This is a genomic window from Mariniflexile sp. AS56, from assembly GCF_030552475.1.
Classification (GTDB): domain Bacteria; phylum Bacteroidota; class Bacteroidia; order Flavobacteriales; family Flavobacteriaceae; genus Mariniflexile.
In genome coordinates this window covers 115,343-173,013 of record NZ_JAUPED010000001.1, presented here as the reverse complement: position 1 = coordinate 173,013, position 57,671 = coordinate 115,343, and the positions used below count along the sequence as shown (strand labels likewise).

Sequence of the window (57,671 nt, the reverse complement as noted above, 5' to 3'; positions counted from 1 at the left end):
CATTTAATAAAAAATTTTTTTTCAACAATGTGAAGTTTGTGGCTAAAAATGATATTTTTACCAAAGTGTAATAATTTACGTAAAGCATGTACAAAGTTTTTGTTGGTGATAAGCCTATCATTTTAACCACAGTTGTTGAGCAGGAAACTAATTTTAAAAATTATTTACTGGACACGGTAAATATTGGAAAAGTTATAAAGGAACTTAATACAACCAAGTTGGAGGAAGTGCGACTTATTCATAAAAATGGTGAAAAACTTCTTAAAAAGTTTTTGAAGAAACTTCCTAATGTGGTAGCTGGCGGTGGAAAAGTATATAATAATAACGATGAGATATTGTTTATATACCGAAATGATAAATGGGATTTACCTAAAGGTAAAATAGAAGGAAACGAATCTATCGAGAATACCGCGATTCGCGAAGTAACAGAAGAAACTGGGGTTGCTGGGTTGCATATTACAAAATCATTAGAGACTACTTACCACATTTTTAAGCGTAATGGAAACCATAAAATTAAGGTGACTTATTGGTTTGAAATGAAAACTAACTTTGAAGGCAACTTGTACGCTCAAGAAGAAGAAGGCATCACAAAAGTGGAATGGTTAAACCAAAAGCAGGTGGTCGACGCTCTTGAAAATTCATATGCTAACATCAAAGGTTTGATATAAAAGTACTTGATTATTCCTTATGTTATTGGCTGAATAATTTTTATATAAATATCTTCTCAAACGTTTTAGTAGGTTTAAGGTTTAAAAATGAGTTTCTATAGGTGATACTTATTTATTTACCCGTAAATTTGCACCCTCAAAAAAGAACCCATGACAGAATTTGTAAGGAAGATAACACCGAATGTTAAAGATGATGTGTTATCAGGTATTACCGTATCACTAGCTATGATTCCAGAAGTGGTTGCGTTTGCTTTTGTGGCTCAAATAGACCCTCTAGTTGCGCTTTCTGGTGCTTTCATTATAGGTTTAATTACAGCCGTTTTTGGTGGTAGACCGGGTTTAATTTCTGGTGCAGCAGGTGCTGTTGCCGTTATTTTTGTGCATTTAATTTCAGAAGGACATGCTAAAGGGATGTTGTTCGATACGCCTGTTGAAAACATGGGGTACTTCTATTTACTGGCTGCTGTTATATTAATGGGGCTATTTCAAATAGGAGCGGGTGTGTTTAAACTGGGTAGGTTTGTTCGCTTAATTCCGCACTCTGTTATGTTAGGGTTTGTAAATGGTTTGGCCATTGTTATCTTTTTAGCCCAAGTACGCATGTTTTCTCATAAAGAACTTCAAGTTTCTGTTGAAGGTATTAATAAATATATAGACATACCAATGCAAGGTAGCGAACTTTATGTGATGCTTGGTTTGGTGTTACTTACTATGGGTATTATTTGGTTGTTGCCTAAATTAACAACCAAAATTCCAGCAGCTTTAACGGCTATTCTTGTAACAACAGGTATTGTGGTGTTTGGCGGATTGGATGTGAGTACTGTGGGCTCTTATATTATTGAAGGTGGTGGTAATGGTCTTAAAGGCGAATTTCCAACGCCGAATTTAGAATTATGGGAGAATTTACCTTTTAACATCGATACACTTAAATTTATATTGCCGTATGCCTTTTTAGCGGCTTCGGTTGGTTTGATAGAGTCGTTAATGACAATGAATTTAGTTGATGAATTAACAGAAACCAGAGGAAACGGAAATCGTGAATGTGTTGCCCAAGGTGCCGGAAATATGATTAGTGGCTTATTTGGTGGTACTGGTGGTTGTGGTATGATTGGCCAAACGGTTATTAACATCAACGCAGGTGGTCGTGGAAGATTATCTGGAATTATGATGGCTTTAACCTTGTTAACTTTTATTTTATTTACTGATAGATATATTGAACAAGTGCCTATCGCTGCTTTAGTAGGGGTAATGTTTATGATGGTAATTGAAACATTCGCATGGTCTAGTTTTAGAATTCTTAGAAAAATACCAAAATCGGATGCTTTTGTATTAATTGTTGTTTCTGCTGTTACTGTAATTTACGATTTAGCTATTGCTGTATTTGTGGGTGTTATTATTTCAGCATTAGTTTTTGCTTGGGAAAATGCTAAGAAAATTAGAGCAAGAAAACGTCTTTCTGAAGACGGACAAACAAAAATTTACGAAATTTGGGGCCCTTTATTCTTTGGTTCCATTCAAGCTTTTAATGATAAGTTTGACGTAAAAAATGATCCAGATCATGTTGAAATAGACTTTGTAGAATCGCGTGTGAGTGATCATTCAGCCTTAGAAGCTATATTTAATTTAGTGAGTAAATACGAAGCTGAAGGTAAAACAATAAGACTGAAACATTTAAGTGCAGACTGTAAGGAGTTGCTGTATAAGGCAAGCCCGAAATTTAGAGAAGTGATTGTTGAAGCCATTGACGACCCACGTTATCATTTAGCTGAAAACCCTGAGAAATTCTCAAAAGCATTATCAGAGTATAAGTTTTAGATGTGTTAAAGGCAAGGAGGTAACTTCTGTTTTTGTCTGCAGGCTGAAATTATTTAACTCGAACACTGTCAGGAACAAACTTCGTGTAGTCTCCGTTGTTCTTAATAACATCTCGTACAATGGAAGATGATATAAAGGATGTTTTCGCAGAGGTTAGTAAGAATACAGTTTCAATAGTTGCTAAGGTTCTGTTGGCATGGGCAATGGCTTTCTCAAACTCAAAATCAGCTGGATTACGGAGTCCTCGCAAAATAAATTCAACATCAATTTTATTGCAAAAATCCACAGTTAAACCTTCATAGGTAACTACTTTTACCTTAGGTTCATCTGCAAAAGATTTTTCTATAAAGGCTTTGCGTTCTTCCAAAGTGAACATGTATTTTTTATCGGAATTCACTCCAATAGCCACGATTACTTCATCAAAAAGTGTTACACCACGTTTTATAATATCATAGTGTCCTAGAGTTATGGGGTCAAAAGATCCCGGAAAGATGGCTTTTTTCATTTTGATGGTTTGTTATTCCCGCTCAAGTTGAACTTAAACGGGAATCTCATTGTTTTGAATGGTTATTACCAAATATAGGTAATAATATGATTAATTTTTTAAAGCTTCTACAATGGCATTGTCAAATAAGTCGACTAACGTAATTCCTGCTGCTGCTGCTTGCTGAGGCAAAATACTCGCTAAGGTTAGCCCTGGCACGGTGTTTACTTCCAATAAATGAGGTACCCCATTTTTGAAGATATATTCACTTCGGCTAAAGCCTTTCATTTTTAAAACTTCGTAGACCTTTTTAGCAATGGCTGTTACCTGGTCTTCTTCATCTTTGGTTAATCTAGCAGGGGTGATTTCTTGTGATTTTCCTAAATATTTTGCTTCATAATCAAAAAAATCATTTTCACTAATAATCTCGGTTATGGGTAATACTTTTGTTTCACCTTTAAAGTTTATAACACCTACAGAGACTTCAGTACCATCTAAAAACGATTCAACTATAATTTCATCATCTTCCTTAAAAGCAACTTCAATAGCGTTTTTTATGTCTTCTTTTTTGTGCACTTTGGTAACTCCAAAACTACTGCCGGCTTTGTTGGCTTTAACAAAACAGGGCAAGCCTACTTTGGCAATAATGCTGTCTTCATTAATAGTGTCTCCTAAGTTTATGAAAAACGATTCGGCAGTTTTAATGCCATATGGTTTTAAAGTACTCAAGCAATCACGCTTATTAAAGGTTAATGCGGCTTGGTACATATCGCAACTTGTTTGTGGTATGTTTAGCAATTTAAAATACGCTTGCATAAAACCATCTTCTCCAGGCGACCCGTGAATGGCATTGAATACGCAATCAAAAGTGGTTTTTGTTTTATTAATAGTCACCGAAAAATCATTTTTGTCTATCGTGAATTCGGTATTATCACCATCAACATATACCCATTTTTCTTTGAAAATATGTATTCTGTAAGCGTTGTATTTTGAAGCGTCTAGTGTTTCATAAACCACTTGTCCGCTTTTTAATGAGATTTGGTATTCACTTGAATAACCTCCCATAATGATCGCAATATTCTTTTTCATATATTATATTTTGTCATTCGTCTTTAGTATTTCAATAAAACAACCTTGTAAATCAGGTTGTTTCACTATTATTAGTCTAAAAACTACAATAAAACGTATCTATTATTAGTTAAGCTAAAATATCACTTAAATTGCAAAAGAAAAAACAGTTCTGTTTTTATATATTTGCCTAATCGAAAATTTTATACATGAGCGTTATTAAATTTCTAACTAGTAAAGTCTTTTTCAAACAATTACTATTGGCAATAGGTGCCGTAGTAGTACTAAGTTTTATCATTTTAAGGTGGTTAAGCTACACAACCAATCATGGTGAATTTGAAACAGTACCCGATTTAAAAGGGAAATCTTTAAGTGTTGCGACCATAGAGGTGGAGGAGAATAGGTTGGAAATGCAAGTTCAAGACTCTGCTAATTACAATCCGGACTATCCTAAGTTTTCAGTGATCGACCAATCGCCAGCAGCAGGTTCTAAAGTAAAAGAAGAACGTAAAATATATATTACTGTAAATCCTTCTGGATTCAGAAAAATTACAGTTCCAAATTTAAAAGAACGTACATTTAGGCAAGCTAAACCAACCTTAGAAGCGGTAGGTTTTAAAGTAGGAAAGCTTACTTATGTGAATAATATTGCCAAAGATTTAGTTTTAGAAATGACTTATAAAGGCCAAAGTATAAAACCAGGCGATAAATTGCCAAAAACAACTGCCATAGATTTGGTGCTTGGAAATGGAAACAGACCGTCTTCAGGACTGGATGATGAAGATGGAACAGCTTCAAACGAATCGGACGATAGTAACCCTTCGGAAGATTTAAACTAACTATTTAAAGAAAAAAATAACTGTGCTTTAGCGCAGTTTACATATTACATGGAAGATTATACCCCAGAGTTTTTAGATGATGAAAGTGACCTGTATGAGCATCATTCGTTTGATGTAGAAAAAGGACAAAATCCATTACGTATTGATAAATATTTGATGAATTTTGTGGAAAATGCGACTCGTAGTAAAATTCAAGCTGCCGCCAAAAATGGAAGTATTTTTGTTAACGGAATAGCAGTAAAATCAAATTACAAAGTAAAACCTTTTGATAAAATCAGGGTTTTGTTTACGCACCCACCTCATGAAAATTTATTGGTTGGTGAAGATATTCCGCTAGATATTGTTTATGAAGATGATGACTTATTGGTTGTTAACAAACCAGCAGGTATGGTTGTGCACCCCGGTCACGGTAATTATTCGGGAACACTAATAAATGCGTTGATTTATAGGTTTGAAAACCTACCGAATAACTCTAGTGAGCGTCCAGGTTTAGTACATAGAATTGATAAAGATACGAGTGGTCTATTGGTTGTAGCTAAAACGGAAGAAGCCATGACGCATTTGTCGCTTCAATTTGCTGAAAAAACGAGTGAACGTGAATATGTCGCTATTGTTTGGGGGAATTTAGATGAAGAAGAAGGGACGGTTGAAGGCAGTATTGGGCGTCACCCAAAAAACAGATTACAGAACACCGTGTTTCTAGGTGATGAAGCCGATAAGGGAAAGCCGGCTGTGACACATTATAAAGTGTTAGAGCGTTTGGGCTATGTTACCTTGTTGTCTTGTAAGTTAGAAACAGGACGTACACACCAAATACGTGTACATATGAAGCATATAGGGCATACCTTGTTTAATGATGAGCGCTATGGTGGTGAAAAGGTACTTAAGGGAACTACGTTTACTAAGTATAAACAATTTGTAGATAATTGTTTTAAAGTGTTGCCAAGACAAGCACTTCACGCAAAAACATTAGGGTTTGTGCATCCAAGAACAGAAAAATTCATGAGTTTTAATACGCCAATTCCGAGTGATATGGAACAATGTATTGAAAAATGGCGTGCCTATTCAAAACATCAAGGTGCTGAATAGTAGGCGTTCATTCTAAATAAAATAATCCGTCCCAAAAAAGACAGATTATTTTATTTAGAATGAATCACTAAACTACACCAAGTGTATATAATTCTTCCATTGTTGGGGTTTTGCTACCGCCAGCTGGTTCTAAAGTAATACCAAAGGCTTCACTTTCGTTTGCATTTTTAATTTCAAAAATCTTGTTACTATCGCTAGTGAAGTTATCAATAGTGCCTAAACTTGTAGGTGTTAACGGGCTTAGTTTTAAAGACCATACTTGGTATACCTTACCTTCTGGAGGTGCTGGTAAACCTTGTGCATCTAAGAAAATACGTTCTGTATTTTTATCCCAATATACTTTAGCATACGTACTCGCGAAATTACCTTGACCTGCTAGAGGTACTTTGGTAATAGAATCGTCACGTAAAACACTTATTAAGGTGTTTGCTTGTTCTAAGTTGTTTTTAGAATTGTCTATTTGGGTTTCTAATAATGATTGTTGTGTTTCAGATATTTGTATATCCGATTTTAATTGATCGTTTTGCCCTACAGTCCATAATAAACCAGCGGCTAGAACAACAGATGCTGCCCACCCCGAATAGGTTAACCAATTATATTTAGGTTTTGCAATAGAAATCACTTTAGTGTCATTCGTATTGAAACCTAATTGATCTTTAATAATTTGTAACGAGTTTTCGTTTTTATTACGTGATGTCGCAGCAGTTAATTTAATAATAGCAGCTTCAATTTCTAAAACTTCTTGAAGAATTTCAGGATGTTGTTGCATCATGTCGTAGACTTCCCTGCTTTCTTGTTCAGAAAGGGCACCTGCAACGTATAGTTCTAAAATTCCAGTTTCTATGTATGCTTTAATTTCCATATTATTCTAATACCATGTTTCTTAATTCTTGAATGCAGTTCCTGTTTCTTGTTTTAATAGTGCCTATTGGCATGTCAAGAGCTTCAGATGCTTCAAGCTGTGTGTAACCTTTAAAATATAGAAGTTCTATAACTTCTATACATTTTTTAGCAAGCTTGTCTACAAACTTTGCGATGCCAATGGCATCAGTTTTAGTGTCTAAGCTTTCACTGGTTTCAAGTATATCTACGAAAAAATCGGAATTAAGGTTTTGTTTTGAGTTCTTAAAGTTTTTAGAACGTGTTTTATCAATGGCTGAATTTCTTGCGATATTCAATATCCAAGTGAAGAAACGGCCTTTCTTTGCAGAGTAAGTACTGGCATTATGCCATGCCTTTATAAAAACGTCTTGCATTACTTCTTCAGCGATATCTGTATCACGAACAATATTATAAATAACACCCTGCATACTACTGCTATACATGTTATATAACGTTTCAAAAGCCTTTTCGTCCTTTTGTTGGAATTTTTCTATAAGAATCTCTAGTTGCATAAATAGGTTTAAAGTATCGAATGTAATGAATAATAAACACAAAAGCTACTTTTTTAGAGTAGCTTTTGTATAATTATTTGATTATGTATGTTTTACTCGATAATACCACCGCAACTTACGCGTCCACCAGCATCACCTGTTGGTTGTGTTGTGAAGTCGTCTACGCCTGCATGTACAATAATACCTTTACCAAGAATGTCTTTAGTATCATCTCCACAGCCAATACACCATTCATCCGTTTCTACAGAAATACTGGCATTTCCATTTTCATCCGCAGTAAAGTTTCCAATATCACCTTTGTGGTAGCCAGTTTCAATGCCCCATTTGCCATGTGGTTGGTTTGTAGGGTTCCAGTGCCCGCCTGTAGATTTTCCGTCAGGAGAAGAGCAATCAGACGATTGGTGAATGTGAATGGCATGTTCGCCAGCTTCTAATCCGCTAACAGTGGCTACCATGTTTACAGTTCCATTGGTTTCCGTAAAAACTACGGTTCCGCTAACATTACTGTCACTTTTTGCAGATAGGTTTACTGTAATGCTTTTTGGAGCAAGAACTTCTTCAATAGTTTCTTTTACTACAGTCTCAGTACTTTTTTTCTCGTTTTTACAAGCTATAGTGCTTAAGGATAGGGAGATTAATAGGATGCTTAATTTTTTCATTTTGAATGATTTTTATTTTAAGGAAAGTTAAAGTACTAATATACAAATTGCAACTGTTATACCTTGTAATTATCCTGTTTTTAACAAAGGTGTTATGTGACTTGAAAAGGGAAGTATTGAAATCAAGTGTGTTAGAGGTATGGGAACTCTTATGAAGCTGAAATAATTATTTATTTATAAGGGTATAGAGAAATTTAATAATTCCTTGGCTTTTTTTGATTCAAAATAAAGTATTTTTATACAGCTATGACAAAACAGACTACTTCAAGAAAAGGTTTCGTTTTTAAAAAATACGAAGCTCCAGAACAAGCACCTTTTGATAAACTTTTTGATATTTTTAAAGAACTAATAACACATACATCTGGCGATTTTGACGAGGCCATCGATTGGCTGCGTGAGTTGGATAAAGAATATAAATTAACAACACCAGAATATACTGTTGATGATTTTATTGAAGATCTTAAAAAGAAAGGGTATATACGAGAGGAAATTGATGCTGATGGTAACGGAGGTATCAGTATAACAGCCAAAACAGAGCGTGCCATTAGGCAACAGGCCTTAGATCAAATTTTTGGAAATATAAAACGCAGTGGCCAAGGGAGTCATAAAAGTAAAAGCCCCGGAATTGGCGACGAGCATACAGGCGATTTCAGAGCCTACCAATTTGGTGATGCCTTAGATAAGGTTTCTATGACGGAGAGTTTGAAGAACGCTCAAATTAACCATGGTATTGGCGATTTTAATATTTCAGAGGATGATTTGGTTGTAGAAGAAGCGCTCCACAAATCACAAATGAGTACTGTATTAATGATTGATATTAGTCACAGTATGATACTTTATGGTGAAGATCGAATAACACCCGCTAAAAAAGTAGCCATGGCATTGGCCGAGTTAATTACCACACGCTACCCGAAAGATACTTTAGATATTTTGGTATTTGGTAACGATGCGTGGCAAATTGAAATTAAAGATTTGCCATATTTAAAAGTAGGTCCTTATCACACCAATACTGTTGCAGGTCTTCAATTAGCGATGGATTTATTACGACGAAAACGGAACACGAACAAGCAAATTTTTATGATTACCGATGGGAAACCTAGTTGTTTGCGACTACCCGATGGTGAATATTACAAAAACAGTAATGGCTTAGATAGGCATATTGTAAATAAATGCTACGCTATGGCGCAACAAGCCCGTCGTTTGCATATTCCAATTACTACATTTATGATTGCGAAAGATTCGTATTTAATGCAGTTTGTACGCGAGTTTACTTATGCTAATCAAGGGAAAGCGTTTTACACAGGAATAAAAGGTTTGGGAGAAATGATTTTTGAAGATTATGAAACCAATAGAAAAAAGAGAATTAGAGGATAAAATAAGTTAAGAATGAAAAATTAAAAGTTGAAAGGCTTATAGTTTTTCAAACTAAAAATAAAATATGGAAATAAAGAATATAAAAACATTAGGAGACTTAAAAAAATCAGGGTATCAATCAAAATCTATTAAAGATGAATTGCGTGATAATTTAATTCAGAAAATAAAAAATAAAGAAACCACTTTTGAAGGGGTTCATGGGTATGAAAACACCGTGATTCCAGAGTTGGAGCGCGCCATTTTATCGCGCCATAATATTAACTTATTAGGTTTACGTGGGCAGGCAAAAACCCGTTTAGCACGTTTAATGTTGAATTTGTTAGATGAATACATTCCATGCGTGGAAGGTTCTGAAATTAACGACGATCCTTTTCATCCCATTTCAAGATACGCCAAGGAATTGATTATAGAGCAAGCTGATAAAACACCCATTTCATGGTTACATAGAAGTGAACGTTTTGCTGAAAAACTAGCAACTCCAGATGTTACCGTAGCAGATATTATTGGCGATGTAGACCCTATAAAAGCAGCAAATTTAAAGTTGAGTTATGCTGATGATCGGGTAATTCACTACGGAATGATTCCTCGAGCCAATCGTTGTATTTTCGTAATTAATGAGTTACCAGATTTACAAGCAAGAATACAAGTAGCTTTGTTTAATATTTTACAAGAAGGCGATGTGCAAATTAGAGGGTTTAAGCTAAGGTTGCCTTTAGATATTCAGTTTTTATTCACGGCAAACCCAGAAGATTATACAAATAGGGGGAGTATTGTAACGCCTCTAAAGGATAGAATTGGTTCACAAATTCTAACACATTATCCGGTTGATATTGAAACAGCACGATTAATTACAGAGCAAGAAGCTAAATTAGTGGAAGCGCAAAAGGAAACGGTCGTGGTGCCCGATTTAGCCAGAGATTTGTTAGAGCAGATTGTTTTTGAAGCACGAGATAGTGAATATGTAGATGCGAAAAGTGGCGTGAGTGCCCGTTTAAGTATCACAGCATTGGAAAATTTATTAAGTACAGCAGAACGTCGTGCTTTAAAATCGGGCGATGCTAAAACCATGGTTCGTTTAAGTGATTTTGTGGGTATCATCCCATCGATTACAGGTAAGGTGGAGTTGGTTTATGAAGGCGAGCAAGAGGGAGCCGCTGTTGTTGCCTACAATTTAATAGGTGAAGCCGTAAAAAGTTTGTTTGAAGAGTTTTTTCCAAAAATTGAAAAACTTAAGAAACAAGACGAGGAAGGTGCTTATGATGCTATTGTTTCATGGTTTTTTAATCAGAAAGAGGGCTTTGAATTATTAGATGATCTAAAAGACAAAGAGTACCAAATGATATTGGACGCTATTTCTCCATTAAATGATTTACTAGGAGAATACCAGCCAAACCTATCAAAAGAAGATAGTTATTTCCTGAAGGAATTTGTGCTTTGGGCTTTAGTAGAGTTTAAGTTGCTTAGTAAATTAAGGTTTACGGAGGGGACTCAGTTTAAAGATCCATATGGCAGTTTTATAAGTGGTATCTAAATAAATATCGTTAAAAATAGAGGCGAATTTTTAAATAATTAATATTTAAGGCGTCTTTAAAAATTGATATGATATTATAGAGGCTCAATAATAATGAAATCAATGATTTAAGCAGGAATCGCCAAAAAGGTGGTTCCTGTTTTTTTTTATCTTTAAGTAATTGTTCTATGTGTTTAGCAGTCCTGCAAGCACTCAAATTGTTTAATTAATTGATTTCTAATAACTATATATGGATGAAAAAAACAGTAACGAAAAACAAGATATTAAACTTCTCTCCTTTGATATTGATAATACGCTCTTAGACTTTCATACACTAAAGGGCGATTTCACTAAAGTATGGAATACATACAAGGCGAATTCTAAGGTTTTACTTACATATAATACAGGGCGTTTAATTGATGATGCCTTAAACTTAGTAGAAAACGGAATCTTACCAGAACCCGATTATATTATTTCGGGAGTTGGGACACTTATTTATGACTTTAAAAAGAAATGCATCGTTAAAGAGTTTAATGAGGTGTTGGATGATGGTTGGAATTTAAAGGCTGTTGAAGAGGTTATTCAAAATATACAACACCCTATAAGCGAACAGCATACTAAGTTTCAGCACGATTATAAGCGAAGTTATTATTTTTATGATGCAACACCAGAGCTTATTACAAGTATCGAGCAAGACTTTATCAAAGCAAATATGTACATCAATGTGGTTTATTCTGGTGAAAAGTTCTTGGATATTCTTCCTAAATGGGCCAATAAAGGCAATGCTTTACAATGGCTACTTAATAAACTTAAATTAAATACTAACCAAGTTTTGGTTGCAGGAGATAGTGGTAACGACTCAGCTATGTTTGAAATGAATGACATACGGGGTATTGTTGTAGGTAATGCACATGAAGAATTATACAAATTCACTAAGTATAGACAAGTATATCATTCAGAAGGAATGAATGGAGCTGGTGTTATTGAAGGTTTAATTTACTATGGGATATTGCCCAATGATGCCGTTATTAATAGTGAAAACAACCATAAAGAAGATTTTTTTATTCAGCAAGAACTAAGCAGTATTGCAGCGGAAGATGAAGGAGAAAAGGTCGACTTAATACGAGAGGGCTATAAAAAAGCAATTGAAGCATTAAGGAGAAATATAACACCACTTGGTTTTTCGGCTTGTTCTATTAAAGATAATATCCCAAATGGGACAGATGAAAATTACCATAGTGTTTGGGCGAGAGATGGGGCCATAACAGTAATAGGGTCCTTATCGCTTGTCCACGATGAAGAAATTCATCAATGCCAGCGTCAAACACTTTCAACATTATTCGAACATATTTCAAGGAATGGCCAAATTCCATCCAACGTACGCTTAAAAGATAATGTGCCAGATTATTCTGGAGTGGGAGGGATTTGTTCCATTGATAGTGGTATTTGGGTGGTTATAGCGTTTTATGAATACGTGAATGTTACTAAAGATATCGAGTTTCTTAGGAAACACATATCAGATATTAAGGAAACCATGCGGTGGCTAGGTGCGCATGATAGTAATAACGATGCCTTATTAGAAATACCGGAAGCGGGTGATTGGACAGACTTATTTGGAAGAAGTTATAACATTCTTTATGATGAAATTCTTTGGTATCGTGCCAATGTGTGTTTTGGGCGTATGCTCGAAATGTTGGGCGATTATGATCAAGCGGGGGAGCATATTAGGTGGTCTCAAGTTATTAAAAAAGAAATTATTCAAAATTTTTGGCCTTCAACACAGCAGAAATTATTTCAATCGGTCTCCTTTGCAGAACGGCAATTTACATTAGGTGATACTTCATATTTAATAGCGCAAACAACACCGTTCGATTTTAGTTGGCGTTGTGATGTCTTCGGAAATATATTAGCCTTCTTACACGGTACCATAGATGCCGAAAAGGCGCATCAAACCTTTCGTTTTATGTTGGGGGTTGGTGTGAATGATCCATTTCCTGTAACCAATGTCTACCCTGTAGTAACTCCTGGCGATCCAGATTGGAGACCTTATTATACAGTAAACCTTTTAAATCTGCCTAACCATTATCATAATGGTGGTATTTGGCCTTTTGTAGGAGGTTTCTGGGTGAAGTTTATAAATAAATTAGGGTTAAAAGAAATGGCTATTTCAGAACTTCATAAGCTTGCCTTAATCAATAAAGAAGGTATTAACGAAGCATGGGAGTTTACAGAGTGGGCACACGGTACAACAGGGAGAGCTATGGGGAAAGCGTATCAGGCGTGGTCTGCAGCCCAATATATTTCTGCTTGTCATGATTTGAAAATTATTAAAAAATAACTAAAATAGAAACTTATGAAATCGATATTAATGATCTCTTTACATGGATATGTTGGTGCTAATGCCGAATTAGGAAAACCAGATACAGGAGGGCAAGTTGTTTATGTTTTAGAGCTCGCAGAGCGTTTTAGCAGATTGGGAAAGAATGTAGATTTAGTGACGCGTCAATTTGAAGATCAACCAGAGTATGATCATGTTGATGAAAATTATAGTGTGTGGCGTATTCCTTTTGGTGGAAAAAAGTTCATTAGAAAAGAGGATATGCACGACCATTTAAAAAAGTTTGTAACCAATTGTTTGGCGGCCATCAAAAAAGAACGAAAGAAATATGACACCGTTTATACTCACTATTGGGATGCGGGTTGGGCAGGTCAAAAGATAGCCGAAGAGTTGGGGATTTCTCATGTACATACTCCACATTCACTTGGGTGGTGGAAACGCCATAGTATGGGGAGCGATATGGATGAAGTGGAAATGGAAAAAACGTATCGATTTAAAGAACGAATTCGAAAAGAATACTTTGTTTACCAAATGTGTAATTTTGTTATTGCTACCACATTACCACAAATAGATTTACTTACCAAACAATATGATGTTTTACCTAGGAATTGTGGTATGATCCCTCCTGGAATTGATGAAAATCGATTTTTCCCGGTACCTTCAAAAGAAAATGATAGAGTTCGGTCTAAATATGATATCCATCCAAATGATATTCTGGCACTGGGGCGTATGGCACATAATAAAGGCTATGATTTACTTTTACAAGCATTACCTACCGTTTTGGAACTTTGCCCCGAAGCCCGTTTAGTAGCTGCTATTGGTGGCGATCAATCCAATCAAGATAATGAAGGTGTAGAAAAACTAAAAACCTTGGCTGGAGAATTAGGTGTTTTAGATAAAATAAAATGGAAAAACTACGTGGCAGATGAAGATTTAGCCAATGTGTATAGATCGGCTAATATTTTTGCAATGCCATCACGGTATGAGCCTTTCGGAATGGTTGCTATTGAGGCTATGGCTTGTGGTACGCCTAGTGTTGTAACAGTTCACGGCGGTTTGTGCGATTTAATTGATTTTGGCAACCAAGCATTATTTGCAGATCCTCACCGCCCTGTAGAATTTGGTACGATGATGTCCATGCCACTTCTATACCCTAGATTAAGAAATGAACTATCTGTGGAAGGAGCTCGTTTTGCACGTAGAAATTTCGGATGGACAGGCATTGCCAAACGCATCCTAAAAATATTTGCAAGTTCTATCAATCAGCAATCTATGGAATCAAATATATATACGCACTAACTATGGGCGTTTGTTACTATCTACTTTTAATATTATTAGCGCATAACTGAATGATTTCGGTTATGCGTTTTTTTCTGGTAGCTTCCCGCTTTGCTTGATTTAACCAGTATAGATAGCTTTTTCTATATGAAGGTGCAAAGTTTTGGTAGTTTTCAAAAGCACTGTGGTTTGCGTTAAATTCTAATTGTAAGTCTTCGGGTATGATGCCTTTTTCTACCGCATCAAGGGCTGTCCAACAACCATTTTGTTTAGCTATTTCAATAATGGCAAAACCGCTTTCATGCATTAAATTTTTAGCAATTAATAGGTCTAAATGTTTTTTATTTAAAGCACTCCAAACACTTTTTTCGTTTCGTGGTGTAAAGTACTGGCGTCGCTTCCCGTCTCCTAAACTTTTTACAGTAGAGTCTATCCAACCATAACATAAAGCTACTTTTACGGCTTCTTCCCAGCGCATGGAGGCATTTTCGTGTTCTACTTTATAAAATATAAGGTAAACACCTTTGTGTAGTTTGTGGTTTTTATGCAACCACTCGCGCCATTCTTTATCTGTTTTAAAATATAATTCGGGTAGTTCCAAAAGGCTTAAATCTTTGTTGATTCAACATAAAAATCTGGGTCTATATCAAATGTCGCATTTTTAGTTTCTAAAACTTTTGTTTTCCACTCTGCCTTAGGGAATAGCCATGTTTCCTTTCCTTCAATAGTCACCTTAATGGGCATATCGAATGCGCCAACAGTGTTTGTCCATCTGTATTTAAGTTCTTTATTCTCTATTTTGTATTCTAAAGTTGGAATTTTGGTGGTTCTTAAATACTGATTAAAAAACGCGGTTAAATCGATACCTGTCTCTTTTGATAAATAAGCTTCAATTTGTTGTGTAGTCACCGTTTGGTGGTAAAATGTTCTATTCATACCTCTTAAAGTTTGACGCCACTTTTCATCATCCTCAATAAGTTGTCTAAGGGTGTGTAGCATGTTAGCTCCCTTGTAGTACATGTCGCCAGAGCCTTCGTTGTTCACATTATAAACACCTATAATAGGTCGGTCGTTTTGAATGCTTCTGCGTGTTCCTACAACATACTCAGAAGATGCTTTTTTACCATAATAATAGTCTAAAAATAAATTCTCTGAATAGGCCGTGAAACTTTCATGAATCCACATGTCGGCAATGTCTTTATTAGTGATGTTATTGGCAAACCACTCATGCCCAGCTTCGTGTATAATAATAAAATCGAATTTTAATCCCCAACCAGTCCCCGATAAATCGCGACCTAAATAGCCCTTTTTATATTGGTTACCATAGGTTACCGAACTTTGGTGTTCCATGCCTAGATACGGTACTTCAACGAGTTTAAAGCTATCTACATAAAATGGATATTGCCCAAACCAATGTTCAAACGCTTTCATCATTTTAGGGGCGTCTTTAAAATGCTCTTTAGCTTTTTCGAGGTTGTCTCTTAATACGTAATAATTCATATCTAGGTTGCCGCCTTCGCCATCGTAGACTTCAGCGAAATTCACATAATCGCCAATATTAATATTAACACCGTAATTGTTTATGGGGTTTTTTACAAACCAACTATAAGTTTTGGTGTCTCCAAAGCGCTCAACACTTCGTAATCTACCATTAGATACATTTATTAAGTTATCGGGTACATTAACGCTTATTAGCATGCTGTCTACTTCATCATACATATGGTCTTTACAAGGCCACCAGACGCTGGCACCCAAACCTTGACAGGAAGAGGCTATAAAATGGTTGCCGTTGACATCTTTTTCCCAAGAAATTCCACCATCCCAAGGGGCATTTATGGCTTCTTTTGGGTGGCCTTCATAATACACGGTTATACTATGAACCTCTCCTATGCTCTGTGGGTTCTTTAAGGTTATAAAATGGGCGTTGCCATCATGTTTTATATCTAATTCCTTGGCGTTTTGCGTCACCTTTGTTATTCTCAGAGGCGCTTGCAAATCAATTTGCATTACCGAGTTGCTTTCAAGGACTTTATATTGAATGGTATTTTTTCCTGAAATATATTTCTCATCTGGGTTTACTGTAATATCTAAATGATAATACGTTAAATCCCACCAGGCACGTTCCGGGGTTATACTACCTCTTAAGCTGTCTTGCCTAGTAAAATGATTTTTTTCTGAAAGTAATTGTGCATGAATAAGAGTGACAGGTAGCACTAATAGAAGAAAAAGTAAACCGTATTTGTTTTGCATTCGTGGATGTTTTAATCAAAATTAAGAAAAGTGAGTATCAAAACAGTTAATGTTTGCTTAATATTTTGATATGGAGTTAGACCGTTTTTAAAGAATTATTGTTTATTAACTTTTATCTATAAAAAGGATTTGCCTTTAGTTCTTTATTATGCATAGGTATTAATTTAATTCGTATATTTAATACTACTATGTAATTGTGTTTTGTATTACATTTTTAAAAATGCTGATGTGACCTATTAAGTAGAATATTCCCTAAGTTTTTTAGATATTAGAAATTAATCATTTTAATCCATTTAAATATTTAGAATTATGAAATTAACAAAACCATTTGTACTAGCTTCTATCATTGCTTTATGTTTTGCATGTGAAAACACATCTACTGTAGGTAGTGATTCTCAAATTGAAATAACCCCTGAACAACCTCTTTATATGGATATTGGAAATACCATGAGGACTATTGAAATTAAGAATAAAACACAAGGATTGTCAAAATCAGAAAAGGCAAATAATGCCGCTAAAAGTTATAATGTAGCCTTGTATATGGCAGAATATATAACAGCAGGAACCTCAAATGAGATGGGGAACGTCGTTTATTTTAACGATCGAGGGAACAAGCAACTTGGCGCCGATTTCGTTCCTGGTTTAGCCTTAGATGGTACAGATGCCATTTCTTATTATGTAGATGATAATAGACCTTCTTTAGATTTGGATGTGTCGCTAAGTAATAATGCCATAGACCGCGCCATGAATACATGGGACATGGTTAATTGTTCTAATTTAGGGATGTTTGAAAGGCCTTATGATGGTAGAAATACAGGATTGATAGCACTTATAGTAGGTGAAATTCTTGGACAAAATTTTGGGGGTAGTGAAGATTATGTTGCCGATGTGATGCATGGTGGTTGGTTGCCCGCAAGCGCCTTTGATCTTGTTGCACCAGGTGGTTCTAGTTTTATTTTAGGTGTAACATTTACAATTACGTTTACAGATGAATTAGGTGCTCCTGTAGATTTAGATAATAATGGAAAAGCAGATGTAGCTTTTAGAGAAATATATTATAACGATAATTTTGCATGGAATGATGGAGGAACTTTTGATGTTGAAACAATTGCATTACATGAAGCAGGGCATGGCTTAAGTCAGGGGCATTTTGGTAAAGCTTTCAGGTCTTCAGGAAATTCAAAATTACATTTTTCGCCTAGAGCAGTCATGAATGCAACCTATAGTGGTGTGCAAACTACTATAGGGAAAACAGATAATGCTGGACATTGCAGTAATTGGGCTTCTTGGAGTAATAATTAAATATTTAGAATGTAAATAATAAGAAAACGACTTGACATCAAGTCGTTTTCTTATTATTTAATAATGTTATTTGGGAAGGTTATAACGCTTTCAATACCATTTTCTCCAACGGAAGCGATACCAAAAAAGTAATTATCAATAACGATTCCCTCTAGTGTGAATGCATCGACGTTGCCAACGTAGCGGCTATGGTCCCAGGTGGGTGACGTGGTATCTCTCCAATAAATTTTGTAACCTTTAGCGCCTTCTACTTTATCCCATTTGAACTTGGCATTTGCTTCAACAATACCGCCAATCACAACCGTTTTAGGAGCCGCAGGCGCCCAAGCTAAACTCGCTAAATTAATGGCATTAACGGCTGTTAGTTTTTTTGTGTAATTAAAATTAACATGTTCTATGACATCGCCGTATGCAATGCCGTTTTCTTCGCGAATATCTTGATGTTGTTGCGTGTAATTTTCGTGAGCTTCCATAATTCTGATGCCTGCAAAACCTAAATCATTAAAGGGGCGATGGTGACCACCTCTGCCAAATCTATCCAGTCTGTAAACCATCATTGGGTTCATCTCTGGCATGAAAGTATGTGTGTTTTTATGGATATAACGAGCTAATTGTCTTGAAATACCATCTACTTCACCACCATAAAAGCGTCTTAATGTTCGTTCTCTTTCGCTTTCATTTGCAGCGACTGGTTCAGAAAAAATTCTAAAGGTTCTATTATCAATAACACCATCAACACCTTGAATATTACCAATCATGTCATTATTAAAAACACCAATAATATTCCAACCTTGCTTTTTAGCATAGGCAGCAAGTCCAGCGCCACCAAATAAACCTTGTTCTTCACCAGACAGTCCTACATAAATTATGCTATTTTCAAATTGATAGTGCGATAAAACTCTAGCAGCTTCAATGGTTCCAGCCATACCGGAGGCATTATCATTGGCTCCTGGGGCGTCTGTGGTGAAATCCATTGTATCGCTACCGCGTGAATCAATGTCACCACTCATTATGATGTAGTTGTTTGGGTGTTTTGTGCCTTTTTGAACAGCCAGTACATTTACAACCCAAGCATCGTGTGGCACCCTGTTATTGCCTTTTTTAGTAACGAGGTCCTTCTGATAAAATACATTTAAACAATTGTTACAGTCATTGGAGATGGTTTCAAATTCAGATTTTATCCAACGTCTTGCAGCGCCAATACCTCTGCTGTTAGAAAGCGTGTCACTAAAGGTATTACGTGTTCCAAAATTAACAAGTGTTTGAATATTTTTTTCAATCTGATTTTCTGAAACAGCATCTATAATGTTATAGAAATCTTGAGGTGTTTGAGCGTTTGAAATTATGGAAAGTAAAGATATAATTATCAGTTTTTGAAGCTTCATGTTTTTATTTTTTGTAATTGAATTTTATAGTTTCAGTAGTGCCCGTTTCGTTTTGGATGTCTACATAAATATTCATTTCATTGGTATTGATTTTTTCAAAAATCATGCCTTCAAAAACGACTTTATTCGCTGTTATTTCTTTAAGAGGAAAATCGATTGTTTCATCTTTGGTTTCCCAACCCTTTAAGTCGTTATTAAAATGCTTTAGTTGAAGTATTAATGTTTTGTTTACTTCCCTAATTATTTCAATTTCATAAAAAGCGACTTTGTCGTTAACTATTAATTTGAAAGTAGCCATCATCGAGTCGCCAGATGGAGCACTCCAATTTTCTTCGGTTAGCCCTCCAAATGCTTCACCTTTCCAATTTCCAGAAATCCAAGCAATATTTTTTACCGTGGGCTCAAGTACTAGTTCTTGTTGAGCACATGTTGAGATGGTTATGAAAAATAGTACAATTAAGCTTATTTTGGTCATTAGTAATTTTTTACTAAAATACTTAAATTTAAAAAGCGTTTCAAAATTATATTTTGAAACGCTTTTAAGAATTGAGTTAGTCACACTTTCTGTTTAAAAACAGTACTTATTTTCTTTAATAACTTTAGAAGCTATAATATTTCTTAATTCGATAATATTAGGCATGTTCACATACTTTATATAGCGTTTTAGGCCCATAAGCATCATACGTTGTTCGTCGCCTGTAGAGAATGAAATGATGGAGTGTTTTCCAGCAGTTTCAATAACATCGATAGCATGGAATAAATTTAATTTAGCCATAGCGATGTGTTCTTTTGCATTCGCTTCTCCTTCTTTTTTAGATATTTTTTCTGCACGTAAGATAGCAGATTCTGCGATATATATTTGAATTAGAATATCTGAAGCAGCAAGCATAAGTTGTTGATGCTTTTCAACTTCTTCACCATATTTCTGAAGTGTAGCACCCGCAACCATTAAAAATAATTTTTTAAGATTGGCTATAATGCTTTTTTCTTCTGAAAATAATTCTGAAAAATCTGGTGTATCGAATGATGGAATACCTGTTAACTCATTTGCTACTGCTGTTGCAGGGCCCAATAAATCGACATGCCCTTTCATGGCTTTTTTAATAAGCATACCAATACTTAACATACGGTTAATCTCGTTGGTACCTTCATAGATTCTAGCGATACGTGCATCTCTCCAGGCCGATTCAATAGGGGTTTCTTCAGAGAATCCCATACCTCCAAAAATTTGGATACCTTCATCTGTACATTTCTGTGTATGCTCAGAAACGGCTACTTTTAAGATAGAACATTCAATTGCATATTCTTCAACACCTTTTAATTCTGCTTCTTGGTGCGTGTCTTTTCCGTTATTTTGACGCATAATAATGCGGTCTTCAATATTCTTTGCTGCACGGTAACTAGCAGCTTCTCCAACCCAACAGTTGGTGGCCATTTCAGCTATTTTTTGACGAATAGCACCAAAACTTGAAATAGGAGTTTTAAACTGAACGCGCTCATTGGCGTATTTAACAGATTCGGTTATAGTACGACGTTGCGCGTCTAAACAAGCTGCTGCCAACTTAATTCTACCTACGTTTAAGGCATTCATGGCTATTTTAAAACCGTTTCCTCTTGTAGATAGCATGTTTTCTGCAGGAACTACCGTATCACTAAAAAATACTTGTCTGGTTGAAGAGGCGCGAATACCTAGTTTGTGCTCTTCTTCACCCATTGTAATTCCATTTGGGTTCTTAGGGTCGTATTCAACAATAAAACCAGTAATGTTTTTATCATCTTCAATACGAGCAAATACAATCATTAAACTACAAAAACCGGCATTGGAAATCCACATTTTTTGTCCTGTAATATTATATGTTTTTCCGTCTGATGATAGAACAGCTTTTGTTTTACCAGAATTGGCATCACTACCAGCACTAGGTTCTGTTAAACAATATGAACCAAACCATTCGCCAGTAGCCAATTTTGGCACATATTTTTGTTTTTGTTCTTCAGTTCCGTATAAGGTAATTGGCATGGTACCAATACCTGTATGCGCACCAAAAGCGGTACTAAAAGATCCTGTGGCACCAGAAATATAATCACATACTAACATGGTGTCTACAAAACCCATGCCCATACCACCGTATTCAGTAGGTACAGAAACACCTAAGAATCCCATTTCACCTGCTTTACGCATGCAAGACTCCGTCAAGGCATAGTCTTTGGCTTCAAAGCGTGCTTTATTCGGCCAAATTTCTCTGTCAACGAATTCGGTAACAGCTTCTTTCATCATAGATTGCTCTTCCGAGAAATCTTCTGGGGTGAAAATGTCTTCACACTTTGATTCTACAACTAAAAATTGACCACCACGTAATATATCTTTTTCCATTATTCTGTTTGTTATTTAATTCAAAAATTCAAAAACGCCACAAGCGCCTTGTCCTGTTCCTACACACATAGTTACAGCACCATATTTACCTTTCATGTCGCGTTTGCGCATTTCGTCAAACAATTGAACTGAAAGTTTCGCCCCTGTACAACCCAGAGGGTGTCCTAAGGAGATGGCTCCACCGTTAACATTTACAATGTCTGGGTTGAGGTTCAACTCTCTTAAAACGGCTAATGATTGGGACGCAAAGGCTTCGTTTAATTCTATTAGGTCTAAATCTTTTTGTTGTAATCCGGCTTGCTTTAGCGCTTTTGGGATGGCTTTTACTGGGCCGATACCCATGATGCGAGGTTCAACACCAACAGCTGCATAACTTACTAATCGAGCGATAGGTTCTAGATTTAGTTCTTTAACCATATCTTCACTCATAATCATTACAAAAGCAGCACCATCACTCATTTGCGAGGAGTTACCTGCTGTAACACTTCCGCCAGTTGCAAATACTGGTCTTAATTTGGCTAAGGCCTCCATACTTGTTCCTGCACGAGGACCTTCATCTTTTGTTACCGTATAAGATTTTGTTGCTTTTTTTCCGTTAGCATCTATATAAACTTGCTCTACATTTATTGGCACAATTTGGTCTTGAAATCTGTTTTCAGCAAGCGCCTTAAGGGCCTTCATGTGTGAGTTGTAAGCAAACGCGTCTTGGTCCTCACGAGATACTTTAAATTGGTTGGCAACCGCTTCCGCTGTGTTTCCCATACCCCAATAATAATCTTCATGACCTGCCTTTACCGTATTATAATTCAATTCAGGTTTAAAACCCGTCATAGGTACCGAACTCATGCTTTCTGAGCCACCTGCAATTATGCAATCGGCCATTCCTGCTTGAATTTTTGCTGTTGCAATACCTATAGTTTCTATTCCTGATGAACAAAAACGGTTTACAGTAACTCCTGGTACATCCACACTGTTTAGTCCTATTAAAGAAATAAACCGTGCCATGTTTAAACCCTGTGCACCTTCCGGCATGGCATTACCAACAATAACGTCGTCAATGCGTTTCACGTCTAGGTTTGGTAACTCTTTCATCATGTGTTGGATGGTTTCAGCACCCAATTCATCGGCTCTTTTGAAGCGAAAGACACCTTTTGGCGCTTTACCCACGGCCGTTCTGTATGCTTTTACTATATATGCTTGTTTCATTTTTAGTTTCTTAAAGGTTTTCCTGTTTTTAACATGTGTTGAATACGCTCTAAAGTTTTACGTTCTGTACATAAACTTAAAAAAGCTTCACGCTCTAGGTCTAGTAAATATTGTTCACTTACTAAAGTGGGTTCAGATAAGTCTCCACCTGCCATAACATAGGCTAATTTATTTGCTATTTTATGGTCGTGTTCGCTTATAAATTTTGAAGCTTCCATAGAATCGGTTCCTACTAAAAACATACCTAAGGCTTGTTTTCCAAGAACTTTAACATCGGTTCGTTTTACGGGTTGTGTATAACCAGTTTCGGCCATTAGTTTAGCATGGGCTTTCGCTGTAGCTAATTGTCGGTCTTTGTTTACAACAATGATATCTTTTCCTGGTTGAAGTATGCCCATATCGAAAGCTTCATAAGCTGAGGTTGCCACTTTGGCCATACCAATAGTTAAGAAGTATTCTTGTAAGGTGTTCAATTCCACATCACCTTTCTTAAAGGAATCTGATGCGCGTAAAGCCATTTCCTTGGAACCGCCACCACCAGGGATAACGCCAACTCCAAATTCAACTAAACCAATATATGTTTCGGCTGCAGCCACCACTTTATCAACGTGCATTGATAATTCACAACCTCCTCCAAGCGTCATACCATGAGGGGCAGATACTGTTGGGATTGATGAATAACGCATGCGCATCATCGTATCTTGAAAGTATTTAATGGCAGCATTTAATTCGTCATATTCTTGTTCAACGGCCATCATGAAGATCATGCCTATGTTGGCGCCAACAGAGAAATTTGCGGCTTGGTTTCCAATAACTAAACCTGCAAAGTCTTTTTCAGCAATTTCTACCGCTTTATTTAATCCAGCCAAAACATCGCCACCAATGGTATTCATTTTAGATTGGAATTCACAGTTTAGAATGCCATCGCCTAAATCTTCTACAACAACCCCTGTGTTTTTAAATACTTCTTTAGATTTTCTAATATTATCTAAAATAATGAAGCCGTCTTGTCCAGGTATTTTTTCTTGTGATTTTTTAGGAATATCATAATAATGAGTCGTGCCATTTTTTACAGAGTAGAACGATGTGCTACCTGAAGCAAGCATATCATTTACCCAAGCTGCTGGTTCTAAACCTTCAGCTTTCATGATGTCGATACCTTTAGCAACGCCTACAGCATCCCAGATTTGGAAAGGACCATGTTCCCAACCAAAACCAGCCTTCATGGCATCATCTATTTTATATAATTCATCTGTGATTTCTGGAATTCTATGTGATACATATGAAAACATAGCCGCGAAATTTTTTCTATAAAAATCACCTGCTTTGTCTTTTCCAGAAACGAGCACTGTAAAACGATCAATAACTTTATCGATGGTTTTTGTTAGCTCGAGTGTAGCAAATTTCGTTTTCTTGGTCGGTTTATATTCTAAGGTGTTTAAGTCTAGTGCTAAAATGTCTCGACCTTCTTTTTTATAAAAACCTTGTCCTGTTTTGCTTCCTAGCCATTTATTTTCCATCATGGTGTTGATGAAGTCTGGAAGTTTAAAAAGTTCATGAGCCTCATCGTTAGGGCAATTTTCATGAATACCGTTAGCAACATGCACTAAAGTATCTAACCCAACAACATCTACCGTTCTAAAGGTGGCAGATTTTGGACGACCAATAACAGGTCCTGTAAGTTTATCAACTTCTTCAACCGTTAAGTCTAGTGCTTTTACTTGGTGGAATAAACTTTGAATTCCAAAAATTCCAATTCGGTTACCTATAAAGGCGGGAGTGTCTTTAGCAACTACCGATGTTTTTCCTAAAAATTGTTCACCATAACCATTTAAAAACTCTAAAACAGAAGCATCGGTTTTGGGTCCAGGAATGATTTCAAATAATTTTAAATAACGAGCAGGGTTAAAAAAGTGTGTCCCGCAGAAATGCTTTTGAAAATCTTCCGAGCGTCCTTCACTCATAAAATGAATTGGAATACCAGAAGTGTTCGAAGTAATTAACGTACCTGGTTTTCTGTGTTTTTCTAATTTTTCAAAGACTATTTTTTTTATGTCTAGGCGTTCTACAACAACCTCCATAATCCAATCTACGTCTTTTACTTTAGCGATGTCATCATCTAAATTACCCGTAGTAATTCTTTTAGCGAAACTTGAATGGTAAATAGGGGATGGTTTCGATTTTAATGAAGCTGTTAAAGCATCATTAACCAATCGGTTTCTTACTGCTTTATCTTCAAGTGTTAAACCTTTAGCTTTTTCAGCAGGGGTTAATTCTCTAGGAACAATGTCTAGTAATAACACGTCTACGCCAATATTTGCGAAGTGGCATGCAATACCGCTACCCATAATTCCAGAGCCAATAATGGCTACTTTTTTAATTCTTCGTTTGCTCATTTTAAATTACTTGTCGTTTTGATCGTAAATTTTTTTGTTAGATATTAGGTCGTTAATTAAATCGGCCACTTCATAGAAACTTTTTAGTTTTTCTTCTGAAATATTCTTTTTTATAGCCTCATTAAAGGTTAAAACCCTGTCTTTTGAGTAGGCCCGTTGTGCATGACCATACGCAGTAAGGTGAATAATAACACCTCTTCCGTCTTCTGGGTTTGGGCGGCGTTCTATTAAGCCTTTTTGTTCCATGGTTTTTAAAATCCTGGATAAGCTTGTGGCTTCCATTCCCATTTTAGGACCCAATGCTGTTGAAGGCGAACCATTTTCGCGGTCTATACTAAGTAATGTAAACCCAGTAGCCATGGTACTTTCAAATTTTGAGGCTTCTTCGTTGTACATTTTTTGCACAGATAGCCATGTGGTCCTTAATATATAATCTATTGTTTTGTCTGTCATCTGGTTATTTTATTATAAAATGCTAAGATGAAAAGCAAAAACTATATGTTGTTTGAGAGTATTTATATGTTCTTTCATTTCATATATTTTGGTTGGTTGACTCAAATATATGAAAATTTATTATGCATGCATAATAAATTTAGATAAAATATTTAGTTTTAACTATAAATTATAGTTACGGTCTGTAAATATTTTCGATAAGGGCTGCGTATTTTTCTTTAATTATCTTACGCTTTAATTTCATTGTTGGTGTTAAATGGCCTGCTTCAATAGTCCAAACATCTGGTGTTATTTCAAACTTTTTTATTTGTTCCCAATGACCAAAACAGCTATTCGCTTTGTCTATTTCACTTTGAATACGTTCTAATAACGTTGTGTTTGTGATGAGGTCGCTGGTGTTATTGAAAGCTATATGGTGTTTTTTCGCCCAGTCTTTAACAAAATCAAAATTAAGTTGTATTAAAGCGGCAGGCATTTTTTCACCTTCACCAATTACCATAATTTGCTCTATAAAAAGAGATTGTTTAAATTGATTTTCAATAAGTGCAGGCGCAACATATTTTCCGCCAGAGGTTTTAAACATTTCCTTTTTTCGGTCGGTAATTTTTAAGAAACCATCAGCATCAAATTCACCAATATCCCCAGTGTGAAAATAATCGCCTGTCATTACCGAGGCTGTTTTTTCAGGATCTTTGAAATAGCCAAGCATAATATTAGGTCCTTTGGCTAGAATTTCACCGTCTTCGGCAATTTTAACTTCAACATTATTAATGGGTTTTCCAACAGTTCCTATTCTGAAACCACCATTTCGCATATCATTTACGGTAATTACTGGCGAGGTTTCTGTAAGTCCGTAACCTTCCATAATAGGGAGTTGGGCTGCTGCAAATACCCGTGTTAATCTAGTTTGTAAAGCGGCACTACCAGAAACCATCAGGTCTAAATTACCACCTAAACCTTCTTGCCACTTACTAAAAATTAGTTTCCTAGCTATTTTTAACTGGAATTCGTACCAAGCACCATTTTTACCGTAAGGTTCAAACTTCAAGCCTAAGTTTAAAGCCCAAAAGAATAATGCTTTTTTAATACCTTTTAAATCGGCTCCTTTAGCCACTATTTTGTCAAATACCTTTTCGTATAAACGCGGAACGGCGGTCATAACGTTTGGTTTTATCTCTTTTAGGTTGTCGCTCATTTTGTCAATAGACTCCGCAAAATAAACTTCAACACCACAGTATATATATAAGTAAAGGATCATACGTTCAAAAACGTGACAGACAGGAAGAAAGCTTAAGCCTTTTGATTTTCCATAATGAAATGGCACCCGTTTTTCGCTATCTAGAACATTACTAACTAAATTATTATGAGAAAGCATAACGCCTTTTGGTCTACCGGTAGTCCCTGAAGTGTAAATTAATGTTGCCAAATCTGAAGGTTTAACAGCATCTTTTCTAGCTTGTACTTCTGTTTGGTTACTGGTGTCTTGACCTAAAGTTAAAACATCGGTCCATTGGTTTTCTCCTTCAATAACATCAAACGTATAGATGTTTTTTAGTGCCGTTTTATCCTTTATGGCGTTTAACTTTTTAAGAACTTCAACATCTGAAACAAAACAAAAGGTAGCTTCGGAATGATTTAGAATGTATTCATAATCTTCTGAAGCGATGGTTGGGTAAATAGGTACATTTTGTGCCCCCGTTTGTAGTACACCAATATCTAAAACATTCCATTCTGTTCTGTTTGTAGAAGAAATAACAGCTATTTTATCATTCGGTTGTATTCCCAAACGCAATAAACCTCTGCTTATGGCATTGGCTTGATTGATGAATTCTTGAGTAGAAATAGATTTCCATACACCATTATATTTCGTAGTGAAAGCTTTTTCTAAATTGTACGTATCTAATTGATGGTAAGGAAAATCAAAAATTCTAGTAATATCTGCCATTGGTTCGTTGGGGGTTTCTTGTTATGCAAAGTATGAAAATAAAATATATTTTCAAATTGTTATAAAAATCAAGTAAAAATAGCATAATTCTTAGTATATATGCCTAAAAACTATTCTTTTATAATTCTAAAGGTTTCAAAAGTTGCTGTATCATGCGCTTTTAAAATATAAACACCCGTTGGTAAATTGGATAGATTGATAGGGGTGTTGCCTTGAGAAACACCTTGTTTTATCAATTTACCCGCATAATCAAAAATTAAATATTCGTAATTCTCAAAAGTTAGATTCTTTAGGTTGATGACGTCTCTAGTAGGGTTGGGATATGCATAAGGCTTGTTCACCAATTTAATGGTGTTATTAGCAGATAGCTCCGTTTTGGCTTGAGATAATTCCGTGTTTACACAGGCTACATCTAGATAACTTTGTAAATCGTATGTGTCATGTGTTTTTTCATAACCTAGCTGCTGTGCTTTTTGCAAAAATTGGCAAGATTTGGCATAATCTCCTAAGTCAAAATATATAACACCAAGATTTCGATATGCAAACGAATTGTCCTTGTTTATGCTTAAAGCTTCTTCTAAATCGATTATTCCTTTATGTGTGTCGCCTAATTTGTGATATAACAACCCGCGTGTGGTCCATAAGTCTCTTTCTGCTGTTCCTGTGCTTCTTTTATAAATACTTGCTTCATTTTTTATTGCAGTATTGACATGAGTCATGGCTTTTTCGTAATCTTCTAAATCTGTATAGGCAACGGCTAAAAGCCAATTAGCAAAAGAATGGTTGGGTACCATGGCTTTGGCTTTGTTTAAATATTCTATTCCCAACCTGAAAGATTTAACTTTTACCAAATAGGCGCCTAAGTTATGGTATAGCCTACTTTCTTTGGGAGAGGCTTTTAAGGCTTTAAGTTTATAATGTATGCAGTGGTTTTGCATTTCATAACCTTCGTAAATAGTGGCTAGGTTATCATAAATGTTTCCTAACATTTTTTCAGGAATCTGCTTGTTTTTAGAGAGTTTTGGAATGTTTTTTTCTATTTTTTTAAAATCGTTAAGTGCTAAAACATGGTCGCCAAGAAAGTTTCTAATGTTGGCTCTAGTAAAGTATGCTCTGAAATCGTTGGGGTTTTTGCTGAGCTTTTCATTGAGCGCTTTCAAGTCGCTATGTGCTTTTTTTACTTTTTCTTCGTTTTTTTTATTGAAATCGATGGTATGATCGGTTCTTTCAACGAGTTGTCCTTTTGCAAATTCCCAAGTTGTTAATTTCTCACCAGACTTATTAAATTTATAAGACAATCCATGGAATTGTCCATTCAAATAATGAAAACTCTCGTTTAGTTCACCTGATTGATAGTAGGTTTTTAGGCTGTCTAATTTCTTGTCATTTCTATACCACCTTTCAATTGATGTAATGCCATCTTTAAAAAAGTAACGTTTAATCTCATCTTCTTCATCTTGTGCGAATAAGAAAATAGGGGCGAGTAACAGAGAAATATAAACTAGGTTTTTCATACCGGTTAGAAAATTCTACTTTAATAAAAGAATTCTTACTAAAGTAGATTTTTTTTTCATGTGCACCTGTTTTTATAAGTTATTTATTATCCAGTTTTTTTACTTTCATAACAAAAACACCTATTCTCTTATTTAATCCAGTAATTGGAGTTACTAATTGAAAATAAGTAGAGTCTTTTATAACTTCTTGATTAATAGTGTTGGTGAATTTAGAATCAACAAGACCTTCATCTTTCTTGTCGGTAGAAATGGTGATGGTGTTTGTTTCAGAATCTATAAACTGTAGTTTTTCAATGCTTTCATTTTTAATGAAGTCGTTAAAGAATTGGTTTACTTGGTCGGTGTTTTCTCTTAATAATTCACTTCTAATAGCCCATGAAAAAGTTTTGGCTGTTAGTTGCAATCGGTTACTGTTTAAACTATCTAATTTTAGTTTGTAGGTGCTTTCAATACTTGCTTTTTCAGTTGTAAAACTATTTCTAAGCAGTGCCATACTAGCGTAATGCCAAATGATACTAGACATTAAAAGCACTATGAGTAGTACATAGTATTTGTGTTTTTTAAGAAACACCCCTATTTTGGAAGGTGTTTTGGTATTGGACTCTATAGAATCTGGTTTGTTTTCTGTTGTTTTCATAATTGTAGTATTTGAAGTTTAGACGGTACAATTATGTTCAGGTCACTTTTATAGATAGTAATTATTATATGATCCACGCACAGGTATTCATGAAGCTTTGAAGTTGTTTAAAAAGTAGGTTTTAAGTTGTATGTAAACGAACTGGTGAGTCTCTTTTAATTCGATTATTGAATTAAATAAGTCCTTGAAGCATGCTTTTGTTTAGGAGTTCTACCGAATTTTTACAACCTGATTTTTTACTAATATTGTTACGATGTTTTTTTACAGTAGCTTCACTAATATGAAGTATATTGGATATGTTTTTGCTGGAAAGGCCTTTAGAAATACATTTTATTATTTCAATTTCACGTTTGGTATAAGTTATGTAATTTCCAAAAGTAGGGGTCATTTCGATATTCATGTAAGACATAAATCCGTTCAGCCCAATCAAGGATATTTGATTCGTGTTTACTTTAGTTAAATGACTAATATTTGTGTGAATGTTTAAAGCTTTACCAAAACGGCCACTTTCATCAACAGTAAGTACAATAGCTTGATGGTTTAAGAGCTCATAGTTCCCGTTTTTCATTTTACTTCTGAATGAATAATTAGATTTATAGTGTAATATCTTATCTTTCCCTATGTTTTTGTACAAGAAATCGATATTTATATGTTCTGCCTTTGCCACAAAATCCATATCATCAGGGTGAATGGTGTTTAAAATAGTATCAAAAGTAACCGTTTCAGGGTCGAGACCATGAATGTCATAAATTGATGGGCTCACGTTGGACAGTGACATATCATAAAAATCGATGATATAAAAATAAAAGGGCCCAATGCTAGTTATCGAATTAAGAAGTTCTTCAAAGTTTAATTTAGGTAAGACAGTGCTATGAATGGCGGTTTTATTAACGTAGTCCCAAACATTTTTGAGTTTATCAATTTCTGTACTCATACATTATAGGGTTATTATGAGATTCACCGAAGTGAATTTAACATAAAAACCGCAATCTTCAATATGATAGAGTGTGATATTTTTTTAAATAAAAAGAGCATCTAAATTTAGATGCTCTTTTTATTAGTTATTTTCTAGCCAAAGTCTAGCATTCACAAAGGCTTCAAGCCAAGGTGATACTTCGTCTTTTCTGTTCTCTGGGTAGTTTGCCCAGTTCCATTGGAATGTAGAACGTTCAATATGTGGCATAGTTACTAAGTGACGACCTGTTTTATCCGTTAATATAGCGGTATTAAAGTCAGAGCCATTTGGGTTGTTAGGGTAGCCCTCATAACCGTATTTAGCAACAATATTATATTGGTCTTCCGTATTAGGTAAGTTAAATTTACCTTCACCATGAGAAATCCAAACACCTAAAGTAGTGCCTTCAAGTGTTGAAAGCATTACGGAATTGTTCTTTTGTATGTTTACTGAGGTAAAGGAACTTTCATGTTTATGCGAATCATTATGACCCATTTTACCATGAACCTCGTGCTCTGGGTTAATAAGTTCTAATTCCATCCATAATTGACATCCATTACAAATACCAACAGATAGTGTGTCTTCTCTTTTAAAGAAGTCATTAATAACCTTATTTGCTTTTTCATTGTACTTAATAGCACCTGCCCAACCTTTAGCAGAGCCTAAAACATCTGAATTAGAGAAACCTCCAACAGCACCTAAGAACTGAATGTCTTCTAGTGTTTCACGACCCGAAATTAAATCGGTCATATGTACATCCTTCACATCAAAACCTGCTAAATACATAGCGTTTGCCATTTCACGTTCCGAGTTGGATCCTTTTTCACGAAGAATAGCTGCCTTTGGGCGTTTGCCTTTAAAAGCTTCTAGTTTTCCTGTGAAATTTTTAGGAAATGTATATTGAAGTGGTTGATTTTTATAGTTATTGAAACGATCTTCAGCTAAGTTGTTAGCCGTTTGTTTTTGATCTAATAAATAAGAGGTTTTATACCAAACATCCCTTGTTTTAGCAACATCAAAAGTGAAACTGTCGTCGTTGTTTTTAATAGTTACATTTCCAGTATTGTTAACAGAACCAATATTGAAAAACTCGATATTGTTTTCAGATAAAACAGTTTCTACAGAAGCATCTGCTTGAAAAACAATTCCTGAATTTTCAGCAAATAAAACCTTTATAGAATCTTCTTCATTTAATTTAGAAAGATCGAAATCGGCTCCTAAATTGGTGTCAGCAAAACAAAGTTCTAAAAGGGTAGTGATTAAACCGCCAGAAGCCACATCGTGTCCTGCCTTAATTTTATCTGCTTTAATTAAATCTTGTATGGTGTTAAAAACGGTTTTAACAAAAGCTGCGTCTTTTACATTCGGAGCTTCATTTCCAATCGCATTTAATACTTGGTTGAATGAGCTTCCTCCTAATTTAAACGCATCTTGCGAGATGTTGATGTAATAAATAGCACCGGCATCTTGTTTTAAAACAGGTTCAACAACTTTAGTGATATCGTTACAATTGGCTCCCGCTGAAATAATAACGGTTCCCGGAGAAATAACATCTTCATTCGGGTATTTTTGTTTCATTGAAAGTGAATCCTTTCCCGTTGGCACATTGATACCTAAATCGATGGCGAATTCAGAAACAGCTTTTACAGCTTCGTATAAACGAGCGTCTTCACCTTCGTTTTTACAAGGCCACATCCAGTTTGCCGATAAAGAAACGGCTTGTAAACCATCCTTTAAAGGTGCCCAAACCAAGTTGGTAAGTGCTTCGGTAATGGCGTTTCTACTTCCTGCAGCAGGATTAATTAAGCCAGAAATAGGGGAGTGACCAATAGAGGTGGCAACACCTTCTTTTCCTTTAAAATCGAGCGCCATAACCCCCACATTGTTTAAAGGTATTTGTAATGCACCAACACATTGTTGTTTAGCAACTTTACCACCAACACAACGGTCTACTTTATTAGTTAACCAATCTTTACAGGCTACAGCTTCAAGTTGTAAAACTTGCTCTAAATAGATTTGTAAATTTTTGGTTTTATATCTTGGGTTTTTGTAATTTCTAGCAATCGTTTTATCTGTTAAGATGGTTTTCGGAGAACTACCAAACATGTCTTCTAAAGCTAAATCCATAGGTTTATTTCCTTTGGTTTTAGATTGAAATGTAAAGCGATCGTCTTCAGTAACATCACCAACCGTGTAAATAGGTGAACGTTCACGCTCGGCAATACGTTGTAAAGTGTCAATATGCTTTTCAGAAATAACAAGACCCATACGCTCTTGAGATTCGTTACCAATAATTTCTTTATCAGAAAGCGTAGGATCTCCAACAGGTAAGGCGTCTAAATCTATGTTTCCACCCGTATCTTCTACCAATTCAGATAAACAATTTAAATGTCCACCAGCACCATGATCGTGAATAGAAACAATGAAATTTTCATCGCTTTCTACCATGCCACGAACCGCATTGGCTGCACGTTTTTGCATTTCAGGGTTAGAACGTTGTACTGCATTTAATTCAATTCCAGAAGCGAAAGCGCCAGTATCTGCAGAAGAAACGGCTGCGCCGCCCATTCCAATTCTATAATTTTCTCCTCCAAGAATAACAATTTTGTCACCCTTTTTAGGTGTGTCTTTTAATGCTTGTTCTGCTTTACCGTAGCCAATACCACCAGCTTGCATAATCACCTTGTCGTATCCTAATTTTCTAGCTTTGGAGTCGCTTGCAGATCCGTTTTCGTTGTGTTCAAAAGTTAAAACAGAACCTGTAATTAAGGGTTGGCCAAATTTGTTCCCGAAATCTGAAGCTCCGTTTGAAGCTTTGATTAAAATATCCATAGGTGTTTGGTATAACCAGTCTCTGGCTTCAAACTTTTGTTCCCATGGGCGATTTTCTTCCAATCGAGAATATGAGGTCATGTAAACGGCCGTTCCCGCTAATGGTAACGAGCCTTTTCCACCTGCAAGTCTGTCTCTAATTTCACCTCCTGCACCTGTTGCAGCACCATTAAAGGGCTCTACGGTTGTTGGGAAGTTATGTGTTTCCGCTTTAAGCGAAATAACAGATTCGAAGTCTTTTAGTTGGTAATAATCTGGCTTGTCGGCAGTTTTAGGTGCAAATTGCTCTACAACTGGCCCTTTTACGAAAGCCACATTATCTTTATATGCTGAAACAATATCGTTTGGATGTGTTTCGGATGTTTTTCTAATTAATTTGAAAAGTGACGTTGGTTTTTCTTCACCATCAATCACAAAGGTGCCGTTAAATATTTTATGACGACAGTGTTCTGAATTTACTTGAGAGAACCCAAAAACCTCAGAATCTGTTAACGGACGCCCGATTTTTTTTGCTACACCATCCAAATACCCCACTTCTTCTTCACTTAAAGACAAACCCTCTTTTTGGTTATAAGCCGCAATGTCTTCAATATTTAGAATAGGTTCTGGTTGAATGTTTATAGTGAATGACTCTTGGTTTAAACCTTCGAATTTTTCAGAAATCATTGGGTCGAAACCTTTAAAGTCTTCCGTAGAAGCTTGGAATTCTTCAATGCGAATAATATCAGAAACCCCCATGTTTTGGGTAATCTCAACGGCATTGGTACTCCAAGGTGTTATCATGGCTGCACGAGGCCCAACAAAAAAAGCATCGAGAGATGCTTGTTCTATTTTTGGCTGGTTGCCAAATAACCACGTTAACTTAGCGATGGTTTCGGTTGATAATTCTTTTGTTGTTTGAACAGCAAATACCTTGCTGGTTACGTCTCCAAAGAAATGAATCATTATGTATTGATTTGTGTGTGTTTAAAGAATGTGCAAATTTACTTTTTTTCGGCGTAAAACCATATAAATATTTCTAGGAAAATTTAGAGTTATTCACTGGGTTTTAAACATAAAAAAAGCGACTCGTTAAAGTCGCTTTCGTTTGTTAAGCTTTTCTTTCTAAAAGCGCCATGTAAAATCCGTCAAAACCAGATTTGTGGGAGAGCACTTTATTGTCTTTTATAAGTTTGAAATTTGTTCCAGCCTCCGAGGTTAAGAATTTCTCAACTTGTTCTTGATTTTCAGATGGTAATACCGAGCAGGTTGCGTAAACTAATTGTCCGCCCACTTTTACCATTCTAGAATATTGCTGTATAATTTCTTGTTGAGTTTCTTTTATTTTGTCAATAAACTCAGGCTGTAATTTCCATTTGGCATCTGGATTTCTACGTAAAACGCCTAATCCAGAACAAGGTGCGTCAATTAAAACGCGGTCTGCTTTGTCATATAGTTTTTTAATAACCTTTGTAGAATCGATAACGCGAGGTTCAATATTATGAGCCCCGTTTCTTTTAGCGCGACGCTTCAATTCATGGAGTTTATTGTCATAAATATCCATGGCTATAATTTGCCCTTTGTTTTCCATGAGCGAGGCAATGTGAAGTGTTTTTCCACCAGCACCTGCACACGCATCAACCACACGCATACCAGGTTGCACGTTTAAATATTCGGCAACCAATTGTGAGGATGCATCCTGCACTTCAAAATAGCCATTTTTAAAAGCTTCAGTAGAAAAAACATTAGCACGTTCTTTCAATTTTAAAGCATTGGGATGGTTTTCTAAAAAATCGGTTTCAATATCTAAATCAAACAATTCTGTTTGAAGCTTTTCTTTAGTTGTTTTTAGTGTGTTTACTCTTAAAACAACATCGGCTTGTTGGTTTAGAGCTGCTATTTCTTTATTCCAAACAGCATCACCTAATTCTTTTCGGCCAATTTCATCCATCCAATCTGGAATAGATTCTTTAAATTTTCTGATTTTAGAAAGTTCATCAAAGCGGCCTTTAATTTTACGTAAAGGTGTGCCTTCAAAATATTTCCAATCGGGTAATTTAATGCCTTTTAAGGTTGCCCAAACAGCAAACATGCGCCATAAGTTCTCGCGGTCAAACGGTTCTTTTACTTCAGCAATTTCTGCATATAGACGTTTCCAACGTACAATGTCGTAGGTTGTTTCTGCAACAAAAGCACGGTCGCGAGCGCCCCAACGTTTGTCACGTTTTAATAGTTGTTGAATAACTTTATCGGCATACTTTCCTTCATTGAAAATTAAGGTTAAACCATCAATAACCGAAAAGCATAAATTTCTGTGTAATCGCATTTTAATCAAATAAGGTTGCAAAGTTACGTTTAATTCATCAATAAATTTCCTTAATTTGTGGCTATTAAATAATGTGTTTGGAACAAGACAATTTTATAGAAGATTTAAAAAACGGTAAGCAATCTGCTTACGGCAAATTACTAGACGATTTTCAGCAAAAAGTATTCGCCACTTGCATCTCGTTTGTGCCTAATAAAGAAGATGCTGAAGATATTGCTCAAGATGTTTTTGTGGAAGTGTTTAATTCTATTTCTAAATTTAAAGGAGATTCTAAACTTTCTACCTGGATTTACCGAATAACCACCAATAAGTGTTTAGAGTTTATTAGAAAGAAAAGCACTAAAAAAAGGTTTGGCTTTTTACAATCTATTATGGGGAATGAGATACCCTTTGATAAAACTAACTATTTTACCGAAATGAACCACCCTGGTGTATTATTAGAAAATAAGGAGAAAAGTGAAACCTTGTTTAAAGCTATTAATAAGCTACCCGAGGCACAAAAGGTCGTTTTCACACTTTGTAAAGTGGATGGTAAAAGTTATGATGAGGTAAGCGAAATTACAGAAAAAAGTATCTCGTCCATTGAATCTTTAATGTTTCGAGCCAAGAAAAATTTACAAGATTTATTAGGCGGTTTTTATAAAAATGAAAATTAACGCAAGTTTTTAAAAGTTATTGCATCTAAAGATAAAGAATGGATAAAAATACAGATATGCGAAATAAGATAGATGAGGCTTTCGACGCTTTTGATGCTATTCAAGAAGTGAAAGTATCTCCTTTTTTTAAGGATAAAACAATGAATCGATTGTTTGCAGAAAAGGAGGTACAGCAAACTACTTGGTCTTGGTTTACGCCACAATTGCAGTTGGCAACCTTGCTATGTTTTATTGTTCTAAATGTTTTTGCTTTTAGACAATACAATTCGAATACCTATAATTCGAATGTTACTGAGTTTGCAGAAAGTTATGGGCTTAAAACAACAGAAGCCACAACCAGTTTATTTAATTAAGAAAGTGTAATTGACATGAATAAAAATTTAATCTTATATGTTTTTCTTGTTTTTCTAATTGTAGCAAATGGGTTTTTCTTGTTTAATTACTTGGGAGGTCCCAACAGACCTTCTACAGGAGAAGGAGACAGGAATCCAGAAGTTTTTATAGTTAAAGAATTGGGATTTAACGAAACCCAAATGCAGGAGTTTGATAAGTTAAGTAAAGCACACCATAAAGCGATACGTGCTGTTTTAGGCGGAACCAAAGGTTTAAAAGATGACTTATTTAAGCAAATAAATATAGATGTTGTTTCGGCTGAAAAGGTAGATTCACTAGTTAACTTAATTGGTGAGCAGGAACGTCAGATGGAGTATCTTAAATTCACACATTTAAGAGGTATTCAGCAAATTTGTAATGAAAAACAAAAGGAACGTTTTAAAGCTATTGTGAACGATGCATTGCGCAAAGGTGGTATGGGTGGACACCAAAACGGACCGCCACCGCCTCCTAGACCTTAATTAATATTAAAAAAGACTCTCAAATTTTGAGGGTCTTTTTTTTTTTGGGAATTATTTAACAAAAGCCAACACAAGTTTTTAAAACAGAAGACATCTAAAATATCAAACACTTAAAAAATATACATTATGAAACGTAACAAATTAAGCATTGCACTTTTGGTTTTTGGATTCACAGTAATCGCATCAACGTCGGCATTTGCACAATCTTCTAACAATAAAGAAAAAGGAAAGAAACCTCCAACAGTAGAAGAACTTTTTAAACAAATGGATGCCGATGAAGATGGTAAACTATCCTTAAAGGAAATAAAAGGCCCATTAAAAGATGATTTTAAAAAGATTGACACCAATGAAGATGGCTTTTTATCAAAAGAAGAATTGGAAAAAGCACCTAAACCAAAAGGAGAGAGACCATCAAATGGTAAACAATAAAATATAGCCTGTAGTTATGATAAACACTATTAAATATAATGCAGTAAGCATTTCGAGGGCCTTAGGTTTTATTTTAGTAACGGCCTTTATGGTGGCTTGTAGCTCAAATAATGATTCAACTTTAGAAATAGAAGAATCTGCAGAAGGAAACACGGAAGTTGTAATTGATGACCTTGATTTTGCCCCAACAGATTGGACAAGTGAAACACATAGTAAAGATACAGATCCTAACTTTGATGAAGTATTTGATGATACTGCAGTAAAAAGGTTTGATTTTGTTATTTCAAAAGAAAACTGGAGTGCAATGCTGGCAAATATGACTTCCCTTTATGGAACTTTTGGTAGATCAAATGGCGGTGGTTTTTCTGATGAAGACCCCATGATGGTGCCTGCTGAAGTTTTCTACAATGGAAAACAATGGTATAAAGTGGGGGTGCGTTTTAAAGGGAACTCGAGTTTATCAAGTACTTGGCAAAGTGGTATACTTAAATTGGCCTTTAAAATAGATTTTGACGAGTATGAAGATGATTATCCGCAAATAAAAAACCAACGCTTTTACGGCTTCAAAAAATTTAGTCTTAAAAATAATTACGACGATAAGTCGATGCTACGCGAAAAAGTGGCTGGCGATGTATTTAGAAATGCAGGCTTAGCTGGTTCACATACGGCATTTTATACACTTTATGTAGATCATGGAGAGGGGCCTGTTTATTTTGGACTTTATACCCTAACTGAAGAAGTGGACGACACTGTTATTGATACTCAGTTTTCTAGTGATAAAGGTAATTTGTATAAGCCAGATGGTGACGCAGCTAGTTTTGCGAATGGTACTTTTGATACAGATGAATTAGTGAAGAAAACAAACGAAGATGATGCAGATTGGAGCGATGTTAATAGTTTATTAACTGCGTTGCACGACGGTACTAGAACCACAGACGCAACCACTTGGAGAACAAATTTAGAGTCTGTTTTTGATACCGATACCTTTCTGAAATATTTGGCAGTCAATACCGTTATTCAAAATTGGGACACTTATGGCCGAATGACACATAATTACTATTTGTACAACAGTCCAGATACTAATAAGTTAACTTGGATTCCTTGGGATAATAATGAAGCATTGCAAACAGGTAAACAAGGTGGGGCATTGGCATTAGATTTTTCAGATTTAAACGCTACACAATGGCCGTTAATTGGGTATTTATATCAAGATGCTGTTTATAAAGCGAAGTATGATACCTATGTTCAAGAAGTAGTAAATGGACCATTTAACATGAACACGATGCAATCGCTCTATACAACCTATGCAACACTTATAGAGCCTTATGCAACTTCAGAAATATCTGGGTATACCTTCTTAAAAACGAGTTCAGATTTTCAAAGTGCCATCAGTACACTTAAAACTCATGTAAGTAGTAGAACAACGGCTGTGAATAATTATTTAAAATAAATTACCGACTTACCACAAGTTTTTATTTTAAAAGCCATCTAAAGGATTATAACACTTAACAAATAAAAAATATAATGAAAAATTTATTAAAATTATCAATCATCGCGACTTTACTAGTTTTTGCTTTTGTAGCATGTTCTAACGGTGATTCTGAAACAGAAATAGAAGAGGAAGCTGTAACAGAACTTCACGCAGCCTATTCTGCATTTAATACAGATGCCGTAACAATTTACTTATCTGGGTCAAATGTCGTTATCGAAACAACGGGTTTACCTAACCACACAAGTGTTTATTGGGGGGAAGGACATAGTTTATATATGGCAGAACCAACAGTAGATGTTACTCCAAGTATCATGTCTAGTAATAATAACGCGACAACTATGACGGTAGATGCAACTCCGAATTTATCTGGAAGCACCGTTGCAACAGCATTAAATACTATTGGTATTTCTGTAAGTGGCGCTTCCATATTTAATGATCAAGAAGGTAATGGTGCATTAAGTCAAGCGGCTGCTAGTTTAGACTGGACGGGTGCACACATTGGTCCTGGAGTATATCATTATCATTTAGAGCCAAAAGCATTTTCAGATGATGATTCAAATTTAGTAGGTGTTTTAAAAGATGGTGTGTTTCTTTATGGTAGAAAATGTAGTTCTACAGGAGCGTATCCAACCGATTTAGATGCTTCAGGTGGTCATACAACTGCTACCCAATATACAGATGGCGAAGCAGAATATCATTATCATATTATTAATGAAATTTATTCTACCACAGGGTCTTACATCGCATTTGCAGGTCCATATAGAGGTTACTAATGAATACACTTATAAAATCTTTCTTAATGCTATTGTTTGTGGCTTGTTTTACTAATTGTAAACAAGCCTCAAATAATGCATCTTCAAATGGTGGTGTTGTTTTCGATGAAAATACTTCTATTGTTATAGACTCCATGGAGGTGGCTAAAAGTCAACTGGTTTTAAATCAGTTGGAAGGAACCTGGTATTTTAACAGCAAACCTTATAATGGGTATTCGTTAAAATTTTATGCCAATGGAGGCTTAGAAGAAAGATTGGGTTTTTATGAAGGAAAAAGACAGGGTATCGCTAAGCGATGGTCTGAAAGTGGCGTGCTTAGAGTTGAGTCTTACTACCATCAAAATAAATTGGTAGGCGATTATAAATCTTGGTGGGAAAATGGCGTGCTAGCAGAAGCGTCTTTTTATGAAAACGGATTAAAGCAAGGTGAAGAAAAGCAATGGTATGATAGCGGCCAATTATCAAAATTGCGCCGTTTGGTAGATGGAAATGAAAACGGCATGCAACAAGCTTGGTTAAAAAACGGCACCTTGTATATTAATTATGAAGCTAAAAACGGTCGTGTTTTTGGTTTATTACGGTCTAACTTATGTTATCAATTAGAAAATGAAGTGGTTATTAAAAATTAAAAGTTTCTATTGGGTTTTTACTTTAGTATTAATACTCGTTGTTGGGTGTAAAAGCGAAGTGAAGAAAGAACCAAGTGTGGAAGCAGAGACAAGTAGGGTAGAGTCTTTACCGTTTTATAACGATGAGTCTTTTACACCGCATTGGTTAATACCAAATAGTAAGGAAGAAAAAGAGTTTCATAAAATCCCCGATTTTAAATTAACAAATCAGTTAGGGGAAACGGTGACTCAAAACTCCTTCGATAATAAAATATATATTACCGACTTCTTTTTTGCGAGTTGTCCAGGTATTTGTCCGCAAATGACGGGCAATATGTTTAAACTTCAAGAAGAATTTAAAGAGGATGCGGAAGTTTTGTTTTTGTCGCATACCGTAACGCCAACCAGAGATTCTGTGCCAGTTCTAAAAACTTACGCAGAAAACAATGGTGTAATAGATGGAAAATGGCATTTAGTAACTGGTGATAAAACTGAAATTTACGATTTAGGCCGAAACCAATATTTTGTTGAAAACGATTTAGGCACTCCAAAAGATATTAATGATTTTTTACATTCTGAAAATTTCTTACTCATTGATAAAAATAAACACATAAGAGGTATTTATAATGGATTGAATAGAGCGTCTATGGCGCAACTAGTTACCGATGTAATAGCGCTGAAAAAAGAAATTTGAGTTAGTCGATTCGATTTTTACCAGAAAGGCTCCATGTTTTTACATGAAGCTTTTCTATTTTTATACCAAATTGTAAATTATGAAACAGCTTTGTCTTTTAATGCTATGTGCTCTTTGTTTAGTTTCCTGCGGAAAAAAGGAGGAATTTAAACCTAGACATATTGTAAATGTTGAAATAGAAACACTTTTGCAAGATTCGTTACTAAGCATTCGGGCTTTAGAATTGTTGAATGATGGCAGTTTAGCTTTTGCGGCCAATAATGGTGCTTTCGGGCTTTATAACCCTTTAAAAGATAGTTGGGTGACTTCTGTGCAGGAATTAGATAGTCTTAAACTACATTTTAGGGCTGTAGCGCATACAGCTACCGATTTCTTTATGTTAAGTATTGAAAGTCCTGCGGTTTTATATAAAACCAGTGATACAGGTAATATGGAGATAGTGTATCAAGAAAATCATCCCAAAGCCTTTTATGATGCCATGCGTTTTTGGAATAATCAAGAGGGTATTGCAATAGGTGATCCTACGAATGGTTGCATAAGTATTATCATTACCAGAAATGGTGGTGAAACGTGGTCGAAACTTTTTTGTGATAAATTGCCCAGCGCTATAGAGGGTGAAGCAGCCTTTGCTGCGAGCAATTCAAATATAGCCATAGTAGGCGATCGTACTTGGGTAGCTACAGGAGGGAAAGCAAGTAGAATTTTATACTCGCCAGATAAAGGAGATACTTGGCAAGTATTCGAAACGCCTATAGTTCAAGGAGTAGAAACCACAGGGATTTATTCTATAGATTTTTATGATGCATTAAATGGTTTTGCTATAGGTGGTGATTATACCCAGCCGGAAGCTAATTCAGCAAATAAGATACGAACTACTAATGGTGGAAAAACATGGGAGCTAGTAGCACAAAACGAAAACCCGGGTTATAGAAGTTGTGTGCAATACATACCAAATAGAGCAGGGAAGGAGCTAGTTGCGGTAGGTTTTCAAGGAATTGATTATAGTAATGATTCTGGAGCCTCTTGGAAGCATATAAGTGATGAAAGTTTTTATACCATTCGGTTTTTAAATGATAGTATAGCCTACGCTGCAGGAGCTGGTAAAATTTCAAAACTTAGTTTTAAGGAATAAAAAAAGAGGCATTTTAAATGCCTCTTTTTAAATTTTTTAATGGGTTTGCCTTTTTAGTGATGACCTCTTTTTTTATATTCATCAAACATTTTACGTTTAAAATCGTCTTCAATTTTATGGAGAAGAATTATTTTTTTTGCTGAAATGACTTTTGCTAAGTTTGTGAAAAACTCATTTTCAAGATCTTGCCTTTTGTTATCTTTATAGCGGTTTTCTTTTAAAATTTGTTGCGCCTTTTCTTCCGTTAAGGTTTCAAAATCAATTTTTTTTCTAGCTTCATAGGCTTCTGATCTTAATTTTGAATTTTCATCTTCAAAATTATTATAAATAGGCCAGAATTTCTGAGCTTCTTTTTCGCTTAAATTTAATTTTTCGGTGATGTAGGCAATTTTTAATGTCTTTATCTTATCTCTATTCGATTGTGCAACCGTTAATAGCGAAAAACTTAATATAAATAGTAGGCTTGTAAGTGTTTTCATTTTCTTTTAGTTTGTAATGATATCTTCAATTTCTATGTGGTCAAATACATAATCCTCTAAGTTTTTAGAACTATAACCATCTTGTATTAATCGAACGTCTAATAAATCTTCTGAAGTAAACAGGGAAGCAAATTCGTTTAGTTCTAAATCTTCATTTAAAATATAATTTTCGATACTTGCCGTTTCTATATTTTCAATAGCAACAGGTGTTGTGTTGGTGAAAAACAGGTTGATAGTTAAAATTAAACTAGCAGCTACTGCCACAGCATAGGCCGCTTTGCGCCATGTAACTAATTTTACTACTTTGGTTTCTTTCTGTGGTTTAACAGTGTTAATTATTTTGTCTTCTAGAGAATCGAAATAATTTTCGGGTACTTTATAACCAGGGTCGGATGCCAATTCCTTAAGTTTTACTTCACTTAGAATTCCAGCTTCTAGCGATGCAAAATAATCTTTAGGAACTTTAAATCCGGTAGATTTTATATTATGTATATTATTTTTTTTCATTGTACTGATAAGACTCCATATTTTTATAATGGTTTAATCTTGAGTTAAATAAGTTTCAATTTTTTTTACTGCAATGTGGTATGAAGCTTTTAGGGCGCCTTCGCTTGTTTCTAGTATATTAGACATTTCAGAATATTTTAATTCCTGAAAATACTTCATGTTAAATACTAGTTGTTGTTTTTGTGGTAATCTAGCAATAGCATGTTGTAATTTAAGTTGAATAGCATCCCCTTCAAAATACACGTCGGATGTTAAATTGTTTAGGGCTGATGTTTGCAGCTCTTCACTGGTAATTTGTAACTTCTTTGCATTTTGGTTAATAAATGTAATAGATTCATTGGTTGCAATACGATACATCCAAGAGAATATTTTACTATCACCTTTAAACTTATGTATGTTTTTGTAAACTTTAATGAATGTGTTTTGTAGCACGTCGTCTGTATCGTCGTGAGACTTTACAATGTGGCGAATGTGCCAATATAACCGCTCCTTGTAAAGCGTTATTAAGGCTCTAAAGGCTTGTTCTTTGTGTGTTTCAGATTTTAATTGTTCTAATAGCTCTGTTTCTTCTATCACAAATACGCTTTACAGGTTAGACTACTAAATGTACTAAAAGTTTAAAAAGGAACTTATTTAATTTAAAACTGAAGTTTCAAATTTTTGAATTATAATTTATTGACAATCTAAAAATCGATAAAATGTAAATAAATACGATAAAACGCCGTTTTTCTTGTGTAATAGGTTTTTTTATTTTATGTTTGTTTCAGAAACCTACTTATGTTGTTAGCCGGCCCCAAATCTGACCTAACAAAAAAAAAGGATAGAAGCCCCCAAGACTCTATCCTTTTTTCTATTTATAAGGTTTTGGTATTATTCAAAACTTTGCATTTCAACAAGCTTCTGATAAACTCCTTTTTTTGCAATAAGTTCGGCATGTTTTCCTTTTTCTACAATTTCACCCTTGCTTAATACAACAATTTCATCGGCATTTTGTATGGTGGAAAGTCTGTGTGCAATCACAATAGATGTTCTGTTTTTCATCATGTTTTCTAAAGCGACCTGTACTAAACGTTCACTTTCTGTGTCGAGTGCTGAGGTTGCTTCATCTAAAACCATGATAGGAGGACTTTTTAAAACAGCGCGAGCAATGCTTAAACGTTGTTTTTGTCCGCCAGATAGTTTGTTCCCCGCATCTCCAATATTGGTTTCTATACCGTTTGGTAGCTCTTTAACAAACTCCCAAGCATTAGCTATTTTTAAAGCTTCAATAACTTCCTCATCGGTAGCATTATCTTTTCCTAGTTTTAAATTATTTTTAATGCTATCATTAAATAGAATGGCATCTTGTGTTACAATACCCAATTGTTGTCTAAGAGATTTTGTCGATAAATCACGAATATCCATACCATCAATTAAAATGCTTCCTTTATTCACATCGTAAAAACGAGTTATTAAATTGGCTATGGTCGATTTTCCACTACCAGATTGACCAACCAAAGCCACTGTTTTTCCTTTAGGGATGGTTAATGAAAAGTCTTTTAAAACATATTCTTTTTCATATTTAAAAGAGATATTGTTAAATACAATTTCTGAGTCGAAACCAGTTTTGGTAATAGCGTCTTTTTTATCTTTTAAAGGGTTTGGTGTGTCAATAATTTCCTGAATACGTTCTGCAGCAGCATCACCCTGTTTGATGTTGTAAAGTCCTCTTGAAATGGCTTTTGCTGGCACCATGATATTGTATGCAAGTCCCATATAGGCAATGAAAGAACTACCATCTAGTGATTCGTCTACAAGAACTAATTGTCCACCATACCAAAGTAAAATGGAAATAACCAAAATACCTAAAAATTCACTTGTAGGTGAGGCAAGGTTTTGACGGTTAAATAATTTATTAGAAAAGTGGTAAGAGCGACTTGAAGACTCTTGGAATTTATCATTAAACTTATCTTGTGCGTTAAAACCTTTTATAATACGAAGGCCTGTTAATGTTTCTTCTAATATTGACAGAATAACGCCTTGCTCTACTTGAACGCGGTCTGATTTTCGTTTTAAACTTTTACCAATTCTGGAAATGATAATCCCTGATAAAGGAATAAATACAAAAACGAACATGGTTAGTTTTAAGCTTATGATGACCATCATGATAATGGTGAAAAGAATGGTTAAGGGTTCTCTTGCAATAAGCTCTAAAACGGGTAACATCGAATATTGTAGTGTAGATATGTCACCAGTAACTCTTGACATAATATCTCCTTTCTTTTGTTCAGATAAAAAAGAAAGCGGGAGCTCTACTGTTTTTTTGTAAACTTTATTTCTTAAATCTCTTACAACACCATTTCTTAAAAAAACCATGAAGTAATTAGCTAAATAGCCAAAGATGTTTTTCAAAAGAAATAAAGCTATTATTAAACTAACCACCAAAAGTAATGCCTTTTGTGGATCGTTTTCAGCATATTGATTTACTTGATAGGCTAAATAATCTTTGTAAAAGTCTTTTAAAGAATCAATGCCTTGATAAACAGGTTTGATTATTGGTTTTATTTGATTTTTTTCAAATAAAATATCTAGCATAGGAATTAATGCCACAAACGATAATGCCCCAAATAAAGCATAAAGAATGTTTGATATAATGTGTCCTACAGCATACTTTTTATAAGGTTTCGCATACTTAAGGATATTTAAAAACTGATTCATTAATTAAGATTTGTCTGTTTATAAAACATGCTTTTATGTTACCATAAAAGCATGCAAATTTTTAACAAAGATACGGGTTATTATATTAATTTCATGTCTTTAAGAATGGCCTCGGCTTTGGCATCAAGTGCAGCTTCGGTTTTACTAAAGTCGGCAACCGAATTTAATGAAGTGTTAACACTTACATAAAATTTTATTTTTGGCTCAGTACCACTTGGTCTTAAAGCTACCTGGCTACCATCTTCTAAATAGTAAATAATAACGTTCGATTTTGGAATGTCTATAGATGAGGTTTCTCCTGTTATCAAGTTTTTTGAAGTTGATAAATCATAATCTTCAATTTTTAAAACCTTAGAACCGTTAACTATTTTGATAGGGTTTTCACGAGCATCAATCATCATTTGTGTGATTTCTTGAGCACCTTCTATACCTTTTTTAGTTAAGGAAACTAATTTTTCTTTATAGCAACCGTGTTCTACATATAGGTTTAGTAGCTCGTTATAAAAAGAACTACCGTTTGCTTTTGTTACAGCAGCTATTTCACAAGCTAATAGGGTAGAAGTAACAGCATCTTTATCGCGTACAAAATCGCCTACCATATAACCGAAACTTTCTTCGCCACCACCTATAAAATCAAGTTCTGGGAAATCTTTAATAAGTTTAGCTATCCATTTAAATCCTGTTAAAACAATTTTGCTGTCTACTTTATAAGCATCGGCAAGTTTATTTAACATGGGTGTAGAAACAATCGTAGAAGCGATAAATTCTTTTCCTTTAATTTTCCCGGCTTCTTTCCATTGTTTTAATAAGAAATCGGTCATCATTAACATGGTCTGATTTCCGTTAAGTAATTGTAATTTGTTATCAGAATTACGCACCGCAACACCTAAACGGTCGCAGTCTGGATCGGTACCAATAACAATATCTGCATTCACTTTCTCAGCCAATTCTAAAGCCATTTTTAAGGCTGCAGGTTCTTCAGGGTTTGGAGAAGCTACTGTTGGGAAATTACCATCTGGTACTTCTTGCTCTTTTACAATATGAACGTTTTTAAATCCTGCTCGCTTCAAAGTTTCTGGAACTGCTGTTATAGATGTTCCGTGAAGTGAGGTGAAAACAATAGTTAAATTGTCTTTTGCTTCTGCAGGCGTATTAAAGTTTGCATTTTTAACAGATTCATTTATAAAGGCATCATCAACTTCTTTACCTATATATTCAATAAGCGAATCGTTTGCTTCAAACTTAATATCTGAATATTTTAAATTATCAATAACATTAACAATCTCTCCATCTTGTGGCGGTACTAGTTGACCACCATCTTGCCAATATACTTTGTAACCGTTATATTCTGGTGGGTTGTGTGATGCTGTTAATACAATACCACAATGGCAATTTAAATGTTTTACTGCGAACGATAATTCTGGAGTTGCACGTAAATCTTCAAATAAATAGACCTGTATTCCGTTTGCAGAAAACACATCGGCTACCAATTTAGCAAGCGATTTACTATTGTTTCTACAATCGTAAGCAATGACTGCCTTTGGTGTTTCGTTTGGAAATGATGTGTTTAAATAGTCGCTTAAGCCTTGTGTGCTTTTACCTAATGTGTACTTATTTATACGGTTGGTGCCTACGCCCATAACACCACGCATACCACCGGTACCAAATTCTAGGTCTTTATAAAAACTTTCTTGAATGTCTTTTGGGTTGTTTGCAATGCTATTTTTTATAATAGATTGGGTTTCTGCATCAAAAGTAGGGGTTAACCAGGAGTTAATTCGATCTAAAATTTTTGGTTCAATGTGTATCATAATGTCTTAAATAATAAGTTTCAAAAGTAATAAATTGTAAGAGAATATTTTGGTAAAAGGTACTAATTTGAAGTGAAATCTTATGATATAGAATGAATTTTTCTTGTTGAATTAAAAAAAAAAGTAGAATTCACCTGTTGTGTTAAAGATTACTCATGATTTACTATTTAAAATTAATAAATATATGAGTGTGTGAAGGTGTGTTGTGTGAAAATATATATGATATTTTAATAATCCAAGAGGTCTTTTTAATTGAAAATGAGTCAGTTTTTTTTACTGTTGCCCTCATTAAGAGGCTTTTTGGTTATTACATTAATAAGTGAAAACTATGTATTGCTTTGAGTTTTGATCGTGTAATTGCTTATTCTAAATTTAAGGCTTCTTTAATGGCGTAGCGTTTTTTATCTTGTTTGGTGCGCAAAATAATTTCACCCAAAAAACCAGCGACAAAAAATTGAGTGCCAATAACCATAGTTGAAAGCGATAAATAGAATTGAGGACGCTCGGTTATAAGTCTTCCTGCTCTATTTAAAAATAACTTATCGACTCCTAAATAGAAAGCGAAGCCAAAGCCAATAGCAAACATAATGAAGCCTAAAGCACCAAATAAATGCATAGGGCGTTTGCCGAAACGTGATAAAAACCAGATGGTTATGAGGTCTAGAAAACCATTTACAAAACGATTCATGCCAAATTTGGTTTCGCCATATTTTCTGGCTTGATGTTTAACAACCTTTTCGGTAATTTTTATAAAACCAGCATTTTTAGCCAACACAGGTATGTAGCGGTGCATTTCACCATTAACATCTACGTTTTTTACAACTTCTAGTTTGTAAGCTTTTAATCCGCAGTTAAAATCATTCAGTTTTACGCCTGATGTTTTTCTGGCTGCCCAATTAAATAATTTGGACGGTAAGTTTTTTGAAATAACAGAATCGTAACGTTTCTTTTTCCAGCCAGAAACTAAATCGTGACCATCGCTTACAATCATGTTGTAAAGTTCTGGGATTTCGTCTGGATTGTCTTGTAAATCGGCATCCATGGTAATAACCACATCGCCCGAAGCTTTTTCAAAACCAGCATGTAAAGCTTGCGATTTTCCAAAGTTCTTTAAGAAACGAATGCCTTTTACATGTGCGTTTTGCGCTGCTAAATCGCTTATAGTTTGCCAAGAAGCATCGGTACTACCATCATCTATAAAAATGATTTCATACGAAAAACGATTGGTTTGCATCACTTTTGCAATCCAATCGTGTAACTCGGTTAAAGATTCTTGTTCGTTAAGTAGTGGTATGACTACTGATATGTTCATTTAAAAGCTTTCAAAAAGTTGATGCTCCAAAAATACAGAATTTATTCGGTGTCAGGTTTACTTTTTTTCATTGCAGCAGCAACTATTAATCCGATAATAGCAAAAAAGATAATACTTTGAGCTAAAGATTTTAGTTGAATACCTATTGCATATGTGTCTTGAGATTCTATATTGTCAATGCTTTCTGCAATAGCTTCAACAGGAGCGCCCATTCCTGTTAGCATATTTGTAGTGTTTTCTACAAGAATACTTTTAGCTTCCAATGCAGCATTTGTGTCAATAAAATTAAAAATGAGTATGGTAACAAATGTGCTTATCATTATTCCTATGGCTACAGTAATAAAGTATGATGAAAATGCTTCTTTAAAAGTTAAAAAACCGTTAAGCAATATTTTGGCTTTTGCAGTAGAGAAAATACCAACGGATATAATGGCTATTGGAATGATTACGAGCATTATCCAGAAATTCACTAATAAGGCTAAGTTGAAAGCGTATCCTAAAACAGTAAATAAAGATAAAGATATGCCGAGGTATAAGCCGTAGTTTATTGCTAAATCCTTTAAATTTGTGTCCATAATATTGTATTTTTGTGATTAGTTTTATAGTTAGTATTCAAAGGTAGTCATTCGTTACAATAATAATAGTAATAAAAAATGCAAAATTTATTGCAAGATTGTAAAAAATGCTTATTTTTGCACTTCCAAAATTGAAAAGAATATTAAAGCTTTAAGCGATGAAAAAAGATATACATCCAGAAAATTATAGAATTGTAGCATTTAAAGATATGTCTAACGAAGATGTGTTTTTAACTAAATCTACAGCAAATACAAATGAAACTTTAGATGTTGATGGTGTTGAGTATCCACTTATCAAGATGGAGATTTCTAGAACATCGCACCCGTTTTACACAGGTAAGTCTAAATTAATTGATACGGCTGGTCGTATTGATAAATTCAAAAACAAATACGCTAAGTTTAGTAAATAAGCTTAACAAATATATTATACAAAGCCTTCAAATTTATATTGAAGGCTTTTTTATTTTGTACAATTAGCCTACTTTTGAATTAGATAACTAGTAAGTTTAAGTTTTGGGTGAGTAACTTTAAATCTTGAATTTTTTAATTTTAAACTTCTGTATGAACTATATTCTTTTTGATGGACCTTCACGCAATAATTTATTGCCATTTACATTTACCCGTCCAGTAGCCGATATAAGAATAGGTATTTTAACCATTCGCGAGAAATGGGAAACGTTTTTAGATTCTACCACCACAACAATTACTGAAGATTATTTGTCTGATAAGTATCCTATGGTGGAAATGGATGAGAATGTGATGATAAACGCCTCGTACCTTCCTAATTTGGAATTGGTAGAGATGGTTAAAGACTTGCAAGAAAACCAAGCTATTTTTAAAGATGAAGATGTACTAGCTTTCTTTTCAAAAGATTCACAAGAAGAAGTTGATTTTGATACTTACGAAGCCATTGAGTTTGATGCCGATGTTCTTAAAGTAGAACATACTTGGGATATATTTTCAAAAAATGGTGAAGCCATTCAAGAAGATTTCAATCTATTAACTGATGGAAGAAGGTCGCAACCCATTCCGTCAAGTAATAATGTGATAGCTGCTGAAAATATTTTTATAGAAGAAGGCGCCACATTAGAATTTACAACATTAAATGCGAGTAACGGACCTATTTATATAGGTAAAGATGCCTTGATTATGGAAGGTTCCTTAATTCGTGGTCCCTTTGCTTTATGTGAAGAATCTGTTGTTAAAATGGGGTCTAAAATTTATGGGCCAACCACTATTGGGCCTTTTAGTAAAGTTGGTGGAGAAGTTAATAATTCGGTGTTGTTTGCTTATTCAAACAAAGGTCATGAGGGCTTTTTAGGGAATTCTGTTTTAGGTGAATGGTGTAATTTAGGTGCCGATACTAATAATTCAAACTTAAAAAATAATTATGCAGAAGTGCGCCTTTGGGACTATCAAACAGAAGGGTTTGCTAGAACAGGCTTGCAATTTTGCGGACTCATGATGGGTGACCACAGTAAATGTGGAATCAACACGATGTTTAATACGGGTACCGTTATAGGAGTAAGTGCTAATCTTTTTGGTAGTGGGTTTCCTAGAAATTTTGTGCCAAGTTTTAGTTGGGGCGGTAGCGCTGGTTTTACCGTTTATTTAACTAAAAAGGCTTTTGAAGTGGCAGATATTGTTATGTCGAGACGTCAAATCGAATTTACAGAACAAGATAAAGCTATTTTAGAACACGTGTTTGAAGAAACTAAAAAGTACAGACGCGAATAAAAAATCAATTTATTTAAGAGAATCGGTTTAAAATCAAATGGTTATATTTGTGTGTAACACATTGATTTTATGATGAAACTATTATGTTCCGCATGTTTTCTAATGGGGCTTTTTTTGCATGCTCAGTCCGAAAAATACACCGTTAAAAACCTGGATATGAATACCGAATATCCTCATTTCGGGCTCATGTTGGTAAGCGATTCTAAACTTATATTCACATCTTTCTTATTGGACGCTAAAGGTCGCTTGAAGCGGTTTCAAGGCAATCCTATATTGTCAATTTTAGAAGGCGAGGTGTCTGAAAATGGTGCTATTACCAATATTAAAAACATTGAAATTGCGCCTGATGAAAACATCAAGTATATCACGAGTGCAACCCTGTCTCCAGATATTAAAAAGCTTTATTTAACCACAACGACAAGTGATGATTTTAGTGAAGATAATTTTCAAATAAAAGTGGGGGAGTTTGAAGCAGGCGTTGGGTGGACTCATTTTGAAACCTTATCATTTTGCGATCCTAAATATTCCTACGCACACCCTACAATAAGTATGGACGGGAAAACGCTATATTTTACATCGAATCTTAAAGGTGGTAAAGAAACAACTAGAGGTGGCTCCGATATTTTTAAAGTTGATATTTTAGATGATAATTCCTTTAGTGAGCCTAAAAATTTAGGAAGTAAAGTGAACTCTTATAGTAAAGAAATGTTTCCTTTTGTTGCTGCGGATAATACCTTGTATTTTGCTTCTAACAGACCTAACGGGTATGGTGGTTTTGATATTTATAGAAGTAAAATGACTGCAGAAGGTGTTTTTGGAAAGGCCGAAAAACTTCCGAAGCCTATCAATAGTCCTAAAGATGATTTTAGTTTGGTTATGGATAGTGCTAATAAAACTGGTTTTCTATCATCAAAAAGAGATGGAGGAAAGGGGGCGGATGATGTGTATTATTTTTCGAAAATCTAGCTTATTAAGTAAGAAATCAGTATATTGAAGGATAAACATGAAGTTTTTTTGATGTTTATCACATTTTTCATTAGTTATTGAGTTAACGCATTGCTCCCTAGAATGATTGACCTACTAAAAGATGAAAGAAAGTTTAGCATACTTTTTTTTGCATACTTGTAATAGATATATTAGTTAAATTATATTGTTCTGCCTATCCCTATCGCTATTTCTCAAAACCACTTGTTATTATAGCGTTGTTTCTATATTATTATTTAAACAATAGAGAAATCAATAAGAAAAAGCATTTATGGCTGTGCTTAGCCTTACTTATGCTTTTTATTGGAGATATCTTAATTATAAACCATACGGAGGTTGTTTTTTTGGGAGTTAGTCTGTTTTTTTACTCCTTAGGAAAAGTGTTTTTGAGTTTTCGTTTTTCCCATAAATTCGATTTTAATATTTCTAGACTCATACCATTTTCTATCGCGATGTTTATTTATACCGTGGGTATTATAAGCTTTCTTTTTGATAGTTTGGATTTTTTTTATGTGCCTGCTCTTATTAGCTTTTTTATTACACTTTTGCTTTTTCAGTTTGCTTTTTTAAGAAAGGTAGCTGTTAATAACATCAGTTATGTGTATGTGTGCGTTGGTATTGTCTTGTATATTATGTCAGAAAGTATGATGACTATCAAAACATTTAAGCAAGATCTACCATTTCAAGATGTTTTAATCATGCTCTTTTACGGGTTGGCTCTTTATTTTATAATCGTTGGGATTGTGAAAGAGCAAAGAAGGGAGACAACTATCAATTCTTTGTAACTCGTTTTAATTCTAATAAATTAATAGGGTTAATGCCTAAGTTTTTTACATTTTTTCGGGTAAAACGTACTACTTCATCATAAAACAGCGGTACTATTGGAGCTTTTTTCATCACTAAAGAATCCATTCGGGTGTAAAGTCGTTGTCTCGCAGTCGTGTTTGTTTCAGTAAATGCTTTTTCATACCAAGTATCAAAAACCTCACTTTTAAAATGAGTATAGTTCGGTCCGTTTGGGGCGAAGTTTTTACTGTAGAAAAGTGATAAATAATTTTCTGCATCTGGGTAATCGGCAACCCAACTGGCTCTAAATAAATTCAATTTCCCATTTGCTTTGGCGTCTTTTAAAGTTGCAGCAGGAATCACATCTACTTGAACCACTAAACCGATTTTTTGAAGCTCCCGCTGAATGTATTCGCAAAAACTTAAATAATTACTCGTGGTAGTTATCGATATTTCAGGGTTTTTATTCCCAGTTTCAATTTTAAATTGATTGATTAGTTCTTTAGCTTTTTCAGGTTGAAAGGTGAAGCCAATAGACTCGTTATATCCTGGTAACCCTTTTGGGATAAAACCTCCGTTTGCAGGAATGCCCACACCGTTTCGCAAATAAATCATCATTTTTTTTCTGTCGAAACCATAATTTACTGCTTTTCTAATCAGTTCCGATTGTATTTCTGTAACATCAGAATCCATATAAAACGCCAGGTATTCGGTGTTTAAGTAGGGGCCTCGAATCATATTTACGTCTTTTGAATAGGTAGCCCGAAGTTGTCCATCGGCTGTTAAAATTTCATCTTTATAAGAAGCATCTAAACCTGAAACAAAATCGATATTCCCTTGTGCAAACTGCAAAAACTCACTTTGTTTGTCGGGTAAAAATGTAATAGAAACGGCTTCTAAATAGGGTAGTGGTTTTCCTTTTTCATCTACTTCAAAATAATGATTGTTTTTTCTGAAAACTAGTTTGATGTTCTCTTCCCAACGCTTGAATTTAAAAGGACCAGTGCCAATGGGGTGTGACCGAAAATCACTGCCATAATGTTCAATAATTTCTTTGGGAACTACCGAGCAGTATTTCATAGTCAATAAACCCAAAAAAGCAGGAAATGCTTGCTTTAATTTAATTTGGAATAGGGTATCGTTTACGGCTTTAAAGGTATCAACCTTGGCTAAAACCCAACTGCCTGGTGAAGCCACTAGAGGGTCTAATAAACGTTTTAAACTGTATTCAAAATCGCTGGCGGTAACGGTTCTTGTGGAATCGGTTCCAAATAGAATATCTTTATGAAAGTAGACATCGTTGCGCAATGAAAATGAATATGTGAGCGCATCTTCTGAAAGCATCCAGTTTTTGGCAATACAAGGCTGCACGTTTAAATTTTCATCCATTTGAACCAAGCCGTTAAACAGTTGGTTGGTGGCCCATATATCGGCAATATCTTTTGAAAATGCAGGATCTAGAGAGCCTATGTTCTTGTGTTCGTTGTATTTAAAAACTAAATGGCTATTCTTTGAAGGGGCATTGTTTCCGCAAGAAGTGGCGAGTACTATAATACAACTAATTGATAAATAGTTTGTTATTTGTTTTAAAACATGTTTTACCATATAGTTTATTAATTGTAAATTTGCAGACTTATTACGAAAGAAGGTAAATATAATGAGATTTCTACCTTCATGGAAATAGCAAAACAATAAATGAGAAAAAAAGTTGCATTTTATACACTTGGTTGTAAACTTAATTTTTCTGAAACCTCTACCATTGCGAGAGGTTTTACAGATGAAGGTTTCGATCGTGTAGATTTTTCTGAGAAAGCCGATATATATGTTATTAACACTTGTTCGGTTACCGAAAATGCAGATAAGCGTTTTAAAAGCATTGTAAAGCAAGCTCAAAAAGCAAATTCAGAAGCTTTTGTTGCTGCTGTTGGGTGTTATGCGCAGTTAAAACCACAAGAATTGGCCGATGTTAATGGTGTGGATTTGGTTTTAGGTGCTACGGAAAAATTTAAAATCACCGATTATATAAACGACCTTTCTAAAAATGATTTTGGCGAAGTGCATTCTTGCGAAATAGAGGAAGCCGATTTTTATGTTGGAAGTTATTCTATTGGCGATAGAACGCGCGCCTTTTTAAAAGTACAAGATGGTTGCGACTATAAATGCACCTATTGTACTATCCCGTTGGCACGTGGTATTTCTAGAAGTGATACGGTACAAAATGTATTGGAGAATGCGCGTGAAATTTCAGCCCAAAACATCAAAGAAATTGTTTTAACAGGTGTGAATATTGGTGATTATGGTAAAGGTGAATTTGGAAATAAGAAACACGAACACACCTTTTTAGATTTAGTAACCGAATTAGATAAAGTTGAAGGTATCGAGCGTTTGCGAATTTCTTCTATAGAACCGAATCTTTTAAAGAACGAAACCATCGATCTGGTTTCAAAATCGAGGGCTTTTGTACCTCATTTTCATATTCCTTTGCAGTCTGGAAGCAATGAAATTCTTAAAAAAATGAAACGTCGTTACATGCGTGAGTTGTATGTAGATCGTGTTTCAAAAATAAAAGAAGTGATGCCACATGCATGTATTGGAGTGGATGTTATTGTCGGTTTTCCGGGTGAAAGTGATGAGCATTTTTTAGAAACGTATAATTTTTTAACCGAATTAGAAATTTCATATTTACACGTATTTACTTATTCGGAACGGGATAATACAGAGGCTGCAGAGATGGATGGTGTAGTGCCGATGAATGTGAGAAGTAAGCGTAGCAAAATGTTACGTGGTTTATCTGTTAAAAAACGCCGTGCTTTTTATGAAAGCCAGCTAGGAAGTCGTAGAACAGTGTTGTTTGAAGGAGAAAACAAGGAAGGTTATATTTATGGTTTTACTGAAAATTATGTAAAAGTAAAGTCGCCTTGGAACCCAGAACTTGTAAACACCTTGCATGACGTCTCGCTAACAAAAATAGATGATGATGGGTTGGTCCGTTTTGATTTTGTTGAAGTGTTTTCAAACTAAAACACTAATTTAGCTACAAATCACCCGAATTATATTTCGTTTAACTTATTTATGATTGAAATTAGATCTTGTTTTGTATTATTACAAATAGTAGTGAATCATGTCCCAAATATGAATAAAATAGTACCCATGCTTTGTGTTGTCCCGTTATTATTGCTTAGTTGCTTTAATGATAGTGATGATGATTTTTCCGTTGAAGGTTCTTGGAAGCTAACGGAGTGGCAAGTTGCTGATGGATTTGATATGAATAACGACGGCGTTATAAGTGTGAATCTTTTAGATGAAATTGATTGCCAGAATGATGAAACTATGGTTTTTGAATCTACAGGCGTCGTGTCTTCAAATAAAACATTTAATCCAACGGTTGAAATAGCTTTGCAAAATGGTACTACAAATTCGTATACCTTTAATATTGCTTGCGACGATGAGGGAATTATCAGTTATGCATCAAATTATACTAAAAAAGGTGATTTAATTTTGATTAATGAAGCTGTCGCTACGGTAAATGGACGTCGTTTAACACGTGTGTTTCTTGATGCTATTAAAATATACAATGAAGATTTTACGGAAGTAGTTGCAACTAAAGACTTAACCGTAGTTTATACCAAACAATAATGTGGTTAACACAAAAAAAAATCTGAAGCTATAAACTTCAGATTTTGTATTTTTTTTGTAATCAGTAAATAAAATTAGATTCTCAAACCTACGGGTAACATACGTTTGTACTTTCTGTTGCCTCTTACAAACTTCGCTATTTCAGGACTTGTAGGAACAACACTTAAATTACGTTCTTCAATTTGTTGAAAAACGGCTGTTAAAAATTCTTTGCTAAACCCTTCGTCATTAATTTCTTCTGGGATAACAAGTTTTGTTAAAAAAATCTTTCGCTCTTGTAAAGAGTATTCAATTTTAGCTAAATGATTGTCGATTTTTAGTTCAAATTGACGTAAGAAATCATTGTCTACTAATTCTGCAACTTCAACCATGGTAAGTATTTTTTAATTTTGTAGTAAACTTAAAATAGTGAGTACTATTTTATAAATTTGTTTTGCAAAAG

52 protein-coding genes are annotated in these 57,671 nt (G+C 34.8%); 24 read left to right on the top strand and 28 right to left on the bottom strand.

Annotated features, from left to right (window positions below; translation table 11 throughout):
* Window positions 1–86: 86 nt before the first annotated feature.
* Window positions 87–668, top strand: a complete 582-nt coding sequence (locus Q5N74_RS00770; protein ID WP_304386758.1) for an NUDIX hydrolase — start codon at window positions 87–89, stop codon at window positions 666–668.
* A 150-nt stretch (window positions 669–818) separates the two neighbouring features.
* Entirely contained in the window at window positions 819–2,483 is a 1,665-nt protein-coding gene (locus Q5N74_RS00765) for a SulP family inorganic anion transporter (protein WP_304386757.1), read from the top strand.
* A 49-nt stretch (window positions 2,484–2,532) separates the two neighbouring features.
* Here the strand turns inward: Q5N74_RS00765 and coaD are convergent, their stop codons facing one another.
* Both coaD and Q5N74_RS00755 read right to left on the bottom strand, forming a co-directional pair.
* On the bottom strand, window positions 2,533–2,988 hold the full coding sequence (coaD, locus tag Q5N74_RS00760) for a pantetheine-phosphate adenylyltransferase (protein ID WP_304386756.1): 456 nt from the start codon (window positions 2,986–2,988) through the stop codon (window positions 2,533–2,535).
* A 90-nt stretch (window positions 2,989–3,078) separates the two neighbouring features.
* Window positions 3,079–4,056 (bottom strand): D-alanine--D-alanine ligase, encoded by a 978-nt coding sequence (locus Q5N74_RS00755; protein ID WP_304386755.1) that lies wholly within the window; start codon window positions 4,054–4,056, stop codon window positions 3,079–3,081.
* 188 nt (window positions 4,057–4,244) lie between these two features.
* On the opposite strand from Q5N74_RS00755, the gene Q5N74_RS00750 reads away from it, so the two are divergent.
* Both Q5N74_RS00750 and Q5N74_RS00745 read left to right on the top strand, forming a co-directional pair.
* On the top strand, window positions 4,245–4,874 hold the full coding sequence (locus tag Q5N74_RS00750; RefSeq protein WP_304386754.1) for a PASTA domain-containing protein: 630 nt from the start codon (window positions 4,245–4,247) through the stop codon (window positions 4,872–4,874).
* Between the two features lie 48 nt (window positions 4,875–4,922).
* The gene (locus tag Q5N74_RS00745) at window positions 4,923–5,963 is read left to right on the top strand and encodes an RluA family pseudouridine synthase (RefSeq protein ID WP_304386753.1); all 1,041 of its coding nucleotides are present in this window, start codon (window positions 4,923–4,925) and stop codon (window positions 5,961–5,963) included.
* 67 nt (window positions 5,964–6,030) lie between these two features.
* On the opposite strand, the gene Q5N74_RS00740 is transcribed toward Q5N74_RS00745, so the two are convergent.
* The 3 genes from Q5N74_RS00740 to Q5N74_RS00730 form a co-directional block, all read right to left on the bottom strand.
* On the bottom strand, window positions 6,031–6,825 hold the full coding sequence (locus tag Q5N74_RS00740) for an anti-sigma factor (protein WP_304386752.1): 795 nt from the start codon (window positions 6,823–6,825) through the stop codon (window positions 6,031–6,033).
* Window position 6,826: 1 nt separating this feature from the next.
* Window positions 6,827–7,357 (bottom strand): RNA polymerase sigma factor, encoded by a 531-nt coding sequence (locus tag Q5N74_RS00735; protein WP_304386751.1) that lies wholly within the window; start codon window positions 7,355–7,357, stop codon window positions 6,827–6,829.
* Between the two features lie 92 nt (window positions 7,358–7,449).
* On the bottom strand, window positions 7,450–8,016 hold the full coding sequence (locus tag Q5N74_RS00730) for a superoxide dismutase family protein (protein ID WP_304386750.1): 567 nt from the start codon (window positions 8,014–8,016) through the stop codon (window positions 7,450–7,452).
* Window positions 8,017–8,262: 246 nt separating this feature from the next.
* On the opposite strand from Q5N74_RS00730, the gene Q5N74_RS00725 reads away from it, so the two are divergent.
* The 4 genes from Q5N74_RS00725 (at window position 8,263) to Q5N74_RS00710 (ending at window position 14,537) form a co-directional block, all read left to right on the top strand.
* The gene (locus Q5N74_RS00725) at window positions 8,263–9,390 is read left to right on the top strand and encodes a VWA domain-containing protein (RefSeq protein WP_304386749.1); all 1,128 of its coding nucleotides are present in this window, start codon (window positions 8,263–8,265) and stop codon (window positions 9,388–9,390) included.
* A 64-nt stretch (window positions 9,391–9,454) separates the two neighbouring features.
* Entirely contained in the window at window positions 9,455–10,921 is a 1,467-nt protein-coding gene (locus Q5N74_RS00720; protein ID WP_304386748.1) for a magnesium chelatase, read from the top strand.
* A 229-nt stretch (window positions 10,922–11,150) separates the two neighbouring features.
* Window positions 11,151–13,238 carry an HAD-IIB family hydrolase gene (locus tag Q5N74_RS00715; RefSeq protein WP_304386747.1) on the top strand — a complete coding sequence of 696 codons (2,088 nt, stop codon included), beginning with the start codon at window positions 11,151–11,153 and terminating at the stop codon, window positions 13,236–13,238.
* Between the two features lie 15 nt (window positions 13,239–13,253).
* Window positions 13,254–14,537: a glycosyltransferase gene (locus Q5N74_RS00710; RefSeq protein WP_304386746.1), complete on the top strand. Its 1,284-nt coding sequence runs from the start codon at window positions 13,254–13,256 to the stop codon at window positions 14,535–14,537.
* Between the two features lie 16 nt (window positions 14,538–14,553).
* Here the strand turns inward: Q5N74_RS00710 and Q5N74_RS00705 are convergent, their stop codons facing one another.
* Window positions 14,554–15,117: a YdeI family protein gene (locus Q5N74_RS00705; protein ID WP_304386745.1), complete on the bottom strand. Its 564-nt coding sequence runs from the start codon at window positions 15,115–15,117 to the stop codon at window positions 14,554–14,556.
* A gap of 5 nt (window positions 15,118–15,122) precedes the next feature.
* Window positions 15,123–16,766 (bottom strand): M1 family metallopeptidase, encoded by a 1,644-nt coding sequence (locus tag Q5N74_RS00700; RefSeq protein WP_304386744.1) that lies wholly within the window; start codon window positions 16,764–16,766, stop codon window positions 15,123–15,125.
* Window positions 16,767–17,075: 309 nt separating this feature from the next.
* Here Q5N74_RS00700 and Q5N74_RS00695 point away from each other — a divergent pair, with 309 nt between their 5' ends.
* On the top strand, window positions 17,076–18,068 hold the full coding sequence (locus tag Q5N74_RS00695) for a hypothetical protein (RefSeq protein WP_304386742.1): 993 nt from the start codon (window positions 17,076–17,078) through the stop codon (window positions 18,066–18,068).
* A gap of 53 nt (window positions 18,069–18,121) precedes the next feature.
* Here Q5N74_RS00695 and Q5N74_RS00690 read toward each other — a convergent pair whose 3' ends face one another.
* The 12 genes from Q5N74_RS00690 to Q5N74_RS00635 form a co-directional block, all read right to left on the bottom strand.
* Window positions 18,122–19,453, bottom strand: a complete 1,332-nt coding sequence (locus Q5N74_RS00690; RefSeq protein WP_304386741.1) for a M28 family peptidase — start codon at window positions 19,451–19,453, stop codon at window positions 18,122–18,124.
* Between the two features lie 4 nt (window positions 19,454–19,457).
* On the bottom strand, window positions 19,458–19,928 hold the full coding sequence (locus tag Q5N74_RS00685; protein ID WP_304386740.1) for a DUF6265 family protein: 471 nt from the start codon (window positions 19,926–19,928) through the stop codon (window positions 19,458–19,460).
* Window positions 19,929–20,021: 93 nt separating this feature from the next.
* A complete protein-coding gene (locus Q5N74_RS00680; protein WP_304386739.1) occupies window positions 20,022–21,824 on the bottom strand; it encodes an acyl-CoA dehydrogenase family protein in 1,803 nt (600 codons plus the stop codon).
* Between the two features lie 15 nt (window positions 21,825–21,839).
* Window positions 21,840–23,030, bottom strand: a complete 1,191-nt coding sequence (locus tag Q5N74_RS00675; protein ID WP_304386738.1) for an acetyl-CoA C-acyltransferase — start codon at window positions 23,028–23,030, stop codon at window positions 21,840–21,842.
* A gap of 2 nt (window positions 23,031–23,032) precedes the next feature.
* Window positions 23,033–25,426 (bottom strand): 3-hydroxyacyl-CoA dehydrogenase/enoyl-CoA hydratase family protein, encoded by a 2,394-nt coding sequence (locus Q5N74_RS00670; RefSeq protein ID WP_304386737.1) that lies wholly within the window; start codon window positions 25,424–25,426, stop codon window positions 23,033–23,035.
* 6 nt (window positions 25,427–25,432) lie between these two features.
* Window positions 25,433–25,879, bottom strand: a complete 447-nt coding sequence (locus tag Q5N74_RS00665; RefSeq protein WP_304386736.1) for a MarR family winged helix-turn-helix transcriptional regulator — start codon at window positions 25,877–25,879, stop codon at window positions 25,433–25,435.
* 175 nt (window positions 25,880–26,054) lie between these two features.
* Complete coding sequence (locus Q5N74_RS00660; RefSeq protein ID WP_304386735.1) at window positions 26,055–27,824, bottom strand: long-chain fatty acid--CoA ligase; 1,770 nt, start codon at window positions 27,822–27,824, stop codon at window positions 26,055–26,057.
* 110 nt (window positions 27,825–27,934) lie between these two features.
* Window positions 27,935–29,338, bottom strand: a complete 1,404-nt coding sequence (locus Q5N74_RS00655; protein WP_304386734.1) for a T9SS type A sorting domain-containing protein — start codon at window positions 29,336–29,338, stop codon at window positions 27,935–27,937.
* Window positions 29,339–29,417: 79 nt separating this feature from the next.
* Window positions 29,418–29,975: a hypothetical protein gene (locus tag Q5N74_RS00650; RefSeq protein ID WP_304386733.1), complete on the bottom strand. Its 558-nt coding sequence runs from the start codon at window positions 29,973–29,975 to the stop codon at window positions 29,418–29,420.
* A 172-nt stretch (window positions 29,976–30,147) separates the two neighbouring features.
* Complete coding sequence (locus tag Q5N74_RS00645) at window positions 30,148–30,909, bottom strand: LuxR C-terminal-related transcriptional regulator (RefSeq protein ID WP_304386732.1); 762 nt, start codon at window positions 30,907–30,909, stop codon at window positions 30,148–30,150.
* A gap of 123 nt (window positions 30,910–31,032) precedes the next feature.
* Window positions 31,033–34,707, bottom strand: a complete 3,675-nt coding sequence (gene purL, locus Q5N74_RS00640; RefSeq protein WP_304386731.1) for a phosphoribosylformylglycinamidine synthase — start codon at window positions 34,705–34,707, stop codon at window positions 31,033–31,035.
* A 145-nt stretch (window positions 34,708–34,852) separates the two neighbouring features.
* Window positions 34,853–36,067, bottom strand: a complete 1,215-nt coding sequence (locus Q5N74_RS00635) for an RsmB/NOP family class I SAM-dependent RNA methyltransferase (protein WP_304386730.1) — start codon at window positions 36,065–36,067, stop codon at window positions 34,853–34,855.
* Window positions 36,068–36,144: 77 nt separating this feature from the next.
* Between Q5N74_RS00635 and Q5N74_RS00630 the strand changes: the two genes are divergently transcribed.
* The 9 genes from Q5N74_RS00630 (at window position 36,145) to Q5N74_RS00590 (ending at window position 42,705) form a co-directional block, all read left to right on the top strand.
* Window positions 36,145–36,723, top strand: coding sequence for an RNA polymerase sigma factor (locus tag Q5N74_RS00630; protein WP_304386729.1), 579 nt, complete (start codon window positions 36,145–36,147; stop codon window positions 36,721–36,723).
* Between the two features lie 38 nt (window positions 36,724–36,761).
* Window positions 36,762–37,076, top strand: coding sequence for a hypothetical protein (locus Q5N74_RS00625; RefSeq protein WP_304386728.1), 315 nt, complete (start codon window positions 36,762–36,764; stop codon window positions 37,074–37,076).
* 15 nt (window positions 37,077–37,091) lie between these two features.
* Window positions 37,092–37,577, top strand: a complete 486-nt coding sequence (locus tag Q5N74_RS00620; RefSeq protein WP_304386727.1) for a hypothetical protein — start codon at window positions 37,092–37,094, stop codon at window positions 37,575–37,577.
* Between the two features lie 126 nt (window positions 37,578–37,703).
* Window positions 37,704–38,006, top strand: coding sequence for an EF-hand domain-containing protein (locus Q5N74_RS00615; RefSeq protein WP_304386726.1), 303 nt, complete (start codon window positions 37,704–37,706; stop codon window positions 38,004–38,006).
* A gap of 16 nt (window positions 38,007–38,022) precedes the next feature.
* A complete protein-coding gene (locus Q5N74_RS00610) occupies window positions 38,023–39,456 on the top strand; it encodes a CotH kinase family protein (RefSeq protein ID WP_304386725.1) in 1,434 nt (477 codons plus the stop codon).
* Between the two features lie 74 nt (window positions 39,457–39,530).
* The gene (locus Q5N74_RS00605) at window positions 39,531–40,271 is read left to right on the top strand and encodes a YHYH protein (protein ID WP_304386724.1); all 741 of its coding nucleotides are present in this window, start codon (window positions 39,531–39,533) and stop codon (window positions 40,269–40,271) included.
* Entirely contained in the window at window positions 40,271–40,900 is a 630-nt protein-coding gene (locus tag Q5N74_RS00600) for a toxin-antitoxin system YwqK family antitoxin (RefSeq protein WP_304386723.1), read from the top strand. Before Q5N74_RS00605 ends, Q5N74_RS00600 begins: the two co-directional genes overlap by 1 nt.
* Complete coding sequence (locus Q5N74_RS00595) at window positions 40,878–41,573, top strand: SCO family protein (RefSeq protein WP_304386722.1); 696 nt, start codon at window positions 40,878–40,880, stop codon at window positions 41,571–41,573. Before Q5N74_RS00600 ends, Q5N74_RS00595 begins: the two co-directional genes overlap by 23 nt.
* Before the next feature lie 79 nt (window positions 41,574–41,652).
* Window positions 41,653–42,705, top strand: coding sequence for an oxidoreductase (locus Q5N74_RS00590; RefSeq protein ID WP_304386721.1), 1,053 nt, complete (start codon window positions 41,653–41,655; stop codon window positions 42,703–42,705).
* Between the two features lie 53 nt (window positions 42,706–42,758).
* On the opposite strand, the gene Q5N74_RS00585 is transcribed toward Q5N74_RS00590, so the two are convergent.
* From Q5N74_RS00585 to Q5N74_RS00555, 7 genes are all read right to left on the bottom strand, one after another.
* Window positions 42,759–43,184: a hypothetical protein gene (locus tag Q5N74_RS00585; RefSeq protein WP_304386720.1), complete on the bottom strand. Its 426-nt coding sequence runs from the start codon at window positions 43,182–43,184 to the stop codon at window positions 42,759–42,761.
* A 6-nt stretch (window positions 43,185–43,190) separates the two neighbouring features.
* A complete protein-coding gene (locus Q5N74_RS00580) occupies window positions 43,191–43,691 on the bottom strand; it encodes a hypothetical protein (RefSeq protein WP_304386719.1) in 501 nt (166 codons plus the stop codon).
* Window positions 43,692–43,724: 33 nt separating this feature from the next.
* Window positions 43,725–44,267 (bottom strand): RNA polymerase sigma factor, encoded by a 543-nt coding sequence (locus tag Q5N74_RS00575; protein ID WP_304386718.1) that lies wholly within the window; start codon window positions 44,265–44,267, stop codon window positions 43,725–43,727.
* A gap of 294 nt (window positions 44,268–44,561) precedes the next feature.
* The gene (locus Q5N74_RS00570) at window positions 44,562–46,388 is read right to left on the bottom strand and encodes an ABC transporter ATP-binding protein (protein ID WP_304386717.1); all 1,827 of its coding nucleotides are present in this window, start codon (window positions 46,386–46,388) and stop codon (window positions 44,562–44,564) included.
* A gap of 80 nt (window positions 46,389–46,468) precedes the next feature.
* Entirely contained in the window at window positions 46,469–48,199 is a 1,731-nt protein-coding gene (locus Q5N74_RS00565; protein ID WP_304386716.1) for a phospho-sugar mutase, read from the bottom strand.
* A gap of 361 nt (window positions 48,200–48,560) precedes the next feature.
* The gene (locus Q5N74_RS00560; protein ID WP_304386715.1) at window positions 48,561–49,511 is read right to left on the bottom strand and encodes a glycosyltransferase family 2 protein; all 951 of its coding nucleotides are present in this window, start codon (window positions 49,509–49,511) and stop codon (window positions 48,561–48,563) included.
* A 41-nt stretch (window positions 49,512–49,552) separates the two neighbouring features.
* Window positions 49,553–50,086, bottom strand: coding sequence for a DUF4199 domain-containing protein (locus Q5N74_RS00555; RefSeq protein WP_304386714.1), 534 nt, complete (start codon window positions 50,084–50,086; stop codon window positions 49,553–49,555).
* A gap of 158 nt (window positions 50,087–50,244) precedes the next feature.
* Here Q5N74_RS00555 and Q5N74_RS00550 point away from each other — a divergent pair, with 158 nt between their 5' ends.
* From Q5N74_RS00550 to Q5N74_RS18945, 4 genes are all read left to right on the top strand, one after another.
* Window positions 50,245–50,496: a type B 50S ribosomal protein L31 gene (locus Q5N74_RS00550; RefSeq protein WP_304386713.1), complete on the top strand. Its 252-nt coding sequence runs from the start codon at window positions 50,245–50,247 to the stop codon at window positions 50,494–50,496.
* 151 nt (window positions 50,497–50,647) lie between these two features.
* Window positions 50,648–51,823 carry a GlmU family protein gene (locus Q5N74_RS00545; RefSeq protein ID WP_304386712.1) on the top strand — a complete coding sequence of 392 codons (1,176 nt, stop codon included), beginning with the start codon at window positions 50,648–50,650 and terminating at the stop codon, window positions 51,821–51,823.
* A 156-nt stretch (window positions 51,824–51,979) separates the two neighbouring features.
* Complete coding sequence (locus Q5N74_RS00540; protein WP_304386711.1) at window positions 51,980–52,789, top strand: hypothetical protein; 810 nt, start codon at window positions 51,980–51,982, stop codon at window positions 52,787–52,789.
* 236 nt (window positions 52,790–53,025) lie between these two features.
* Window positions 53,026–53,592: a lysoplasmalogenase family protein gene (locus Q5N74_RS18945; RefSeq protein WP_369686009.1), complete on the top strand. Its 567-nt coding sequence runs from the start codon at window positions 53,026–53,028 to the stop codon at window positions 53,590–53,592.
* On the opposite strand, the gene Q5N74_RS00535 is transcribed toward Q5N74_RS18945, so the two are convergent.
* Window positions 53,579–55,198 (bottom strand): ABC transporter substrate-binding protein, encoded by a 1,620-nt coding sequence (locus Q5N74_RS00535; RefSeq protein WP_304386710.1) that lies wholly within the window; start codon window positions 55,196–55,198, stop codon window positions 53,579–53,581. The genes Q5N74_RS18945 and Q5N74_RS00535 overlap by 14 nt on opposite strands.
* A 90-nt stretch (window positions 55,199–55,288) precedes the next feature.
* Between Q5N74_RS00535 and mtaB the strand changes: the two genes are divergently transcribed.
* Together mtaB and Q5N74_RS00525 are read left to right on the top strand one after the other, a co-directional pair.
* Window positions 55,289–56,614: a tRNA (N(6)-L-threonylcarbamoyladenosine(37)-C(2))-methylthiotransferase MtaB gene (gene mtaB, locus Q5N74_RS00530; protein ID WP_304386709.1), complete on the top strand. Its 1,326-nt coding sequence runs from the start codon at window positions 55,289–55,291 to the stop codon at window positions 56,612–56,614.
* 111 nt (window positions 56,615–56,725) lie between these two features.
* Window positions 56,726–57,229: a hypothetical protein gene (locus Q5N74_RS00525; protein WP_304386708.1), complete on the top strand. Its 504-nt coding sequence runs from the start codon at window positions 56,726–56,728 to the stop codon at window positions 57,227–57,229.
* Between the two features lie 74 nt (window positions 57,230–57,303).
* Here Q5N74_RS00525 and Q5N74_RS00520 read toward each other — a convergent pair whose 3' ends face one another.
* The gene (locus Q5N74_RS00520; protein ID WP_304386707.1) at window positions 57,304–57,600 is read right to left on the bottom strand and encodes an N-acetyltransferase; all 297 of its coding nucleotides are present in this window, start codon (window positions 57,598–57,600) and stop codon (window positions 57,304–57,306) included.
* Window positions 57,601–57,671 lie beyond the last annotated feature (71 nt).

What these genes read in the sequence shown, in the direction of transcription:
- Q5N74_RS00770 (WP_304386758.1), top strand. Translation starts at nt 87, where the DNA reads ATGTACAAAGTTTTTGTTGGTGATAAGCCTATCATTTTAACCACAGTT.
- Q5N74_RS00765 (WP_304386757.1), top strand. Translation starts at nt 819, where the DNA reads ATGACAGAATTTGTAAGGAAGATAACACCGAATGTTAAAGATGATGTG.
- coaD (WP_304386756.1), bottom strand. Translation starts at nt 2,988, where the DNA reads ATGAAAAAAGCCATCTTTCCGGGATCTTTTGACCCCATAACTCTAGGA.
- Q5N74_RS00755 (WP_304386755.1), bottom strand. Translation starts at nt 4,056, where the DNA reads ATGAAAAAGAATATTGCGATCATTATGGGAGGTTATTCAAGTGAATAC.
- Q5N74_RS00750 (WP_304386754.1), top strand. Translation starts at nt 4,245, where the DNA reads ATGAGCGTTATTAAATTTCTAACTAGTAAAGTCTTTTTCAAACAATTA.
- Q5N74_RS00745 (WP_304386753.1), top strand. Translation starts at nt 4,923, where the DNA reads ATGGAAGATTATACCCCAGAGTTTTTAGATGATGAAAGTGACCTGTAT.
- Q5N74_RS00740 (WP_304386752.1), bottom strand. Translation starts at nt 6,825, where the DNA reads ATGGAAATTAAAGCATACATAGAAACTGGAATTTTAGAACTATACGTT.
- Q5N74_RS00735 (WP_304386751.1), bottom strand. Translation starts at nt 7,357, where the DNA reads ATGCAACTAGAGATTCTTATAGAAAAATTCCAACAAAAGGACGAAAAG.
- Q5N74_RS00730 (WP_304386750.1), bottom strand. Translation starts at nt 8,016, where the DNA reads ATGAAAAAATTAAGCATCCTATTAATCTCCCTATCCTTAAGCACTATA.
- Q5N74_RS00725 (WP_304386749.1), top strand. Translation starts at nt 8,263, where the DNA reads ATGACAAAACAGACTACTTCAAGAAAAGGTTTCGTTTTTAAAAAATAC.
- Q5N74_RS00720 (WP_304386748.1), top strand. Translation starts at nt 9,455, where the DNA reads ATGGAAATAAAGAATATAAAAACATTAGGAGACTTAAAAAAATCAGGG.
- Q5N74_RS00715 (WP_304386747.1), top strand. Translation starts at nt 11,151, where the DNA reads ATGGATGAAAAAAACAGTAACGAAAAACAAGATATTAAACTTCTCTCC.
- Q5N74_RS00710 (WP_304386746.1), top strand. Translation starts at nt 13,254, where the DNA reads ATGAAATCGATATTAATGATCTCTTTACATGGATATGTTGGTGCTAAT.
- Q5N74_RS00700 (WP_304386744.1), bottom strand. Translation starts at nt 16,766, where the DNA reads ATGCAAAACAAATACGGTTTACTTTTTCTTCTATTAGTGCTACCTGTC.
- Q5N74_RS00695 (WP_304386742.1), top strand. Translation starts at nt 17,076, where the DNA reads ATGAAATTAACAAAACCATTTGTACTAGCTTCTATCATTGCTTTATGT.
- Q5N74_RS00690 (WP_304386741.1), bottom strand. Translation starts at nt 19,453, where the DNA reads ATGAAGCTTCAAAAACTGATAATTATATCTTTACTTTCCATAATTTCA.
- Q5N74_RS00685 (WP_304386740.1), bottom strand. Translation starts at nt 19,928, where the DNA reads ATGACCAAAATAAGCTTAATTGTACTATTTTTCATAACCATCTCAACA.
- Q5N74_RS00680 (WP_304386739.1), bottom strand. Translation starts at nt 21,824, where the DNA reads ATGGAAAAAGATATATTACGTGGTGGTCAATTTTTAGTTGTAGAATCA.
- Q5N74_RS00675 (WP_304386738.1), bottom strand. Translation starts at nt 23,030, where the DNA reads ATGAAACAAGCATATATAGTAAAAGCATACAGAACGGCCGTGGGTAAA.
- Q5N74_RS00670 (WP_304386737.1), bottom strand. Translation starts at nt 25,426, where the DNA reads ATGAGCAAACGAAGAATTAAAAAAGTAGCCATTATTGGCTCTGGAATT.
- Q5N74_RS00665 (WP_304386736.1), bottom strand. Translation starts at nt 25,879, where the DNA reads ATGACAGACAAAACAATAGATTATATATTAAGGACCACATGGCTATCT.
- Q5N74_RS00660 (WP_304386735.1), bottom strand. Translation starts at nt 27,824, where the DNA reads ATGGCAGATATTACTAGAATTTTTGATTTTCCTTACCATCAATTAGAT.
- Q5N74_RS00655 (WP_304386734.1), bottom strand. Translation starts at nt 29,338, where the DNA reads ATGAAAAACCTAGTTTATATTTCTCTGTTACTCGCCCCTATTTTCTTA.
- Q5N74_RS00650 (WP_304386733.1), bottom strand. Translation starts at nt 29,975, where the DNA reads ATGAAAACAACAGAAAACAAACCAGATTCTATAGAGTCCAATACCAAA.
- Q5N74_RS00645 (WP_304386732.1), bottom strand. Translation starts at nt 30,909, where the DNA reads ATGAGTACAGAAATTGATAAACTCAAAAATGTTTGGGACTACGTTAAT.
- purL (WP_304386731.1), bottom strand. Translation starts at nt 34,707, where the DNA reads ATGATTCATTTCTTTGGAGACGTAACCAGCAAGGTATTTGCTGTTCAA.
- Q5N74_RS00635 (WP_304386730.1), bottom strand. Translation starts at nt 36,067, where the DNA reads ATGCGATTACACAGAAATTTATGCTTTTCGGTTATTGATGGTTTAACC.
- Q5N74_RS00625 (WP_304386728.1), top strand. Translation starts at nt 36,762, where the DNA reads ATGGATAAAAATACAGATATGCGAAATAAGATAGATGAGGCTTTCGAC.
- Q5N74_RS00620 (WP_304386727.1), top strand. Translation starts at nt 37,092, where the DNA reads ATGAATAAAAATTTAATCTTATATGTTTTTCTTGTTTTTCTAATTGTA.
- Q5N74_RS00615 (WP_304386726.1), top strand. Translation starts at nt 37,704, where the DNA reads ATGAAACGTAACAAATTAAGCATTGCACTTTTGGTTTTTGGATTCACA.
- Q5N74_RS00610 (WP_304386725.1), top strand. Translation starts at nt 38,023, where the DNA reads ATGATAAACACTATTAAATATAATGCAGTAAGCATTTCGAGGGCCTTA.
- Q5N74_RS00605 (WP_304386724.1), top strand. Translation starts at nt 39,531, where the DNA reads ATGAAAAATTTATTAAAATTATCAATCATCGCGACTTTACTAGTTTTT.
- Q5N74_RS00600 (WP_304386723.1), top strand. Translation starts at nt 40,271, where the DNA reads ATGAATACACTTATAAAATCTTTCTTAATGCTATTGTTTGTGGCTTGT.
- Q5N74_RS00595 (WP_304386722.1), top strand. Translation starts at nt 40,878, where the DNA reads ATGAAGTGGTTATTAAAAATTAAAAGTTTCTATTGGGTTTTTACTTTA.
- Q5N74_RS00590 (WP_304386721.1), top strand. Translation starts at nt 41,653, where the DNA reads ATGAAACAGCTTTGTCTTTTAATGCTATGTGCTCTTTGTTTAGTTTCC.
- Q5N74_RS00585 (WP_304386720.1), bottom strand. Translation starts at nt 43,184, where the DNA reads ATGAAAACACTTACAAGCCTACTATTTATATTAAGTTTTTCGCTATTA.
- Q5N74_RS00580 (WP_304386719.1), bottom strand. Translation starts at nt 43,691, where the DNA reads ATGAAAAAAAATAATATACATAATATAAAATCTACCGGATTTAAAGTT.
- Q5N74_RS00570 (WP_304386717.1), bottom strand. Translation starts at nt 46,388, where the DNA reads ATGAATCAGTTTTTAAATATCCTTAAGTATGCGAAACCTTATAAAAAG.
- Q5N74_RS00565 (WP_304386716.1), bottom strand. Translation starts at nt 48,199, where the DNA reads ATGATACACATTGAACCAAAAATTTTAGATCGAATTAACTCCTGGTTA.
- Q5N74_RS00560 (WP_304386715.1), bottom strand. Translation starts at nt 49,511, where the DNA reads ATGAACATATCAGTAGTCATACCACTACTTAACGAACAAGAATCTTTA.
- Q5N74_RS00555 (WP_304386714.1), bottom strand. Translation starts at nt 50,086, where the DNA reads ATGGACACAAATTTAAAGGATTTAGCAATAAACTACGGCTTATACCTC.
- Q5N74_RS00550 (WP_304386713.1), top strand. Translation starts at nt 50,245, where the DNA reads ATGAAAAAAGATATACATCCAGAAAATTATAGAATTGTAGCATTTAAA.
- Q5N74_RS00545 (WP_304386712.1), top strand. Translation starts at nt 50,648, where the DNA reads ATGAACTATATTCTTTTTGATGGACCTTCACGCAATAATTTATTGCCA.
- Q5N74_RS00540 (WP_304386711.1), top strand. Translation starts at nt 51,980, where the DNA reads ATGAATACCGAATATCCTCATTTCGGGCTCATGTTGGTAAGCGATTCT.
- Q5N74_RS00535 (WP_304386710.1), bottom strand. Translation starts at nt 55,198, where the DNA reads ATGGTAAAACATGTTTTAAAACAAATAACAAACTATTTATCAATTAGT.
- mtaB (WP_304386709.1), top strand. Translation starts at nt 55,289, where the DNA reads ATGAGAAAAAAAGTTGCATTTTATACACTTGGTTGTAAACTTAATTTT.
- Q5N74_RS00525 (WP_304386708.1), top strand. Translation starts at nt 56,726, where the DNA reads ATGAATAAAATAGTACCCATGCTTTGTGTTGTCCCGTTATTATTGCTT.
- Q5N74_RS00520 (WP_304386707.1), bottom strand. Translation starts at nt 57,600, where the DNA reads ATGGTTGAAGTTGCAGAATTAGTAGACAATGATTTCTTACGTCAATTT.